General features: G+C 65.5%; 51 protein-coding genes, 1 tRNA gene and 1 pseudogene. 35 read left to right on the forward strand and 18 right to left on the reverse strand.

Going from position 1 to position 56,186, the window contains the following annotated elements; translation table 11 throughout:
- Window positions 1-353: 353 nt before the first annotated feature.
- The 5 genes from AC5P9L_RS19870 (at window position 354) to AC5P9L_RS19890 (ending at window position 6,338) form a co-directional block, all read left to right on the forward strand.
- Window positions 354-1,529: a phosphoglycerate kinase gene (locus AC5P9L_RS19870; RefSeq protein WP_227415902.1), complete on the forward strand. Its 1,176-nt coding sequence runs from the start codon at window positions 354-356 to the stop codon at window positions 1,527-1,529.
- Window positions 1,526-2,179 carry an HAD hydrolase-like protein gene (locus AC5P9L_RS19875; protein ID WP_005410834.1) on the forward strand — a complete coding sequence of 218 codons (654 nt, stop codon included), beginning with the start codon at window positions 1,526-1,528 and terminating at the stop codon, window positions 2,177-2,179. Before AC5P9L_RS19870 ends, AC5P9L_RS19875 begins: the two co-directional genes overlap by 4 nt.
- 216 nt (window positions 2,180-2,395) lie before the next feature.
- Window positions 2,396-3,862: a pyruvate kinase gene (pyk, locus tag AC5P9L_RS19880; RefSeq protein ID WP_005410833.1), complete on the forward strand. Its 1,467-nt coding sequence runs from the start codon at window positions 2,396-2,398 to the stop codon at window positions 3,860-3,862.
- Window positions 3,863-4,058: 196 nt separating this feature from the next.
- Window positions 4,059-5,063 (forward strand): class I fructose-bisphosphate aldolase, encoded by a 1,005-nt coding sequence (locus AC5P9L_RS19885; RefSeq protein WP_005410832.1) that lies wholly within the window; start codon window positions 4,059-4,061, stop codon window positions 5,061-5,063.
- Window positions 5,064-5,192: 129 nt separating this feature from the next.
- Entirely contained in the window at window positions 5,193-6,338 is a 1,146-nt protein-coding gene (locus AC5P9L_RS19890) for an ABC transporter substrate-binding protein (protein ID WP_227415901.1), read from the forward strand.
- Between the two features lie 92 nt (window positions 6,339-6,430).
- Here AC5P9L_RS19890 and AC5P9L_RS19895 read toward each other — a convergent pair whose 3' ends face one another.
- Both AC5P9L_RS19895 and cysK read right to left on the reverse strand, forming a co-directional pair.
- Window positions 6,431-7,030 (reverse strand): O-acetyl-ADP-ribose deacetylase, encoded by a 600-nt coding sequence (locus AC5P9L_RS19895; protein WP_005410830.1) that lies wholly within the window; start codon window positions 7,028-7,030, stop codon window positions 6,431-6,433.
- 268 nt (window positions 7,031-7,298) lie between these two features.
- Complete coding sequence (cysK, locus tag AC5P9L_RS19900; RefSeq protein ID WP_005410829.1) at window positions 7,299-8,258, reverse strand: cysteine synthase A; 960 nt, start codon at window positions 8,256-8,258, stop codon at window positions 7,299-7,301.
- Between the two features lie 207 nt (window positions 8,259-8,465).
- Here cysK and AC5P9L_RS19905 point away from each other — a divergent pair, with 207 nt between their 5' ends.
- The 8 genes from AC5P9L_RS19905 to AC5P9L_RS19940 all read left to right on the forward strand — a co-directional run bounded on the left by AC5P9L_RS19905 (window position 8,466) and on the right by AC5P9L_RS19940 (window position 20,232).
- A complete protein-coding gene (locus AC5P9L_RS19905) occupies window positions 8,466-9,449 on the forward strand; it encodes a LysR family transcriptional regulator (RefSeq protein WP_005410828.1) in 984 nt (327 codons plus the stop codon).
- A 611-nt stretch (window positions 9,450-10,060) separates the two neighbouring features.
- On the forward strand, window positions 10,061-10,492 hold the full coding sequence (locus AC5P9L_RS19910) for a DUF2946 domain-containing protein (RefSeq protein ID WP_076739192.1): 432 nt from the start codon (window positions 10,061-10,063) through the stop codon (window positions 10,490-10,492).
- Between the two features lie 69 nt (window positions 10,493-10,561).
- Window positions 10,562-12,625: a TonB-dependent copper receptor gene (locus tag AC5P9L_RS19915; protein WP_227415900.1), complete on the forward strand. Its 2,064-nt coding sequence runs from the start codon at window positions 10,562-10,564 to the stop codon at window positions 12,623-12,625.
- Window positions 12,626-12,899: 274 nt separating this feature from the next.
- Window positions 12,900-14,006: an efflux RND transporter periplasmic adaptor subunit gene (locus AC5P9L_RS19920; RefSeq protein WP_060380122.1), complete on the forward strand. Its 1,107-nt coding sequence runs from the start codon at window positions 12,900-12,902 to the stop codon at window positions 14,004-14,006.
- A complete protein-coding gene (locus AC5P9L_RS19925) occupies window positions 14,003-17,128 on the forward strand; it encodes an efflux RND transporter permease subunit (protein ID WP_049448776.1) in 3,126 nt (1,041 codons plus the stop codon). Before AC5P9L_RS19920 ends, AC5P9L_RS19925 begins: the two co-directional genes overlap by 4 nt.
- Window positions 17,121-17,717 carry a GNAT family N-acetyltransferase gene (locus AC5P9L_RS19930; protein WP_227843525.1) on the forward strand — a complete coding sequence of 199 codons (597 nt, stop codon included), beginning with the start codon at window positions 17,121-17,123 and terminating at the stop codon, window positions 17,715-17,717. The genes AC5P9L_RS19925 and AC5P9L_RS19930 overlap by 8 nt, the downstream gene beginning before the upstream one ends.
- A gap of 168 nt (window positions 17,718-17,885) precedes the next feature.
- Window positions 17,886-19,406, forward strand: a complete 1,521-nt coding sequence (locus tag AC5P9L_RS19935) for an alanine/glycine:cation symporter family protein (RefSeq protein WP_227843524.1) — start codon at window positions 17,886-17,888, stop codon at window positions 19,404-19,406.
- Window positions 19,399-20,232, forward strand: coding sequence for a TrmH family RNA methyltransferase (locus AC5P9L_RS19940; RefSeq protein WP_099524700.1), 834 nt, complete (start codon window positions 19,399-19,401; stop codon window positions 20,230-20,232). The genes AC5P9L_RS19935 and AC5P9L_RS19940 overlap by 8 nt, the downstream gene beginning before the upstream one ends.
- Window positions 20,233-20,393: 161 nt before the next feature.
- Here the strand turns inward: AC5P9L_RS19940 and AC5P9L_RS19945 are convergent, their stop codons facing one another.
- The 4 genes from AC5P9L_RS19945 to AC5P9L_RS19960 form a co-directional block, all read right to left on the reverse strand.
- Window positions 20,394-21,815, reverse strand: a complete 1,422-nt coding sequence (locus AC5P9L_RS19945; protein WP_012481115.1) for a M28 family peptidase — start codon at window positions 21,813-21,815, stop codon at window positions 20,394-20,396.
- Between the two features lie 224 nt (window positions 21,816-22,039).
- Window positions 22,040-22,444, reverse strand: coding sequence for a large-conductance mechanosensitive channel protein MscL (gene mscL, locus AC5P9L_RS19950; protein WP_005410819.1), 405 nt, complete (start codon window positions 22,442-22,444; stop codon window positions 22,040-22,042).
- A 54-nt stretch (window positions 22,445-22,498) separates the two neighbouring features.
- Window positions 22,499-23,215 (reverse strand): fumarylacetoacetate hydrolase family protein, encoded by a 717-nt coding sequence (locus tag AC5P9L_RS19955; RefSeq protein WP_012481114.1) that lies wholly within the window; start codon window positions 23,213-23,215, stop codon window positions 22,499-22,501.
- A 75-nt stretch (window positions 23,216-23,290) separates the two neighbouring features.
- Entirely contained in the window at window positions 23,291-23,572 is a 282-nt protein-coding gene (locus AC5P9L_RS19960; RefSeq protein WP_005410817.1) for a hypothetical protein, read from the reverse strand.
- 178 nt (window positions 23,573-23,750) lie between these two features.
- Here AC5P9L_RS19960 and AC5P9L_RS19965 point away from each other — a divergent pair, with 178 nt between their 5' ends.
- On the forward strand, window positions 23,751-24,086 hold the full coding sequence (locus AC5P9L_RS19965) for a Rieske (2Fe-2S) protein (RefSeq protein WP_111189389.1): 336 nt from the start codon (window positions 23,751-23,753) through the stop codon (window positions 24,084-24,086).
- 381 nt (window positions 24,087-24,467) lie between these two features.
- On the opposite strand, the gene AC5P9L_RS19970 is transcribed toward AC5P9L_RS19965, so the two are convergent.
- The 4 genes from AC5P9L_RS19970 to thiS form a co-directional block, all read right to left on the reverse strand.
- Complete coding sequence (locus tag AC5P9L_RS19970; RefSeq protein ID WP_111189388.1) at window positions 24,468-26,315, reverse strand: SLC13 family permease; 1,848 nt, start codon at window positions 26,313-26,315, stop codon at window positions 24,468-24,470.
- A 27-nt stretch (window positions 26,316-26,342) separates the two neighbouring features.
- Entirely contained in the window at window positions 26,343-27,077 is a 735-nt protein-coding gene (trmB, locus tag AC5P9L_RS19975) for a tRNA (guanosine(46)-N7)-methyltransferase TrmB (RefSeq protein ID WP_099485282.1), read from the reverse strand.
- Window positions 27,077-27,871, reverse strand: a complete 795-nt coding sequence (locus tag AC5P9L_RS19980) for a thiazole synthase (RefSeq protein WP_005410813.1) — start codon at window positions 27,869-27,871, stop codon at window positions 27,077-27,079. Before AC5P9L_RS19980 ends, trmB begins: the two co-directional genes overlap by 1 nt.
- A 151-nt stretch (window positions 27,872-28,022) precedes the next feature.
- Window positions 28,023-28,223 carry a sulfur carrier protein ThiS gene (gene thiS, locus AC5P9L_RS19985; RefSeq protein WP_005410812.1) on the reverse strand — a complete coding sequence of 67 codons (201 nt, stop codon included), beginning with the start codon at window positions 28,221-28,223 and terminating at the stop codon, window positions 28,023-28,025.
- A gap of 206 nt (window positions 28,224-28,429) precedes the next feature.
- On the opposite strand from thiS, the gene AC5P9L_RS19990 reads away from it, so the two are divergent.
- From AC5P9L_RS19990 to AC5P9L_RS20000, 3 genes are all read left to right on the forward strand, one after another.
- Window positions 28,430-30,265 carry an autotransporter domain-containing esterase gene (locus tag AC5P9L_RS19990; protein ID WP_049431796.1) on the forward strand — a complete coding sequence of 612 codons (1,836 nt, stop codon included), beginning with the start codon at window positions 28,430-28,432 and terminating at the stop codon, window positions 30,263-30,265.
- A 115-nt stretch (window positions 30,266-30,380) separates the two neighbouring features.
- Window positions 30,381-30,454: transfer RNA gene (locus tag AC5P9L_RS19995), tRNA-Gly, on the forward strand.
- 187 nt (window positions 30,455-30,641) lie between these two features.
- Entirely contained in the window at window positions 30,642-31,667 is a 1,026-nt protein-coding gene (locus AC5P9L_RS20000; protein ID WP_111118414.1) for a hypothetical protein, read from the forward strand.
- 62 nt (window positions 31,668-31,729) lie between these two features.
- Here the strand turns inward: AC5P9L_RS20000 and AC5P9L_RS20005 are convergent.
- Window positions 31,730-32,320: pseudogene (locus AC5P9L_RS20005) on the reverse strand (tyrosine-type recombinase/integrase); the annotation flags it as partial.
- On the opposite strand from AC5P9L_RS20005, the gene AC5P9L_RS20010 reads away from it, so the two are divergent.
- The 5 genes from AC5P9L_RS20010 (at window position 32,225) to AC5P9L_RS20030 (ending at window position 35,497) form a co-directional block, all read left to right on the forward strand.
- A complete protein-coding gene (locus tag AC5P9L_RS20010) occupies window positions 32,225-32,749 on the forward strand; it encodes an SPRY domain-containing protein (protein WP_227415898.1) in 525 nt (174 codons plus the stop codon). The pseudogene AC5P9L_RS20005 and the gene AC5P9L_RS20010 overlap by 96 nt on opposite strands.
- A gap of 25 nt (window positions 32,750-32,774) precedes the next feature.
- Window positions 32,775-32,921: a hypothetical protein gene (locus tag AC5P9L_RS20015; protein ID WP_181453535.1), complete on the forward strand. Its 147-nt coding sequence runs from the start codon at window positions 32,775-32,777 to the stop codon at window positions 32,919-32,921.
- A 549-nt stretch (window positions 32,922-33,470) separates the two neighbouring features.
- A complete protein-coding gene (locus tag AC5P9L_RS20020) occupies window positions 33,471-33,917 on the forward strand; it encodes a DUF6932 family protein (protein ID WP_495230700.1) in 447 nt (148 codons plus the stop codon).
- Window positions 33,914-34,876 carry a hypothetical protein gene (locus AC5P9L_RS20025; protein WP_146257170.1) on the forward strand — a complete coding sequence of 321 codons (963 nt, stop codon included), beginning with the start codon at window positions 33,914-33,916 and terminating at the stop codon, window positions 34,874-34,876. Before AC5P9L_RS20020 ends, AC5P9L_RS20025 begins: the two co-directional genes overlap by 4 nt.
- 108 nt (window positions 34,877-34,984) lie before the next feature.
- Window positions 34,985-35,497, forward strand: a complete 513-nt coding sequence (locus tag AC5P9L_RS20030; protein ID WP_181453534.1) for a hypothetical protein — start codon at window positions 34,985-34,987, stop codon at window positions 35,495-35,497.
- Between the two features lie 205 nt (window positions 35,498-35,702).
- Here the strand turns inward: AC5P9L_RS20030 and AC5P9L_RS20035 are convergent, their stop codons facing one another.
- Window positions 35,703-36,314, reverse strand: a complete 612-nt coding sequence (locus AC5P9L_RS20035) for a hypothetical protein (RefSeq protein ID WP_111118413.1) — start codon at window positions 36,312-36,314, stop codon at window positions 35,703-35,705.
- A 573-nt stretch (window positions 36,315-36,887) separates the two neighbouring features.
- Here AC5P9L_RS20035 and AC5P9L_RS20040 point away from each other — a divergent pair.
- Both AC5P9L_RS20040 and AC5P9L_RS20045 read left to right on the forward strand, forming a co-directional pair.
- Window positions 36,888-37,292, forward strand: coding sequence for a DUF805 domain-containing protein (locus tag AC5P9L_RS20040; RefSeq protein ID WP_005410810.1), 405 nt, complete (start codon window positions 36,888-36,890; stop codon window positions 37,290-37,292).
- Window positions 37,293-37,366: 74 nt separating this feature from the next.
- Window positions 37,367-38,521 carry a hypothetical protein gene (locus AC5P9L_RS20045; RefSeq protein ID WP_323162984.1) on the forward strand — a complete coding sequence of 385 codons (1,155 nt, stop codon included), beginning with the start codon at window positions 37,367-37,369 and terminating at the stop codon, window positions 38,519-38,521.
- Here the strand turns inward: AC5P9L_RS20045 and AC5P9L_RS20050 are convergent, their stop codons facing one another.
- Window positions 38,522-38,959, reverse strand: coding sequence for an acyl-CoA thioesterase (locus AC5P9L_RS20050; protein ID WP_138969818.1), 438 nt, complete (start codon window positions 38,957-38,959; stop codon window positions 38,522-38,524).
- Window positions 38,960-39,088: 129 nt separating this feature from the next.
- Between AC5P9L_RS20050 and rimK the strand changes: the two genes are divergently transcribed.
- The 6 genes from rimK to AC5P9L_RS20080 all read left to right on the forward strand — a co-directional run bounded on the left by rimK (window position 39,089) and on the right by AC5P9L_RS20080 (window position 44,138).
- A complete protein-coding gene (gene rimK, locus AC5P9L_RS20055) occupies window positions 39,089-39,967 on the forward strand; it encodes a 30S ribosomal protein S6--L-glutamate ligase (RefSeq protein WP_227415895.1) in 879 nt (292 codons plus the stop codon).
- Window positions 39,968-40,213: 246 nt separating this feature from the next.
- Window positions 40,214-40,690, forward strand: coding sequence for a hypothetical protein (locus tag AC5P9L_RS20060; protein ID WP_005410806.1), 477 nt, complete (start codon window positions 40,214-40,216; stop codon window positions 40,688-40,690).
- A gap of 89 nt (window positions 40,691-40,779) precedes the next feature.
- On the forward strand, window positions 40,780-41,250 hold the full coding sequence (locus tag AC5P9L_RS20065; protein WP_005410805.1) for a hypothetical protein: 471 nt from the start codon (window positions 40,780-40,782) through the stop codon (window positions 41,248-41,250).
- Window positions 41,251-41,258: 8 nt separating this feature from the next.
- Window positions 41,259-41,936: a response regulator transcription factor gene (locus AC5P9L_RS20070; protein ID WP_005410804.1), complete on the forward strand. Its 678-nt coding sequence runs from the start codon at window positions 41,259-41,261 to the stop codon at window positions 41,934-41,936.
- A gap of 4 nt (window positions 41,937-41,940) precedes the next feature.
- Entirely contained in the window at window positions 41,941-43,269 is a 1,329-nt protein-coding gene (locus AC5P9L_RS20075) for a sensor histidine kinase (RefSeq protein WP_227415894.1), read from the forward strand.
- Window positions 43,270-43,751: 482 nt separating this feature from the next.
- Window positions 43,752-44,138 carry a hypothetical protein gene (locus tag AC5P9L_RS20080; RefSeq protein WP_227415893.1) on the forward strand — a complete coding sequence of 129 codons (387 nt, stop codon included), beginning with the start codon at window positions 43,752-43,754 and terminating at the stop codon, window positions 44,136-44,138.
- A gap of 125 nt (window positions 44,139-44,263) precedes the next feature.
- Here AC5P9L_RS20080 and coaE read toward each other — a convergent pair whose 3' ends face one another.
- The 3 genes from coaE to AC5P9L_RS20095 are packed head-to-tail and all read right to left on the reverse strand — an operon-like array spanning window position 44,264 to window position 47,017.
- Window positions 44,264-44,875, reverse strand: coding sequence for a dephospho-CoA kinase (gene coaE, locus AC5P9L_RS20085; protein ID WP_005410801.1), 612 nt, complete (start codon window positions 44,873-44,875; stop codon window positions 44,264-44,266).
- 11 nt (window positions 44,876-44,886) lie between these two features.
- Window positions 44,887-45,750 carry a prepilin peptidase gene (locus tag AC5P9L_RS20090; protein ID WP_005410800.1) on the reverse strand — a complete coding sequence of 288 codons (864 nt, stop codon included), beginning with the start codon at window positions 45,748-45,750 and terminating at the stop codon, window positions 44,887-44,889.
- Window positions 45,751-45,757: 7 nt separating this feature from the next.
- On the reverse strand, window positions 45,758-47,017 hold the full coding sequence (locus tag AC5P9L_RS20095) for a type II secretion system F family protein (RefSeq protein ID WP_005410799.1): 1,260 nt from the start codon (window positions 47,015-47,017) through the stop codon (window positions 45,758-45,760).
- A gap of 353 nt (window positions 47,018-47,370) precedes the next feature.
- On the opposite strand from AC5P9L_RS20095, the gene AC5P9L_RS20100 reads away from it, so the two are divergent.
- From AC5P9L_RS20100 to pilB, 3 genes are all read left to right on the forward strand, one after another.
- Window positions 47,371-47,811, forward strand: coding sequence for a pilin (locus AC5P9L_RS20100; protein ID WP_005410798.1), 441 nt, complete (start codon window positions 47,371-47,373; stop codon window positions 47,809-47,811).
- Between the two features lie 154 nt (window positions 47,812-47,965).
- Window positions 47,966-48,373 (forward strand): pilin, encoded by a 408-nt coding sequence (locus AC5P9L_RS20105; RefSeq protein ID WP_005410797.1) that lies wholly within the window; start codon window positions 47,966-47,968, stop codon window positions 48,371-48,373.
- 222 nt (window positions 48,374-48,595) lie between these two features.
- The gene (gene pilB, locus AC5P9L_RS20110; RefSeq protein ID WP_005414305.1) at window positions 48,596-50,329 is read left to right on the forward strand and encodes a type IV-A pilus assembly ATPase PilB; all 1,734 of its coding nucleotides are present in this window, start codon (window positions 48,596-48,598) and stop codon (window positions 50,327-50,329) included.
- Between the two features lie 125 nt (window positions 50,330-50,454).
- Here pilB and AC5P9L_RS20115 read toward each other — a convergent pair whose 3' ends face one another.
- Together AC5P9L_RS20115 and AC5P9L_RS20120 are read right to left on the reverse strand one after the other, a co-directional pair.
- On the reverse strand, window positions 50,455-51,828 hold the full coding sequence (locus AC5P9L_RS20115; protein WP_005410795.1) for a sigma-54-dependent transcriptional regulator: 1,374 nt from the start codon (window positions 51,826-51,828) through the stop codon (window positions 50,455-50,457).
- A 60-nt stretch (window positions 51,829-51,888) separates the two neighbouring features.
- Window positions 51,889-53,502 (reverse strand): sensor histidine kinase, encoded by a 1,614-nt coding sequence (locus AC5P9L_RS20120; RefSeq protein ID WP_005410794.1) that lies wholly within the window; start codon window positions 53,500-53,502, stop codon window positions 51,889-51,891.
- A 357-nt stretch (window positions 53,503-53,859) separates the two neighbouring features.
- Between AC5P9L_RS20120 and sucC the strand changes: the two genes are divergently transcribed.
- The gene (gene sucC / locus AC5P9L_RS20125; protein ID WP_004154430.1) at window positions 53,860-55,029 is read left to right on the forward strand and encodes an ADP-forming succinate--CoA ligase subunit beta; all 1,170 of its coding nucleotides are present in this window, start codon (window positions 53,860-53,862) and stop codon (window positions 55,027-55,029) included.
- A gap of 21 nt (window positions 55,030-55,050) precedes the next feature.
- Window positions 55,051-55,926 carry a succinate--CoA ligase subunit alpha gene (gene sucD, locus AC5P9L_RS20130; protein WP_005410793.1) on the forward strand — a complete coding sequence of 292 codons (876 nt, stop codon included), beginning with the start codon at window positions 55,051-55,053 and terminating at the stop codon, window positions 55,924-55,926.
- Window positions 55,927-56,186 lie beyond the last annotated feature (260 nt).

Below are 56,186 nucleotides of genomic sequence, written 5' to 3' on the forward strand. Positions count from 1 at the left end.
CGTTTTCCGCAGGAAAACGGATCTGACCCCTCTTTCCACTTGGAAACCCAATGCTCTTGCCGTCCGACACCGGGATATCGAATGGGCCGGGCAAGGGTGGGTTGGCGGGGGTGTCCGCGGCATGGATGCCGCGGCCAAGCCTCCACGGATGGATTCACGGCGTCCCCTGCCAGCCCACACCGCCCCGGCCCACTCACGGCACCACGAAGCGCCAGCGCTTTGGCTCTGGCTGTGCTGTTGCTGTTGCTGTGCGCCTCTGCCTGCCGCAGGCATCGACCCTCCCACCACCCGCACCCGATACAATGGCCGTCTGCCGTACCCCGGCATCCCGTCCCTGAGCCAAAGAGTTGCCCATGTCCATCGTCCGCATGACCGACCTCGACCTCTCCGGCAAGCGCGTGCTGATCCGCCAGGATCTGAACGTGCCGATCGAGAATGGCCGCATCACCTCCGAACAGCGCATCACCGCTTCGCTGCCGACGCTCAAGCGCGCGCTGGAGCAGGGCGCGGCGGTGATGGTCACCTCGCACCTGGGGCGCCCGAAGGAAGGCGTGTGGAGCGAAGCCGAGTCGCTGGCGCCGGTCGCCCAGCGCCTGTCCGAGCTGCTCGGCCGCGAGGTTCCGCTGGTGCGCGACTGGGTCGACGGCGTCGACGTGCAGCCGGGCCAGCTGGTGCTGCTGGAAAACTGCCGCATGAACGTCGGCGAGGGCAAGGACGATGAAGCCCTGTCGAAGAAGTACGCGGCGCTGTGCGATGTGTTCGTGATGGATGCCTTCGGCACCGCGCACCGTGCGCAGGCCTCCACCCACGGTGTCATCCGCTTCGCCCCGGTGGCTGCCGGTGGCCCGCTGCTGATGGCCGAACTGGACGCGCTGGCGCAGGCGCTGGATGCACCGGCCAAGCCGCTGCTGGCCATCGTCGCCGGCAGCAAGGTCAGCACCAAGCTGGAACTGCTGGCCAACCTGGTCGGCAAGGTCGACCAGCTGATCGTCGGTGGTGGCATCGCCAACACCTTCATCGCTGCCGCCGGTTACAACGTCGGCAAGTCGCTGTACGAGCCGGACCTGCTGGACACCGCGAAGAAGATCGTGGCCGATGCCAAGGCGCGCGGCGCCGACATCCCGCTGCCGGTGGACGTGGTGACCGCCAAGCAGTTCATGCCCGACGCGGTCGCCGAGGTGAAGGCGGTCGACGCCGTTGCCGAAGATGATCTGATCCTGGACATCGGCCCGCAGACCGCGGCGCAGTACGCGCAACTGATCGAGAAGGCTGGCACCGTGGTCTGGAACGGCCCGGTCGGTGTGTTCGAGTTCGAAGCCTTCAGCAAGGGCACCGAAGCGCTGGCCCGCGCCATCGCCAGCTCCAGGGCGTTCTCCATCGCCGGTGGCGGCGACACCCTGGCGGCGGTCGACAAGTTCGATATCGCCCAGCAGGTCAGCTACATCTCCACCGGCGGCGGCGCGTTCCTGGAGTTCCTGGAAGGCAAGACCCTGCCGGCGGTGGCCGCACTCGACGCGCGCGGCGCATGAGTGCCGGGCACGGCAAGGATGTCCTGTTCTTCGACCTGGACGGCACGCTGATCGACTCGCAGGTGGGCATCACCGCCTGCATCGCCTATGCGCTGCAGAAGATGGACCATCCGGTGCCGCCGCAGGAGACGCTGCTGGGCTGGATCGGTCCTTCGCTGCGTACCACCTTCACGCCACTGTTCGTTGAACCAGCGCGGGTGGAGCAGGCGGTGGGCTATTACCGCGAGCGCTTCGACGCCGAAGGCTGGCGCGAACACACGGTGTACCCGCAGGTGGAAGACACCCTGCGCACGCTGCATGGCCGAGGCCACCGCCTGGCGGTGGTCACCGCCAAGAACGAGCCGCATGCGCGCCGCATCCTTGCGCACCTGCCGTTTGGCGGGCTGTTCGAGGAGATCGTCGGTTCGACCCTGGACGGCTCGCGCAGCCACAAGCCCGAGCTGGTCGGGGAGGCACTGCGCCGCCTGCAGCTGCAGCCCGCACAGTGCTGGATGATCGGCGACCGCCGCATGGACATCGAGGGCGCACGCCACCACGGCCTGCGCAGCGTGGGCGTGCTGTGGGGCTTTGGCGGTGAGGCCGAACTGACCGAAGCCGGTGCGGGCCAGCTGGCTCGCGAGCCGGCACAGCTGACGACGCTGTTGGCCTAGCCGCCCCGTCTGGAGAGCTGGCCCCATGCTCGGCTGATTGCGGCCCACGGTGCAGCCGGGCATGGCCCGGCTCTACAGAACGCCCTGCGCCAGCGTATGTCCGGGTGATGTCCGTTCCATGACCCGCGAAGTCAGGCAGCACAAGGCTGTAACCGTATACATGCGGCGTGAAGGATGTGCTAATTTCCGTTCTTTATCGGGAGAGGCCCATTCACCATGTTCGAGCGTCAGCGTCGCACCAAGATCCTTGCCACCCTCGGTCCGGCCACTGATCCGCCGGGCGTGCTGGAGGATCTGTTCCGCGCCGGCGTCAACGTGGTGCGCCTCAACTTCAGCCATGGTGACCCGTCCGGCCAGGCCAAGCGTGCCGCCGAAGTGCGTGCCGCCGCCGCCCGCGTCGGCGTGGAAGTGGGCATCCTGGCCGACCTGCCGGGCCCGAAGATCCGCATCGAGCGCTTCGCAGAAGGCAAGGTGCAGCTGAAGGCGGGCAACCGCTTCGACCTCATCGCCAGCACCAGCGCCGGCCCGGGTGATGCCACCCAGGTGGGCGTGAGCTACCTCGGCCTGCCGCAGGACGTGGGGCCGGGCGATGTACTGCTGCTCGACGACGGCCTGATGCAGCTGCAGGTGGTGGAGGTGCAGGGCGAACGCATCATCAATACCGTACTGAACGACGGTGTGCTGTCCGACCGCAAGGGCCTGAACAAGCAGGGCGGCGGCCTCTCGCTGGGCGCGCTGACCGAGCGCGACAAGGAGCTGATCGGCATCGTCGCCAAGATCGGTGTCGACTTCATCGCCGTGTCTTTCTGCCGCAACGCGCAGGACATGAACGATGCGCGTGACATCGCCCGCTCGCATGGCTGTGATGCTGCACTGGTGTCGAAGATCGAGCGCACCGAGGCCATCGAGAACCTGGAAGAAATCGTCGAGGCCAGCGACGTGGTGATGGTCGCCCGTGGCGACCTTGGCGTGGAGATCGGCGATGCCGAACTGCCGGGCCTGCAGAAGAAGATCATCAAGGCCTCGCTGGCACAGAACAAGGTGGTGATCACCGCCACGCAGATGCTGCAGTCGATGGTGGAAAGCCCGATTCCGACCCGTGCCGAAGTGCTGGACGTGGCCAACTCGGTCATCGACGGCACCGATGCGGTGATGCTGTCGGCCGAGACCGCTGCAGGTGCCTGGCCGGTCAAGGCGGTCGAAGCAATGGCGCGCATCTGCCTGGGGGCCGAGCGCCAGTTCCAGACCGAGACCGACTTCAACGCTTCGCCGCGCAACCTCGAGCGTGCCGACCAGGCCATTGCCATGGCTACCATGTTCCTGTCCCAGCACGTGGGCGTGCGCGCGATCGTGGCAATGACCGAGTCCGGTGGCACCGCGCGTTACCTGTCGCGTTTCCGCGCCAAGGCGCCGGTGTTCGCGGTGACCCGCCATGACGGCGCGCGCCGGCAGATGGCGCTGATGCGCGATGTGTTCCCGATCAACTTCGACAGCCGCGGCCTGACCCCGCGCGAAGCCGCGCGCGGCAGCATCCGACTGCTGGTGGAAGCCGAACTGCTGCAGGCCGGCGACCGCGTCGTGTTCACCAGCGGCGAGCACATGGAAACCCACGGTGCCACCAATACCCTGCGCCTGCTGGAAGTGGGTGAAGACGGCCGCGCCATTGGGCTGGGCGATCTGTAAACCCAGTCGGCCTCGGGTCGGAGCCGCTGCGCGGATCCGACCCGGGGTCAGATCCCCAAAGGGGCTCTGACCCCATGCCGCAGGACATCCCTTGTCCTGCGCGGACATTGGAATCGTTTCCATCCTGGCCTCGACACCGGGGCAACGGGCAGCGGGGCTATACTTACGTTTTTCCCGCACCCGCCACAGGAAATACATGAGCATCGAACAGCTGGCCGAAACCGCCCAGGCCATGGTCGCCCCGGGCAAGGGCATCATCGCGATCGACGAATCCACCGCTACCATCGCCAAGCGTTTCGCCGGCGTCGGTATCGAGAACACCGAGGAGAACCGTCGTGCCTACCGCGAGCTGCTGCTGACCACGCCGAAGCTCAACGAGCACATTTCCGGCGCCATCCTGTACGACGAAACCATCCGCCAGTCGACCAGGGACGGCGTGCCGTTCGCCAAGTACATGGCCGACCACGGCATGATTCCGGGCATCAAGGTGGACAAGGGTGCGCACCCGCTGGCCGGCTGCCCGGGCGAGCTGGTCACCGAAGGCCTGGACGGCCTGCGCGAGCGCCTGCAGGAGTACTACAAGCTGGGTGCGCGCTTCGCCAAGTGGCGTGCGGTCATCAACATCGGCGAGAGCATTCCGTCGGGCACCTGCATCGAGTCCAACGCCCATGCGCTGGCCCGTTATGCCGCCCTGTGCCAGGAATGCGGCCTGGTGCCGATGGTCGAGCCGGAAGTGATCATGGACGGCGACCACGACATCGAGACCTGCTACGAAGTCACCGAAGCCACCCTGCGTTCGCTGTTCGACGCGCTGTACCAGCAGAACGTGCTGCTGGAAGGCACCATCCTGAAGGCGTCCATGGTCATCTCCGGCAAGAACTGCGATGAGCAGGCCGACGTCGAGGAAGTGGCCGAGTCGACCGTGATGTGCCTGAAGAGCACCGTGCCGGCCATCCTGCCGGGCGTGGTGTTCCTGTCCGGTGGCCAGAGCGACGAGCAGTCCACCGAGCACCTGAACGCGATGAACCAGCTGGGCAACCTGCCGTGGCCGCTGAGCTTCTCCTACGGCCGCGCCATGCAGCAGGCCGCGCTGAAGCTGTGGGCCAAGGACATGAAGGGCAACTACGCAGCCGCCCAGAAGACCGTGTACGAGCGTGCCAAGGACAACGGCCTGGCTGCGCTGGGCAAGTGGAACGGCTGATCCGTCCCATCGCTGGATGAACAAGGCAGCGCCGGCATCACGCCGGCGTTTGCTTTTGCGGGTATCTTTTCCGCCCCCGCGTGCCCGGCCGGTACGCGGGAACCACATGGAAGGCCAAGGAGAAACAACATGCGTTTGGCAGCAATCACACTGGCCGTCGCCACGGTCCTGGTCGCCGGCGGGTGCAACCGTATCGGCGGCGGCGCAGAGGCAGGCAAGGCCGCGTCGCTCGATTTCGACAAGCCGGTGTCCGGCGAGATCACCTCGCGCAGCGGCATCAACTTCAATGATGGCAGCCATCACCAGCTCTACCAGATCAAGCTGGAAGACAAGGATCTGGTCGGCCTGAAACTTACTGGTGCCCTCAGCGGCTCGATCGCCGTGTTCAACAACGGCAGTCTTGTTTCCACCAGCAACACCGGTTACGAACGCGAAGGCGACGTCTCGCTGGCGTTCCGTGCCAATGGCGGCGGCACCTACCAGGTGGCGGTCAATGCCGATGGCCCGACCGCCTTTGGTCCGTATCGCCTGCGAGCCGAGAAGCTGAAACCTTACGACGGCAAGCTGTTGGCGGGCAGTGGCGAAATCGTGGACATGCTGGCCAGTGATTCGCAGGACTACACCCTGCAGGTGGACAAGGCCGGCCTGTACGAAATCCGCCTGGTGTCGGATGTCTTCGATCCGGTGCTGAAGCTGTCGGGCCAGGGCGTTGAAGCCGAAAACGACGATGGCAACGACAGCACCAACTCGCGGCTGACCCTGTCGCTGAAGCCGGGCAAGTACACCCTGACCGCGCGCGGCCTCGGCAGCGGTGTCAATGGCATGTTCACCCTGTCTGCCACCCGCATCGAACTGCCGGGGAATCTGGTCGAGCGCGATGGCACCGCCCTGCCGAAGTCGGGCAGCGTGTACACCATGCTGGACAACGAAGGCCGTCGCCGCTTCCTGCTGACCCTGGACCGGCCGGCCGACGTGCGCCTGGATGCGATTTCCAGCCAGGTCGATACCGTGCTGCGCGTGGTCGGTGGCGATGTCGAGCTGACCGACGACGACGGTGGCAACGGTACCAACTCGCGCCTGGAAGAGACTCTGCCGGCCGGTCATTACACCGTCGACGTGTCCAGCCTGAACAATGGCGCAGGCATGGTCGAGGTGCGCGTGCAGGTGGAAGGGGCCAGCGCCGATGGCGCTGCCGCCTCGGCTGCACGTGCCGCTGCCGACGCTGCAGCCGCCGTGGCCGATGACGCCGCTGCGGTGGAAGCTGCCAGTCGTTGAGCGTGATCCACGCCATGCGTGGATGACATCAATGGTGCAACTGAGAAGGCCGGGCAATGCCCGGCCTTTTCCTTTTCGCGCTGCATCGCGATTCAATGCGCGGCGGCAAAACCCGCGTCACCCAGGGGCGGCAGCATCGACCCGCGCGGTTCGCTGTCGGCGCTTTGCCCGGCGGCACTCAACGCCTGCTGGTAGGCCTTGGCCGTAGCGGTATTGAACGCCACCAGCACGATGCGCATCGGTTGCGCATGGCTGCGCTGCCAGGCCAGTGTTTCGGTCACTGCGATCTGCGCGGCCTGGTACAGCGGATAGCCGTATACGCCGCAGCTGATGGCTGGGAATGCGATCGACTGCACGCCCAGCGATTCGGCCAGCTGCAGCGACTTCCAGTAGCAGTTGGCGAGCAACGCCGGTTCATCGCGCTGGCCGTCGTGCCAGACCGGGCCCACCGTGTGCAGTACGTAGCGTGCAGGCAAAGCGTAAGCACTGGTGGCGCGCACTTCGCCGGTCGGGCAACGTACGCCCGGGCGCAGCTCCGGCAGCTGCTCGCATTCGGCCAGCAACGCGGGCCCGGCCGCACGATGGATCGCGCCGTCGACACCGCCACCACCGAGCAGCGTTTCATTGGCCGCGTTGACGATCGCATCCACCGCCAGGGTCGTGATGTCGCCCTGCCAAACTTCGATCTTCATGCGTCCGTCTCCTGCCTGTGAGGTGATCCGCGCAGCATCTGCGCCGGCTGTTCCCACGGTAGGGGACAGGGCATCGATACTGCGTCATGACCGTCTCACGCGCTGCGATCCGACGGCCTTCACGCACGATGGCGGGCGACGCCTTCATGCAGGCTGAAGCAGAAGGGGGTCGGAGCCCTTTCCCTGCGGAAAAGGGATCCGCCCCCGGGCATGTAACAGGATGGGGTCGGATCCTTTTCCGGATGGAAGAGGCTCTGACCCCCGGGTGTCACGGCAGGCCGGCCAGCCAGTCGTCGTCAGAACCCTCGTTCACATCGGCAAACAGCGGCGTGGAGAAGTAGCGTTCACCGGTGTCCGGCAGCATCGCCAGGATCACTGAACCCGGTTCGGCACGTGCGGCCACGTCCAGTGCGCTGGCCACGGTAGCGCCGGCGGAGATGCCGACGAAGATGCCTTCCTCGGCGGCCAGTCGGCGCGCGGTGGCGATCGCGCGGTCATCTTCCACCGTCAGCAGTTCATCCACCACATCACGGTTGAGCACGTCGGGCACGAAGTCCGGGGTCCAGCCCTGGATCTTGTGCGGCTTCCAGTCATCGCCCTTCAGCAGTGCGGCGCCGGCTGGCTCGGTGGCGATGATGCGGGTCTGCGGACGCGCGACCTTCAGCACTTCGCCCACGCCGGTGAGCGTGCCGCCCGTGCCCCAGCCGCTGACGAAGTAGTCCAGCCGCTTGCCGGCGAAGTCGCGCAGGATCTCGGCGGCGGTGGTGTTGCGGTGATACGCCGGATTGGCCGGGTTGGCGAACTGGCTGGCCAGGAACCAGCCGTGCTGCTCGGCTAGTTCGCGCGCCTTGCGCACCATGCCGCTGCCGCGTTCGGCGGCCGGGGTCAGGATCACCTTGGCGCCATAGGCGCGCATCAGCTTGCGGCGCTCCACCGAGAAGGTCTCGACCATGGTCGCCACGAACTTGTAGCCGCGCGCGGCGGCGACCATCGCCAGCGCCACGCCGGTGTTGCCAGAAGTGGCTTCGACGATGGTGTCGCCCGGCTTGAGCAGGCCACGCGCTTCGGCGTCGAGGATGATCGCCAGCGCCAGGCGGTCCTTGACCGAGCCGCCCGGGTTGAACGACTCGACCTTGGCGTAGACGCTGACCTGCGGCGGCGCCAGGCGCTGCAGCTTGACGATGGGGGTATTGCCGACGGTGTCGAGGATGGAGTCGTACAGGGCCATGGAAGCGCTCCGGAAACAGGGCCGCGCCGGACGCCGGCGGGCAGAAGGGGAGGGCTGGCTGTTCAGGCCAGCGGCTGCCGGCTGACCGTAGCGCCGGCATATGACGCCCGGAAATGACCAGATACCTTTCTTAAACAACCTTTGGTTATAAGCTGGTGACGGCAATTGACCCTAGAGTGGACCTCCGCCCCACGCCGCCCGCCTCCCATGACGCTGACCCAGCTGCGCTACCTGGTCGCCATCGCCGACGCCGAGCTGAACATCACGCTGGCCGCCTCGCGCGTGCACGCCACCCAGCCCGGCCTGTCCAAGCAGCTCAAGCAGCTGGAAGACGAGCTCGGCTTCCTGTTGTTCGTGCGCAAGGGCCGCAGCCTGGAGTCGGTCACCCCGGCCGGCACCGAGGTCATCGCCCGCGCCCGCGCGGTGCTGGCCGAGGCCAACAACATCCGCACCTACGCGGCCAACCAGCGCCGCGAGAGCCAGGGCCAGCTGATCCTGACCACCACCCACACCCAGGCGCGCTTCGTCCTGCCGCCGGCGGTGGCAGCGATCAAGCAGGCCTATCCCCAGGTGAGCGTGCACCTGCAGCAGGCCGGTGAAACCGACGCGCTGGACCGCTTGAATCAGGGTGACGCGGATATCGCGATCATCAGCACCGCCGGCAGTGAGCCCACCGATGGCATCGCGGTGCCGCTGTTCCGCTGGCGACGCCTGGTGGTGGTACCCAAGGGGCACCCGCTGGACCGCGCCGGCCGCGCACCGGACCTGGCCGCGTTGGCCCGGCAGCCGCTGATCAGCTACGAATCCTCAACCCGCCCGAATTCCTCGTTGCAGCGCGCCTTCGCTGCCAACGGCCTGGCGCCGGACCTGGCGCTGACCGCGCTCGATGCGGACCTGATCAAGACCTATGTGCGTACCGGGCTGGGCGTAGGCCTGCTGGCGGAGATGGCGGTCAGTTCCAGCGACGAAGACCTGCGCTCGTGGCCGGCGCCAGACCCGATCAGCGAGTGCATTGCCTGGGCGGTGTTGCCGCGCGACCGGGTGCTGCGCGATTACGCGCTGGAGCTGGTGCACGTGCTGGCACCGCAGATTGATCCGCGCGATCTGCGCAGGGTGCTGGATGGCAACCAGGCCGCCGCGTGGCCGGTGCCACCGACCTGGGAGTCACTGACCCAGACCATCACGGTGTGAGGGGTTGGTCGAGCAGGGCTTGCAGCCCTGCACCTGCTGCGGACAAAGGCAACAGCAACAGCAACAGCAACAGCAGAAGCGGCATTCCGTGGGTTGGTGGGGCGGTGTCGGAGTGCGGGGACGCTGCAAGTACGTCCCTGTAAGCTTGGCAGCCGCATCCATGCGGCTGACACCCCGCACTCCGACACCGCCCCACCTCTGACAGATTCCGGCGGCTGTTGGTAGGTGTCGACCTTGGTCGACACGGTAGATCCACGCCATGCGTGGATGCTTTTCGATTCCAGTTCGAAATATTCGATTCCGATGGAGATTCATCCACGCATGGCGTGGATCTACAGCAGATCGCGAGAATCTGTCGATGGCGGGGTGGGTCCGGTTGCGGGGGCGTGAGCCGCATGGATGCGGCGACCGAGCTTACATGGACGTACTTGCAGCGCCCCCCGCAACCGGACCCACCCCGCCTAACTCACAGGAAGCCAGCTTTTGATGTTGCTTCGGCTCTTGCTGTTGCTCCAGCTCGCAGCGGGTGCAGGGCGCAGCCCTGCCGATAAACCCCCTCCTGCGACGGTTCGTCGCACGGGTAACCCTGGACCCGCCTCTACACTAGCGGGGTGACCCGCCTGTCCCGCCCGCAGCGTCTTCTGCTCCAGCTCGCCATCCTGGCGACGCTGCTGATGGTGCTTGCGCCGCTGGTCAGCCGCGCGCTGCAGGCACAGCCGATGGAGCACGCCGCGATGGCGGGCATGGACCATGCCGCGATGGGCCATGACATGCACGCCATGGCCATGGCCGGGCACGATCAGCACGGCGCCGCGCCGGCAGCGCCCAGCCCCGCGGCCGATCCCCACGCCATGCATGGCGAAGCCTGCGAATACTGTGTACTGGCCATGCGCCTGCTGCCATGGCTGGCGGTGCTGGTGCTGCTGTTGCCGTTGCTGTGGCGGCCGCGCCTGGTGTTCCCGTGGTCGCAACAGGTGCTGCCCGTACCGCACTGGCCCGCACATGCCGCACGTGGGCCACCGCGCGTCTCCATCGTCCGCTGATATCCCCGTGAATCTGCCGCACGACGCCTGACCGGGCGCCGTGCGCGTGCGTACCTTGGAGCTGTTCCGATGAAAATGACTTCCCGCCTCGCGGGCGCTTGCGCGCGCCTGCCGGTTGCCCTTGGCCTGGCCGTGACCACGTCACTGGCCTACGCTGCGCCTGCCGAAGAGGCGCGTACCCTCGATACGATGGTGGTCACCGCCGCCGCACCGTCCTCGCCGCTGCACTGGGTGACCGACCCACGCCTGCCGCGGCAGCCGGTGCCGGCCAGTGATGGTGCCGATTACCTGAAAACCGTTCCCGGCTTCTCTGCCATCCGCAATGGCGGCACCAACGGCGACCCGGTGCTGCGCGGCATGTTCGGTTCGCGCCTGAACATCCTCAGCAACGACGGCAACCTGATCGGTGCCTGCCCGTCGCGCATGGACAATCCGCTGTCCTACATCGCGCCGGAAAGCTTCGACCGGTTGACCATCATCAAGGGCCCGCAGAGCGTGCGCTGGGGCGCAGGTGCCTCGGCCGGTACCGTGCGCTTCGAGCGCGACACGCCGCGCTTCGATGAACCCGGCCTGCGTGCCGATGCCAGTGCGCTGGTCGGTTCGCGCAACCGCAATGACCAGGTGCTGGACCTGACCCTGGGCAATCCGACCGGCTACGTGCGTGCCAGCGGCAACCGGTCCGAAGCCGATGACTACAAGGACGGCCACGGTGACGTGGTGCCGTCGAAGTGGCGCAAGTGGAACGGTGACGTGGCCATCGGCTGGACGCCGGATGCCGACACGCTGCTGGAGATTTCCGCCGGTGCCGGCGATGCGATCGCGCGTTATGCCGGGCGCGGCATGGACGGCGCCGCGTTCGAGCGCACCAGTTACGCGGCACGCTTCGAGAAGCGCAACCTGCCGGGCGCGTGGGACACGGTGCAGGCCAACGTGTACTACAACGAAGCCGACCACGTGATGGACAACTACACGCTGCGCACGCCGAATCCCAACAGCATGATGCCGATGCCGATGGCCTCGAACGTGGACCGCCGTACCCAGGGCGGCCGGGTCAGTTCCGAGTGGCGTTGGCAGGATGTGCAGCTGGTGGCGGGTGTGGATGGCGAAGACAGCCGCCACCGCGGCCGCATGGGCATGGGCCGCGATACCTACCGGCAGGCGGCGTGGGAGACTGATGCCAACTTCCGTCGCTATGGCGTGTTCAGCGAACTGACCCTGGGCGCCGGCACCGACCAGCGCTGGATCAGTGGCCTGCGCATCGACCGCGCCAGCGTCCGCGATGAGCGGCAATCGATCCGCGGAATGATGGGGAACAGGCCCAATCCGACTGCGGGCCAGCGTCGCAAGGAATGGCTCGGCAGTGGATTCCTGCGTTACGAGCAGGACCTGGCCGACGGCCTGACCTGGTACGCCGGGCTCGGCCACGGTGAACGCATGCCCGACTACTGGGAGCTGTTCTCGCCCAACCATGGCCCGGCCGGCGCAGTGAACGCGTTCACCGGCGTGCAGCCCGAACGCACCACCCAGCTCGACGTCGGCCTGCAGTACAAGGGACCGCGCGTGCAGACGTGGGTTTCGGCGTACGCCGGGCAGATCCAGGACTACATCCTGTTCACGTACCACGGCAGCGGCATGATGGGCATGAGCCAGGCCCGCAATGTCGACGCGCGCATCGCCGGTGCCGAGGCGGGCCTGGAAGTGAGCCTGGCCGGGCAGTGGAAGCTGGGCGGCACGCTGGCCTATGCCTGGGGCGAGAACCGCGACCAGCAGCGTCCGCTGCCGCAGATGCCACCACTGGAAGCACGCCTGAGCGCGAACTGGGAAGGCCAGCGCTGGAGTGCCGGGGCACTGCTGCGTGCGGTGACCCACCAGCACCGCGTGGCCGAGGGCCAGGGCAACGTGGTCGCACAGGACCTCGGGCCGAGTGCAGGTTTCGCCACGTTCGCGCTCAACGCCGCGTACCGTTTCAGTTCGCAGCTGCAGCTCAGCGCGGGCGTCGACAACCTGTTCGACCGCGCCTACAGCGAGCACCTGAACCTGGCCGGCAGTGCCGACTTCGGCTTCCCGGCCGACCCGGTGCGCATCAACGAGCCCGGGCGCAGCCTGTGGATGAAGGTGAACTACCGGTACTGATCCGCCGGGTGAAAAAAAACCGGGGCCGGATCCCCGCCAGGATCCGTCCCCGCCCGACGCCCTCTGTCGGGCAGCTTCGACTCTACGATGGCAACGCCCGTGGTGCACGGCTGGATACAACCCGACACACGCCGACACCGCCAAGGGCAGCCTTGCACGGAACGGGTTCAAGGCGCTATCACGGCTTCGGTTCCACGATGGTAAACGCTTGGCACATACCGCTTTTGCGGGGCCTTGCCTACACTCGGCGGCCGTGGATCAATCAGGACCATTCATGTTGGCTCGTATCGCTTCGACCCTGGCCCTTGGCCTCAGCCTGGCCGTGTTGGCCGGGTGCGCAGGCAAACAGGAGGCCGCCGCGCGTCGGCAGGGCGAAGCAGTGCCGGTCACGGCGCAGGTGGTGCAGCCCACGCAGTGGAACGACACCCTGCAGGCGCTGGGCACGGCCAAGGCGCGCGAGTCGATCAGCGTCACCGCCAAGGTCAGCGAAATCGTCGAGAAGGTGCATTTCGAAAGCGGCCAGCACATCGCCGCCGGCGCACCGATCGTGACGCTGCGCGGGCAGGCCCAGGAAGCGGCGCTGGTTCAGGCGCAGGCCACCTTCCACGAGGCCGACCAGTTGTACAAGCGCCAGCGCGAGCTGGCCTCCCAGCGGTTGGTGTCCAGCGCCACGCTGGATACGCAGAAGTCGATCCGTGATGCCGCCGAGGCGCGCGTGATGCAGATGCAGGCCGACATCGGTGATCGCCGTGTGCGCGCACCGTTCGCCGGCGTGCTCGGCATCCGCCAGGTCAGCCCAGGCTCGCTGGTGACCCCGACCACGGTCATCGCTACGCTCGACGACATCGAGCACATGCACATCGATTTCCAGGTGCCGGAAGTGGAACTGGCCGCACTGGGCGTCGGTGACAAGGTCAGCGCCACCAGCGTGGCGTGGCCGGGCCGCACCTTCGAGGGCGTGGTCAGCACCATCGACGCACGCATCGACCCGGCGACCCGTGCGGTGACCGTGCGCGGCGATTTCGCCAACAGCGACCACGCGCTGCGCCCGGGCATGCTGCTGGACGTGCGCCTGTTCCGCCCCGAGCGCCCGGCGCTGGTGGTGCCGGAAATTGCCGTGGTGCAGGTGGGCCGCGACACGTTCGTGTACCGCATCAAGAGCGACGACAGCGTCGAGCGCGTGGACGTGGTGACCGGTGCGCGCCGTGCCGGCGTGGTTGAGATCAAGCAGGGCCTGGAAGCCGGCCAGCGCATCGTGGTCGATGGCACCGGCAAGCTGCGCCCGGGCCTGAAGGTCGCGGCCAAGGATGCGGCGCCGGCCAGCGGTGCCAAGCCGGCGGATGCACCGGCGCCGGTCGCGGCCGAGGGCCACGGCGGATGAAGCTGTCCGACATCTCCATCCAGCGGCCGGTGTTCGCCGTGGTGATGAGCCTGTTGCTGCTGGTGCTGGGCGTGATGTCCTTCACCCGCCTGACCCTGCGCGAACTGCCCGCCATCGATCCGCCGATCGTGTCGGTGTCGGTGGACTACACCGGCGCCTCGGCGGCGGTCATCGAAAGCCGCATCACCCAGGTGCTGGAAGATGCGCTGGCCGGCATCGAAGGCATCGATACGATCAATGCGCGCAGCACCAACGGCCGCTCGCAGGTCAGCATCGAGTTCACCTCCAACCGCGATATCGAAGCGGCGGCCAATGACGTGCGCGATGCGGTCAGCCGCGTCGCCGACCGCATGCCCGAAGAAGCGCGTCCGCCGGAAATCGCCAAGGTCGAGAGCGATGCCGACCCGATCATCTGGTTCAACATGGTCTCCTCGACCATGGACACGCTGGAGCTGAGCGACTACGCCGACCGCTACGTGGTCGATCGTTTCTCCAGCCTCGATGGCGTGGCCCAGGTCCGCATCGGTGGTCGCCAGCGCTATGCGATGCGCATCTGGCTGGACCGTGACCAGCTGGCCGCGCGCGGGCTGACCACTGGCGATGTGGAAACCGCACTGCGCAACGAGAACGTGGAATTGCCGGCCGGCCGCATCGAGTCGACCGACCGTGACTTCACCCTGCGCGTGGAGCGCAACTACATCAAGCCGGAAGACTTTGCGACCATCCCGCTGGGCAAGGGCCGCGACGGTTACGTGGTGCGCATGGGCGACGTGGCGAAGATCGAACTGGCTTCGGCCGAGCGTCGCGCGTACTACCGCAGCAACGGCGAGCCGGGCATCGGCCTGGGCATCGTCAAGACCTCCACTGCCAACTCGCTGGACGTGGCGCGTACCGCGCGCGCTGAAGCCGAGCGGGTGGCGCTGACCCTGCCCAAGGGCACGCAGATCTTCGTCGCCTTCGACAACACCACCTTCATCGAAGCGGCGGTGGATCGCGTCTACGCCACGCTGGTGGAAGCGATGATCCTGGTGCTGGCGGTGATCTGGCTGTTCCTTGGCAGTTTCCGCGCTGCGCTGATTCCGGCCGTGACCGTGCCGGTCTGCCTGGTCGCGGCGTTCATCGCGCTGTATGCGTTCGATTTCTCGATCAACCTGCTGACCCTGCTGGCCCTGGTGCTGTGCATCGGCCTGGTGGTGGACGATGCGATCGTGGTGGTGGAAAACGTGCAGCGCCGCATCGACCTGGGCGAGCCCCCGCTGGTGGCCTCCAAGCGCGGTACCACACAGGTCGCCTTCGCGGTGATCGCCACCACCGCCGTGCTGGTGGCGGTGTTCCTGCCGGTCGGTTTCCTGGAAGGCAATACCGGCCGCCTGTTCCGCGAACTGGCGGTGGCGCTGGCGGCAGCGGTTGCGTTGTCCGCGTTCGTGGCGCTGACGCTGACGCCGATGATGGCCTCCAAACTGCTCAAGCCGCACACCGGGCAGGCACCGCGCGGCCTGCATGGCTTCGTCAACCGCAACCTGGAGCGCCTGGCCTCCGGCTATGGTCGCGTGCTCGACCATCACGTGGACCGCACCTGGATCTACCTGCTGGTGATGGTGGCCGCGCTGGCCGCCAGCTGGGGCCTGCTGAAACTGCTGCCGTCGGAGCTGGCGCCGGCCGAAGACCGCGGTTCGTTCCAGATCATGATCGACGGCCCGGAAGGCGCCGGCTACGACTACACCGTGCAGCAGGTACAGCAGGTGGAAGCGCTGCTGGCCCCTCACGTCGGCCCGGACAAGCCGATCGTGCGTGCCAACCCCCGCGTGCCCGGCGGCTTCGGTGCCAGCGAGGAAATGCACACCGGCCGCGTCAGCATCTTCCTGCAGCCGTGGCGCCAGCGCAGCGAGGCCACGCCGGACGTGGCCAACGCACTGCAGAAGGAACTGGACACCATCCGCGGCGTGCGCGTGCGTACGCAGGTGGGCGGCGGGCTGGTGCGCAGTGGCGGCCAGCCATTCCAGATCGTGCTGGGCGGCCCGGAATACGCCGAGATCGCGCAGTGGCGTGACCGCATCCTGCTGCGCATGGCCGACAATCCCGGCCTGGTCGGCCCGGATTCGGACTACAAGGAAACCCGGCCGCAGATGCGGGTGAACATCGACCGCCAGCGTGCGGCGGATCTCGGCGTGCCGGTCACCGCGATCGGTTCGGCGCTGGAAACCATGATGGGTTCGCGTCGCGTTACCACCTTCGTCGACAACGGCGAGGAGTACGACGTGCTGGTGCAGGCCGGTCGCGATGGCCGTGCCAGCCCGGCCGACCTGGCCGCGATCCGCGTGCGCGCCACCTCCGGCGAACTGGTGCCGCTGTCCAACCTGGTCACGCTCAGTGAAGTGGCCGAGGCGGGCACGCTGAACCGCTTCAACCGCCTGCGCTCGATCACCATCACCGCCGGCCTGGCACCGGGCTATCCGCTGGGCGAGGCCATCGCCTGGGCGCAGAACGTGGCCCGCGAGGAACTGCCGCAGTACGCGCAGGTGAACTGGAAGGGCGAATCGCGCGAGTACCAGAGTGCGGGTGGCGCGGTGCTGCTGACCTTCGCCATGGCCCTGCTGGTGGTTTACCTGGTGCTGGCCGCGCAGTTCGAGAGCTTCATCCACCCGCTCACCATCATGCTGACCGTGCCGCTGGGCGTGCTCGGTGCCTTGGTCGGGTTGTGGGTGAGCGGCGGCACGGTGAACCTGTTCAGCCAGATCGGCATCGTCATGCTGGTCGGCCTGGCAGCGAAGAACGGCATCCTCATCGTCGAATTCGCCAACCAGCTGCGCGACGACGGAAGAACCGTGCGCGAGGCGATCATCGAATCGGCGATGGTGCGCCTGCGCCCGATCCTGATGACCTCGATCGCCACCGTGGTCGGCGCGATTCCGCTGGTGGTGGCCGGTGGCCCCGGCTCGGCCAGCCGTGGCACGATCGGCATCGTGATCATCTTCGGCGTGACTCTTTCGACGTTCCTGTCGCTGTTCGTGGTGCCGGCGTTCTACGCGCGGCTGGCCCCGTACACCCGCTCGCCGGAAGCGGTGAAGCGCGAGCTGGAGAAGCAGGAAGCCGAATCGCCCTCGGTGGGCGGGCATGCCTGACCGGCACGCCGACGGGGTCGAACCAGGGGTCGGATCCCTTTCCGGAACGGAAAGGGCTCTGACCCCGCCCCTACAGGGAGAAGGTTTCCGCCTGCGCCCTTGGCGCCCGGATGACCTGGAATCCCTGCTGCGCCATGCCAACGACGCCGAGGTGTCGCGCGGCCTGCGTGATCGCTTTCCGTACCCGTACACGCGCGAGGATGGCGAGGCCTTCCTGGCGGGCCGCGTGCTGGCCCCTGGCACGCTGAACCTGGCCATCGAGATCGACGGCCAGGCCTGCGGCAGCGTCGGTGCCCAGCAGGGCGTGGCCGAGCGTGGGCATACCGCCGAACTGGGTTACTGGCTCGGCCAGGCCTACTGGGGCCAACGCGTGATGACCCGCGTGGTCGGCCTGTTCGCACCGTGGGTGATGGACGAACTACGCCTGTTCAGGCTGCAGGCCACCGTGGTCGACTTCAACCTCGGCTCGGCCCGTGTACTGGAGAAGAACGGCTTCCAGGAAGAGGGCGTGGAGCGCTGTGCGGTCTACAAGCGCGGCGTCCTGCACGACCTGCGCCGCTTCGCCCGGGTACGCACCCAGCTGCCCTGACCCCAACCTGCCACACGGGCGAACTGGGGTCGGATCCCTTGCGCGGCGCGCAAGGGATCCGACCCCATCCTCTTGGCGCTACCGCAGCGGCCTTCGATCAGGGAGAATCGACCGGTCCCTTCCAGCCGACGGGACGTCCTTACAACCCGCCGACTGGAGAGAGCGCGCGTGGAAGCAACCGTACATTTCATCAACAGCATCATCTGGAGCAAGGCACTGATCTCCGTGTGCCTGGGCGCCGGCCTGTTCTTCAGCCTGCGCACGCGCTTCATGCAGATCCGCGGCTTCCTCGAGATGTGCCGCCTCACCGTCAAGGGTGAGAAATCCGACGCCGGCGTGTCCTCGTTCCAGGCCCTGGCCATGTCGATGGCCGGCCGCATGGGCATCGGCAACATCGCCGGCGTGGCCACCGCCATCGCCTTCGGCGGCCCCGGTGCGATCTTCTGGATGTGGGTGATGGGCTTCCTCGGCGCGTCCACCTCGTACGTGGAATGCACCCTGGCGCAGATCTACAAGACCAAGGACGCTGAAGGCCGCTACCGCGGTGGCCCGGCCTACTACATCGAAAAGGCCATGGGCCTGAAGTGGTACGCGCTGGCCTTCGCCATCGCCACGATCATCGCCGCCGGCTTCCTGATGCCGGGCGTGCAGGCCAACGCGATCGCCGACAGCATCATCAACGCCTGCCGCGGTACTGCCCTGTGCGGTCCGCTCGATGGCCAGGCCTTCGGCATGGAGTCGGTGCAGGCGCTGAAGCTGGGCATCGGCATCGTGGTCGCGCTGCTGCTGGGCGTGGTGATCTTCGGTGGCGTCAAGCGCATCGCCAACTTCGCCGAAGTGGTGGTGCCGTTCATGGCCGCCGGCTTCATCCTGATGGCCATCGTCATCATGATCATCAACTACGACCGCGTGCCGGAGATGTTCAACATCATCTTCAGCAGCGCCTTCGGCACCCACGCCGCGTTCGGCGCGATGATGGGCCTGGCAGTGGAGTGGGGCATCAAGCGCGGCATCTACGCCAACGAAGCCGGCCAGGGTTCGGGCCCGCATGCAGCGGCCGCCTCGGAAGTCTCGCACCCGGCCAAGCAGGGCTACGTGCAGGCTTTCGCCATCTACTTCGACACCATGATGGTGTGCACCGCCACCGCCTTCCTGATCCTGGCCAGCGGCACCTACAACGTCTACTCGCCCGCAGGGGCCGGCGCCGCGCCGATCTTCCAGGGCCTGGCCGGCATTCCGGAAGGCGCGGGCTATGCCCAGGCCGGTGTGGAAGCCGTGCTGCCGGGCTGGGGTTCGGCGTTCGTGTCCATCGCCATCTTCTTCTTCGCCTTCACCACCATCATGGCGTACTACTACATGGCCGAGACCAACCTCAGCTATGTGAACCACAACAGGAAGCGCCCGCTGACCGTGCTGGTGCTGCGCCTGGGCATCATCGGCATGGTGGTGTTCGGCGCGTTCCATAATGCGACCCTGGCCTGGGCGCTGGGTGACATCGGCGTCGGCCTGATGGCCTGGCTGAACATCATTGCCATCCTCATCATCCAGAAGCCGGCCATGCTCGCCCTGCGTGATTACGAACGACAGAAGAAGCTCGGCCTCGATCCAATCTTCGACCCCGATGCCCTGGGCATCAAGAACGCCGATTTCTGGCGTCAACGCAAGCTGGAGTTGTCCCGTAGTGAATGATCCCTGGAAGAATGCCCGCCGCCCGTCGTCGCGACCGCCGCGGGCCACCCCGCTGCCACCGCGTGAGGGCGGCACCCCGCCGCCGCCGGGGCGCGGCAACGACGAACTGCGCCTGTATGGCTGGAACGCCGTGCAGGCGCTGTTCGCCAATCGCCCGCAGGCGCTGCGCAAGCTGTACCTGGTGGACGCGCTGATTCCCCGCATGCAGCCGGTGCTGAAGTGGTGCGTGGCCAACCGCGTGGGCTATCGCGTCGTCGAGGAAGGCGATCTCAACAAGCTGGCTGCCACGACCCATCACGAAGGCCTGGTGGCCGACGTGCTGCGTGCGCCGGTCGTGCCGCTGGCGCAGTGGCTGGCCGATCTGGAGCAGGGCCCGGTGCTGGCGTTGTGGCTGGATGGTGTCGGCAACCCGCACAACTTCGGCGCGATCCTGCGCTCGGCCGCGCATTTCGGCGTCAAGGCGCTGCTGCTGCCGGCCGGCAGCACGCTGGCGCTGTCCGGTGCTGCCGCACGCGTGGCCGAAGGCGGGGCGGAGTCGGTGCCGCTGGTGCAGCTGCCGGAGACTGCAGAGGCGATGGCGCAGCTGCGCAGTGCCGGTTTCGGCCTGGCCGCAACCCTGGTCGAGGGCGGTGACGACGTGTTCCGCGCGTCGCTGCCGTCGCGCCTTGTGTACGTGATGGGCGCTGAAGGCGAGGGCATGGACCGCGGCCTGGCCAGCGAATGCGACATGCGGGTCTCGATTCCCGGCAGCGGCGCGGTGGAGAGCCTGAACGTGGCCTCGGCCACGGCCGTGCTGCTGGCGCAGTGGGCAAGTCGCCGCGGGTGATCCCGTATCCGGGGTCGCATGATCGGGGTCGGATCCCTCGCCGAAGGCGAGGGCTCTGACCCTGCCGGGTTCCTGATTCAGGACCCGCCTTGGTGGGTGCGAACCTTGATTCGCACCGCTCCTGCCGCTGCGCTCGCCGGGCATGGCCCGGCACTACCGCATCATTCGTTCGGAGGCGTGGTCGCCTTGGCTTCGCTGCCGAAACTGCCATCGGCTTCCGCCGCCAGGTACGCGAACACCGTATACGCGGCCACGTTCTGCGCCAGCGCCTTCGGGTCGATCTTGTCCAGCGTGTCGTCGGCGGTGTGGTGCAGGTGGAAGTAGTCCGAGCCGTCCTGCGCCAGCCACGCCCACGCACCGCCCTTGGCGGCCAGCGGGCCGACGTCCGGGCCCGGGCCACCCTTGTCGGCCTGGTACTCGATGCCCAGCGGCTTCATCACTTCGGCAATCTGCTTCGTCGCTTCACGCGAGCCTTCCGGATTCGGTGAACCGGTATTGAAGGCGTAGATGCGGCCTGCGCCGAAGTCGCTCTCGGCGGCCAGCTGGTGCAGGGCCACGTCCTTGGCGTGTGCCTCGGCATAGGCCTTGCCGCCGTAGAGGCCCTGTTCCTCGTTGGCGAAGGCGATCACGCGGATGGTGCGCTTCGGTGCCTGCTTGAGCTGGCCGATCAGGTGGCCGGCGGCCATGGTGATGCCCACGCCCGCGCCGTCATCGACCGCGCCGGTGCCCAGGTCCCACGAATCCAGATGGCCGCCGATCACCACCACTTCCTTCGGCAGGCTGCGGCCGGTGATCTCGCCGATCACGTTGTACGAGGTCGCCGTACCATCCCAGCCACAGTCCAGCGCCACCTTCACCGTGGTGCTGCCACGGGCCAGCAGGCGCGCCAGCTGGTCGGCATCGGGCACCGACAGTGCCGCCGACGGCACCGGGGTCAGGCCATCATCGAAACGGGTGATGCCGGTGTGCGGCACGCGGTGGGAGTCGGTACCGGCCGAGCGCATCAGGAAGCCCACCGCGCCCTTGCGGATCGCTTCTGACGGTCCCTTGCTGCGGATTGCACCGCCGCGGCCGTAGTCGCGGCCATCGCGGAACGGCAGCATCTGGTAATCGACGAAGGCGATCTTGCCCTTCAGCGAACCGGCCGGTGCCGCCTGCAGGGCGGCCAGATCGGCGAAGCGCACCACCTCCGCTTCCACCGTGCCGCCCGGGCTGCCGCCCAGCGCAGTGATCTGCAGCGGCTGCGGGTTCCTGCCGGTCACGGCAGCGTGTTCACTGCGCCGCTCCCATTTCGGGAAGGTCACCGGTTCCTTCCACACCTTGTCGAAGCCCAGTGCCTTGAACTTGGCTTCGGCCCAGGCCACGGCGCGGGCGTCGGCCTCGCTGCCGGCGATGCGCGGGCCGATTTCGGTGGTGAGCGATTCGACCACCTTCCAGCCGGTGTCATCGGCCAGCGCCTGGTCACGCAGCTGTGCGGCGGTCGCCAGCGACGCCGGGGGCAGGGTGGTGGTATGCGGCGCCGCGAAGGCCGGGGCGGCCAGCAGGGCGAGGGAGGATGCGATGGCAAGGACGCGGCGACGCATGGACAACTCCGGGAAGGGACCAAGCCTTGGAGCTTAACAGTCGTTCAGCCCGGCGCATGGGCGGGAGGTCATGGCTGGCGCGAACGCTGTTTTCCGCCATGTCCGGCAAAGCGAAAGCCCTGCCGGAGCGGGGCTTTCGCGCAGTCGCGGTAGTGCCGGCCGCTGGCCGGCTTCCGTATGTGCTGGCCTTGCCGGCCAGCGGCCGGCACTACCGTTCTGCCGCCTTATTTCTTCAGGCTGTCGCGGATCTCGCGCAGCAGCACCACTTCCTCGGCCGGTGCGGCCGGTGCAGCCTCCTGCTTGCGCGACAGGCGGTTGATCGCCTTGACCACGATGAAGATGGCGAAGGCCACGATCACGAACTGGATCAGCGTATTGATGAAGTCACCATAGCCGATCACCACGGCCGGAATCTCCTTGCCGTCCGGCCCGATGCGGGCCGGTGACAGCGTCCACGCCAGCTGCGAGAAATCCACCTTGCCGATCAGCAGGCCCAGCGGCGGCATGATGATCTTCTCGACCAGCGCCGTCACGATCTTGCCGAAGGCCGCGCCGATCACCACGCCGACGGCGAGGTCGATGACGTTGCCGCGCATCGCGAATTCCTTGAACTCGGTGAGCATTCCCATTGTTGTTTTTCTCCGGTGGGGAAGTGGACAGCGCGCAGGGTAGCGCAGCTGATGTCAGCCGGCGATCACGCCGTGGCGCTCGGCCACATTTTCCAGGCGCGCGCTGAAGCGGTCGCCGGGCTTCAGTGCAGCCACGCCTGACGGGGTGCCCATGAACACCAGGTCGCCGGCACGCAGCTGCCACAGCTTGGACAGCTCGTGCAGGATCTCCGGCACGTTCCAGATCATCTGGTCCAGCAGCGCCTGCTGGCGCACCTCGCCGTTGACCTCCAGCGACAGGTTGAGCGCGGCCAGATCGCCGACCTCTTCGGCGTGGACGATTTCGCTGATCGGCGCGGAGGCATCGAAGCCCTTGGCCGCATCCCACGGGTGGCCCTTGTCCTTGGCCGCAGCCTGCAGGTCGCGGCGGGTCAGGTCCAGGCCGACGGCGTAGCCGTAGACCAGTGCTTCGGCATCGGCCACGGCCAGTTCGCCTGCGGGCGCATCACGGCCGATCGCCACCACCAGCTCCACTTCGTGGTGCAGGTTGGCGGTCGCCGGCGGGTAGGGGATGGCGTCGTCATGGCCGACCACGATCGCATCGGCCGGCTTGCTGAAGAACATCGGGCGGCCACGGTCATCGGCCGCCGGCACCGCCGCGCCCATTTCGCGGGCGTGGTCGGCGAAGTTGCGGCCGACGCAGTAGATGCGGTGCACGGGGAAACTGCCACCGCCCACCACCGGTACACGCGGCAGGGCTACGGCAGGGATCACATCGGAGACATCGGACATGCGGGCATCCAGGAAGGGCGTGCCCGCAGTCTAGAACGCATGGCGCCCGCCGTCAGCGGGCGCGCAGGAGGTGGATCAGCGCGAGGCCGGCAACACCGGCTTGCGTACCACGCGGTACTCGCCTTCGACCACGGTCGGGTCGACCGGACGGGCAACACCCGGCTTGCGCGAGGCCAGCAGCTTCCACGCCAGGCCCACCAGGATCATCGCCGCACCGACGAACACGCCGATGAACACCATCGCGGCCAGGATCGCCAGGCCAAGCAGGCCCACGGCAACGCGCACCAGCGGGTGGCGCGGCTTGCGCGGCGCGAACAGGGTGCGGAACTGGTTGAAGGCGGATGCGCGATTGAACATGGCGGCTCGATAGGCTGGGATCAGCGAAACCAGAGTATCGGGACGCGCCACTGTCATTGAGTGAAAAACTCGTTAAATATAGCCTGTGCTTATTACGGATCAATGACTTGTGTTCATGTCGCAGCCAGTCACCTGAGTGGGCGTGCGACAATGCGGGTTTACTGTCCGAGCCTTCGCCATGACTGCCCCTGCCGCCCTGATCGCCCTTGATGCCATTGCCGATGGCGCGTTTGCCGAGGTCGAAGCGGTGGTTGATGGCGATGCCGAATCGCTGGTGCTGTACCGCGACGGCGCGCAGGTGCGTGCGTTCCTGAACATCTGCCCGCACGCCGGCCGCCGCCTGGACTGGGCCCCGGGCCAGTTCCTGAAGAGCCGCGAGGGCCACCTGGTGTGCGCCGCGCATGGCGCCTCGTTCACGTTGGACAGCGGCGACTGCATTGCCGGCCCGTGCAAGGGCGACAGACTGCGCGCCGTACCGGTGGACGTGCGCGACGGGCAGGTTTACCTGGCCTGATGTAACCGGTGTGCGGACCAAGGTTCGCACCCACAGGATCAATGGGTATCCACATCAATGGGTATCCAGAGATTCATCCACGCATGGCGTGGATCTACGGTGTCGACCAAGGTCGACAGCTACCAGAGCGAGATCCGTGCCGACCAACGGTCGGCACCCACCACCAGCCTCGTGAAACCGTCGAAGGCGGGGCACTGTGGGTTTGCGGGGTGTGAGCGGCATGGATGCCGCGACCAAGCCCCCATGGATGGGTTTACGGCGTCCCCGCAAACCCACAGTGCACCGCCATCCCACGGAATGCACGCTTTTGCCGTTGATGTTGCCGGCCAGCGGCCGGCACTACCGGGGTGCAGGGCGCAGCCCTGCCAACAAACCCAACCCTCAGAACATCAGGTTGATCATCAGCACCACCACGCAGGTGTAGATCAGGGACAGCGGGCCGCCGACCCGCCACATCTCGCGCGGGGTGTAGTTGGCCGGGCCGGTGATCATCGAGATCACCGGGTTGGAGGCCGTCATCAGGTTGTTGGACGCCGACAGCGCCACGATCAGCGCGAACGCGGTCGGGTTGCCACCCGCCGCCAGCGCCAGGTTCACCGCAATGGGCACCATCACGATGGTCGCGCCCACATGGCTGATCACCAGCGAAAACGCCGTGGTCAACAGCGCCAGCGCCACCTCCAGCACCCACACCGGGATGCCGGTAGGCAGCTTGTCGATCGTATGCCCGGCTACCCACGCCGCCGCGCCGCTGGAATCCATCGCCCAACCGAGCGGAATCAGCCCGGCCATCATGAACACCGTTTTCCAGTTGATCGAGGCATACGCCTCGTCCATGCGCAGCACGCCGGTCAGCAGCATGCCGGCCACGCCGGTCATCAGCGTCAGCGCCACCGGCAGCTTGCTGGTCAGCGCGATCAGGATGGTCAGCGCGAAGATCGTCATGGCGATCTTGAACTTGTGCGGGCGCTGCTCACCGGTGGGATAGTCGGTGACCACCACGAAGTCGCGGCTGCGCGCGGCCTGCGCCAGGTCGGTCCAGATGCTGTGGAAGACCAGCATGTCGCCGGCGCGCAGCTGCACATCGCGCACGTCCTCGCGGATCACCTGCTTGTCGCGGTTGATCGCCAGCAGGCTGATACCACGCTCCTTGCGCAGACGCAGGTCCGCGGCGCTCTTGCCGATCACGTTCGAGGTCGGCGGCACCACCGCCTCGGAAATACCGGCACGGCTCGGGTTGAACAGGTCGCCCAGGTGCTTCAGGCGCGAAGACATGCGCAGGAACTGGTTCTGCGCGAAGTCGTTGATCTGCTCGCGCGGGCCCATCGCACCGAGCACGCTGCCGACCCAGATGCGCATTTCCGCCGGCGGCGCCAGGCGGGTGTCGTTGCCGGTTTTCAGGGCCAGCAGCAGCGGGGCATCGTGCAGGTTCTCGGCCTCGCCCAGGGTCATGCCGACCAGCGGGCTTTCGGCACTGACCACCAGCTCGAACACATCGCCTTCGATGCCGTAGGTCTTGGCGAAGTAGCTCTCGGTGCGTGCCGGCGTGACACCGTCGTTGACCAGGCTTTCTTCTTCAACCAGCTTGCGGTCGCCGTAGTAGCGGAAGTACAGCAGCGAGGCGATCAGCAGGGCCACGCCGATGGGCAGCGGCGCGAACATGCGCAGCGGCTCGATGGTGGCCAGGCCCGAGGGCAGGTTGTTGTTGGCCGAGGCCAGCAGGTCGTTCAGCAGGATCAGCGGCGAGTTGCCGACCATGGTCAGCGCGCCGCCCATCACGATCGCCGCCGAGATCGGCAGCAGCAGGCGCTGCAGGGTCAGGCCCGTGCGCGCTGCCAGTCGCGAGGCGACCGGCAGGTACAGCGCCATCACCGACGGGTTCTGCATGAAAGAGGAGTTCAGGCCGGCAATGGCCGTGGTCATCATCAGCAGCCGCTGCTCGACGCCATGGCCGCGCCGCAGCAGCCACGCGGCCAGCCGGTTCAGTGCCCCGGTGCGGTCCAGGCCCGCACCGAGGATGGTGGTGGCGATGATGCTCATCACCGCGTTACCGGAGAAGCCGCCGAAGATCTCCTCCGGCGCGATCAGGCCGGTGACACCGAGCACCACCAGTACCACCAGCGCGACCACATCGGCGCGGATGCGCTCGAACAGGAACATCGCCATCGTGAAGCCGACCAGCCCGAGCACGAGCTTCATGTCGTTGGTCAGCGTCAGCGCGGTATCCATGTGGGGCGCGGCGTCCTCAGGCGTTGATCAGGTGCGGTCGTACAACAGGTCCCAGACGCCGTGGCCGAGCTTCTGGCCGCGGGTCTCGAAGTGGGTCTGCGGGCGCCAGTCCGGGCGCGGCACGCTGCCACGCGGGCCGGCACGGTTGACCAGGCCGGCAGTGGCATCGAGCACGTCCCACATCTGCTCAGCGTAGTCTTCCCAGTCGGTCGCGCAGTGCAGGCGGCCACCCGGGCGCAGCTTGCGCACCAGCAGGTCGGCGAACGCCGGCTGCAGCAGGCGGCGCTTGTTGTGGCGCTTCTTGTGCCACGGGTCCGGGAAGTAGATGCGCACTTCATCCAGCGCGCCGTCGGCGATCTCGTTCTGCAGCACCTCCACGGCATCGTGGTGGTACAGGCGCACGTGGTCGGCGTTGTCCTCGGCCAGCGCGTTCAGCAGGCGGCCCACGCCCGGGGCGTGCACCTCGATGCCGATGTAATCGCGCGACGGGTCGTGCTGGGCGGCGAAGCGCAGCGCGGCACCGTTGCCGAAGCCGATTTCCAGCACCTTGCGCGCCGGGCGGCCGAAGGTGGCGTCCAGGTCACGCGGCTGGCCGTTGTAGTCGATGCCGAAGCGCGGCCAGCGTTCGTCGAACGCGCGCTGCTGGGCGGGAGTGAAACGGCCCTGACGCAACACGAAGCTGCGCACCTCGCGGCGGCCCTCGCTGACGGTGAAGGGCTTGGGCGGGGCCTTGGAACCGGCGCTGTCGAAAGGATTGGTCATCAGCCGATCAACCCATCCACCGGCGAGGACGCGCTGGCATAGCGCTTGCGCGGAATGCGCCCGGCCAGGAAGGCTTCGCGGCCGGCCTCGACTGCCTTGCGCATGGCGCTGGCCATCAGCACCGGGTGGCGTGCACCGGCAATGGCGGTGTTCATCAGCACGCCGTCGCAGCCCAGCTCCATCGCAATCGCCGCGTCGGAGGCGGTGCCCACGCCGGCGTCGACGATGATCGGCACCTTGGCGTCTTCGATGATCTGCAGCAGGTTGTACTTGTTCTGGATGCCCAGGCCCGAACCGATCGGCGCGGCCAGCGGCATCACCGCGGCGCAGCCGATCTCTTCCAGGCGCTTGGCCAGGATCGGGTCATCGGAGGTGTAGACCATCACCTCGAAACCGTCCTTGACCAGCTGTTCGGCGGCCTTGAGGGTCTGCACCACGTCCGGGTACAGCGACTTCTGGTCGCCCAGCACTTCCAGCTTGGTCAGGTTGTGGCCGTCCAGCAGCTCACGGGCCAGGCGACAGGTGCGCACGGCATCTTCGGCGGTGTAGCAGCCGGCGGTGTTGGGCAGGATGGTGTAGCGCTCCGGCGGCAGCACGTCGAGCAGGTTCGGCTCGCCCGGGTTCTGCCCGATGTTGGTGCGGCGGATCGCCACGGTGACGATCTGGGCGCCCGCGGCCTCGGTGGCCAGGCGGGTTTCTTCCAGATCCTTGAACTTGCCGGTGCCGGTCAGCAGCCGCGAGCCATAGGTCTTGCCGGCGATCACCAGCGAATCGGGGGAGACATGAACGTTCATGGCGCGATTATCGCCTATCCGCCTGAAGATGGGATCACGCAAGGCGGTGCTGTCCGCAGGAGGGCGAGGGTAGTGCCGGCCGCTGGCCGGCACATGCAGGGTGCCTGACAGCGTCGGATTGCCGGCCAGCGGCCGGCACCACCCGGAGGTCTCAGCCCCCGCCCAACGCGTGCACGATCTCCACCACGTCGCCTTCGGCCAGGACGTGCTCGCCGTGGCGGCTGCGGCTGACGATCTCGCCGTTGACCTCGACCGCCACCCGGCGCTGCAGCAACTGTTCGGCCTCGAGCAGGTCGTGGAGGGTTGCCGAAGCGGGCAGGGCGCGGGGTTCGCCATTGAGCTGGATGTTCATCCGTGCATTGTCGCCGATAGCCCGCCGGGATCGGAACACTTGCAAATTGAACGGGGCGCCAGCTCCGGCACAGCAGGTTTCCCGGCGATCGGGCGACAATCCATGCGGCGGCGCAGCGTGAGCAAAACGCGGCGCAGTGAAACCATTCACCGTGCGCCGGCGTACGTCCGCCGGGTCCTCAACGATATCCCCACAGGAGTTTTTTCATGCTGCTCAGCAAACGCCCGATCCGCACCCTGATGGCGGCCGCGATCGCGCTGGCCGCGCTTCCGGCCATGGCAGGCGAATCCCCGTATTCCAAGGCCGTGTTCTTCGGCGACAGCCTGACCGATGCCGGCTATTTCCGCCCGCTGCTGCCGGCCGATGTGCGTCCGGTGACCGGCCAGTTCACCACCAACCCGGGCTGGGTGTGGTCGCAGCAGGTCGCCAACTACTATGGCCTCAATGGCGCCGCCAATGGCAACGGCCAGAGCGGTGACAATTACGCGGTCGGTGGTGCCCGCGTTGGCGTGGACGTGCCGAGCGCAATGGGGACTATCCCCTCGCTGAAGTCGCAGGCGGCCCGTTATCTGGCCGCCAACGGCGGCAAGGCTGACGGCAATGTCCTGTACACGGTGTGGGGCGGCGCCAATGACCTGTTCGCCGCCGCAGCTGCACCGGCGCAGGCACAGGCCATCATCGGCGCCGCCGTCACCGACCAGATCGCTCTGGTGGGTGCGCTGAAGCAGGCCGGTGCGCAGTACGTGCTGGTGCCGAACCTGCCGAACGTCGGCCTGACTCCGGCCTTCCGCGGCCCGAACGCGGCCACCGCCACCGCGCTGTCAGCCGGCTACAACAAGGCTCTTTATGGTGGCCTGAAGCAGGCCGGCATCGAGTTCATCCCGCTCGATACCTTCACCGTGCTGGGCGAAGTCGCCGCCAATCCGGCCATGTACGGCTTCACCAACGTCACCAGCACCGCCTGCAAGATCGATCCGGCCAATTCGACTCAGAGCATCCTGACCTGCAATCCGACCAGCTACGTCAGCCCGGATGCGGCCAACACCTATCTGTTCGCCGATGGCGTGCATCCGACCACGGCGGGCCACCAGCTGCTGGGCCAGTACGCGGTCTCGGTGCTGGAAGCCCCGCGCCTGCAGCAGGTGCTGAGCCACTCGGCACAGACCATCGGTCGTTCGCGTGCCGATCAGGTCAGCATGCACCTGGGCGGTCGTCCGGCCGACGGCCTGTCCTGGTGGGGCGGCGTCCGCGGTGACCTGCAGCGCTACGACCACGCGGATCTGTACGACGGCCTGGCGCCGGCCGGCCTGTTCGGCATCGACTGGGCGCGCGACGGCATGGTGGTCGGCGGCTTCGCTGGCTTCGGCCGCCTCAACGCCGACTTCGGCAACAGCCGTGGCGATTTCACCCAGAAGGACACCACCGCCGGCCTGTTCGCCGGCTGGTACGGCGATCGCATCTGGGTGAACGGCCAGGTCAGCTACACCTGGCTGTCGTATGACGTGAACCGCAAGGTCCAGCTCGGCCCGGCCACTCGCGAGCACGGTGGTTCGCCGGACGGCAGCAACCTGACCGCCGCCTTGAACGCCGGTTACGAGTTCGGCACCGAAGGCGGCTTCCGTCACGGCCCGATCGCTTCGGTGATCTGGCAGAAGGTGAAGATCGATGGTTACACCGAAAGCGCTGCGGCCGGCACCCTGGCCACCGCGCTGGGCTACGACCGCCAGAACGTTGATTCGACCGTTGGTCGCATCGGTTGGCAGGCCCGCTTCGATGGCGGCACCCTCAAGCCGTACGCGCAGCTGACCTACGACCATGAGTTCGAAGACACCAAGCAGGGCAGCGCGTGGCTGCAGACCCTGCCGGAACTGGGCAGCTACCGTGTGCCGGGCCTGAAGTTCGACAAGGACTACGCGACCGTCGTGCTGGGCGCCCGCACCGAACTGTTCGGGCTGCAGAGCAACTTCGGCCTGAGCGCTTCGGCCGGGCAGAAGCGTGCCCAGGACGCAACGCTGTTCGCCAACTTCAGCGGCACCTTCTAAGCAGAAACCAGGCGGGGCCGGCCCTCTCGGCAACGAGAGGGCTTTGACCCCCGGCCTGATGCGATGGGCACCATTGCGCAACACGGGGCCCAGCGCATAGACTTTCCACCGCAACGCGGGCGTAGCTCAATGGTAGAGCTGTAGCTTCCCAAGCTACTGACGTGGGTTCGATTCCCATCGCCCGCTCCATGTCGCGCAACGGGTTTCGGAAAGCGATACGCTCCGCAATCCATAGGATGCTCCGCAAATGTATGTGTGGAGCGGTCGGAAGCTAGGTTGACTCAGTTCGCTTGGTGGGCGGCAGAGTTCTCGCCGCGCTGCTCGGCGCCACAAGTTGTGCGAATTCACTCTGGACCAGGATGTTCCTGAGAGACTTATGAGCGACGAGAGCAACGGTGTTGGCGATTTCTTGAAGGATCTGCGCGGCGCTTGGAGCAATCGGATAGCGAATCCACTGATCGGTTCGTTTGCTCTAAGTTGGGCGGCAGTCAACTATAGGGCAATAGTAGTTTTGCTCGCCGGATCTTCGTTTGAAGAGAAATTTGCGTATATCGATTCCGACTTGTATCCGAATTTTTCATATGCATTATTGAAGTGCTTTGTACTTCCGCTGACCTTTGCGCTGCTCTATATTTACGCTTTGCCCAGGCCGACGGAGCGAGTTTATCAGCGTGCTTTGGAGCATCAGCGAGAGTTAAACAATATTGCGAAGAGTGTCGCTGATGAGAAGCTCCTCAGTGCAGCCGAGTCTGCAGCGCTTATGGAGCGCGCAGAGAAAATGATCGCTGAGGCAAGGGCTGATGCTGCGGAGAAGGTCGAGAAAGCTAACAATGAACTTACGGCCGCGCTCACGCTTGCGGATGAGCAAACTGCACGGGCTGCTAAGGAACTGGGCTCCGTCGCCCGTTTGGTGCAGACGCACGAAGCTGAACTTGCCGCGCGTGATTCCGAGTTAAATCGTAGGCTTAGTGAAATTGCGGAAAAAAACAGGTTCGAGGTCCAGCAATTTAAAACGATGGCAGAGGCTTCGGATCGGCGGGCTGCCAGCTTGAGTTGGGCGCTAACTTTTGAGCGAGCAATTAGTGCCTCGCATGAGGAAGCTTCGTCAAATTTGATGGCGCGCCTCTTCGATCTCCTTACAGCTAAGCAGGTAACCCTTTTCGTCGGCTCCATGGAATTCGGTTCCATTAAATTCACAAAGGAATACGGGTTCATCGATTCGCAAGGATTAGAGACGAGAGATTGGCTTTCGTGGACCCTTTCTGATCGAGGACGAATTGCGGTGTATGATTCTAGTGATCGTGAGGTGGCATCGTTCTTGTGGCGGCCCCGTGAAAGGCGCTGGCATGGTACGACCTCCGGTCGGGATGCCCAGCTCGTTGCGCAGGCTCCCACGGAATAGGTGCTCGCTTTGAGTTGTTTTGTTCTTGCTTAGTACTAGTCGGTGCGATCGCAGTGTTTTTCCTATCGAGTAGGTGTCGCCTTCGCCCCTCTTCTTTTGCGCACGTAGATTTCGGTCGTGGTGACGGACGAATGGCCAAGCTGGGCCTGCGCCTCGCGAATGTCCTTTGCCGAATCGGCCTTGTCCGTACCCGCCTTGGCGCGGAGATCTCGGAATTGGAACTCTCCCTTCGTAATGCCCGCCGCCTCCCTGGCCTTGTCGAACCGGTAGCGCAACGCTGCGCGGCCGAGAGCCAGGCCGTCGTCGTCCACGATCAGCCGCGTGCTGTAGACCTTCTCTCGCCCGTTCGGGCACTGCTCCTCCTTACGTTTTACAATGCGCTCGAGCAGCGCAGCCAGCTCGCCTGTGATCTCCAAAGTGACCCGGTTGCTGGTCTTCGACTGCTGGATCACCAGGCCGCGAGCTGAGACCTGCCGCACGTCCATCGCCCACACATCGCCAACGCGCTGCCCGGTCAGGTAGGCCAGGTCCATGGCGTCGCGCAGGGCTGCATCGGCGTGGGCGTAGACAGCCTTGAACGCGTCATCGTCCACGTAGACATCGCGACCGGCTTCCTTATTCCGCCGGATGCCCTCACACGGGTTCGGCAGGTCGCCGCCACGCCCATTGGCCCGTTACTCGCTGCGCGAGATGGCGGGCTTACCCTGGCCACCACCGGCGCCACCACGCTGGCCAGCCACTCGCGCTCCGACTTCGGCCTTGATGCCGGCACGGTGGGCGTGGAGTTTGCCGTGTGGGGCGATGACGCCGTTGCAGCCCTCGTAGGCTTCGCCACCGGCCCCGCAGCGCTGAACAAGGCGCTGGGTGCGGACCTCGCCAGCATCGGCTGGGATCTCGCGGCCGGGCGCCTGCTGCAGGCGGGCGGTGCGATCGCCACTGGCCTGCCGACAGCGACCCACGGCGACATTGTCGGGCTGCAGGTGGTGTTCTCGACCCCTCGCCAGCTGCGGCTATACCTCAACGGCGCGCAGATCCTGGTGCGCGAGCTGCAGCTGTCCGGGCCGCTGTTCTTCTCCAAGTGATCCACTCAAGGGCATCGCGCCCAGCATGCTGCAGTCCGATCTGATGACGGCTGGGCGGCTCCAGGCGAACTACCTCAATGAGCAGATGGGCCGGCAAGTGGCCGGCGGTTGTCTGCTGATCGGGTTCTTGCAGCAGGGCCAGGCTGCGGTGAAGGACCTGGGACCGATCTGAGGATTTGGGCTGGGGAGCTGGACGAATCGGCCGCACATGGCAGCAGCCTACCGCCGCCAGGAGTGGGCGCCGCGTATACGGATACACTTCCGACAGTTCTCAGCGAGCGACGCCATGGCCAGAGTCGATAAGGGCACGACTAAGATCGGCTTCATCAACCCGAATGGTCAGAAGAACGTCCGAGCCACAGGTCTGCCCGGAACGGATCATGGCCAGAGCATCTATGTGCTGCACTGCCAGTTCTGCGGGGAGAGCTACGGGGCCAACGGAAGCGACATCCACCTGCGCAAGTGCCCAGCATGCCAAGGTGGTCGGCCCGGGTTGCCCTTTGGTCATGCGTAGATCTTCGCCGACCTGTGGTCGAGCCGTTGCCCGATGGTGCCATCCAGGCAGAGCAGGCACCCTGACGTTGCCGGATCCGGATCCGCAGGCCGCTCGGCTTGGGGCGCGCGTGGGCATCGCTATGCACAACCTGTGCGGATGACACAACAGATGGTGCGCAATAACGTAAATTAGGGTAAAACTTGCCCATCAAGGACGGGGGGTTGCATGTCGAAGATGGATTTCACTCCGCTTTTCCGAGCGGGGTTTCACAATTTGGACTGGCAGAAACTTGTAGAGCTGTGCGTGGACCCGTTTCCAACTTCGACAAGGCGCCCGAAGCTCTGCGCTCAGTTGAATGATTTCATCTCAGAGCTGCGCGCTATGGGGCTGCTTGGAAAGCTATGGATTGACGGTTCCTTCGTGACTGAAAAAATGGAGCCCGGGGACGTTGATGTTGTATTCGTTCCTGACCCTCTTTGTAAAAATGAGTTCACGGCCAACTTGTCTAGGATTGACGCTCTCTTTCATAGACAGGAAGCTAAGGCTAAGTACAACTGTCACGCCTTTATCGTTAATCCCAATTCAGCGGATTCGCTTGCTTATTGGCGTGGTCTCTTTGGCTTCTGCCATGACACTGTTACTCCTAAGGGCTTGGTGGTGCTCAGCCTATGAATAGGATCGCTTCCATCGAAAAGATGCTCGAGGCAGCGCGGCAGTCGCTGGCCGATCAGCGACAGGCTGAGGCTGAATCTGAAGATGTTTTCGCTGCGGCTTCTCTAAATTCCATGCAAGTTCATGTGGCAGAGTTGCAGCATGATCTTGCTTTGGCAAAGGCTGAGCATGGCAAGCAAGTTCTGTCGTTTAAATTGAATGGGCCGCGACTTAATGATGGCTCTATTCCTCTCCATCTGCTGTCCCGGTTGTCGAGTTTAATCGAGCGATCAATGGGATACGCGTCTTACCGAATTCAGAATGGACGTGAGGCTACCAGGCGAATCCCTGAAGAAATTAGGCGGACCCTCGATCTCAGGTTGGCGGATGTGGCGATGGGGTCCACGGAACTTGTGATTACTGGCAACACGTCGCCTGACCTCACCGGTGAGTCACTGCTAGAAAACAGCCTTTCGACAGTGTTTCGGGTGCTAAACGCTGAGCCAACCAGCGTAGCGCAAGAGGCTGCTGAGGCAGGCTCCATGGCATCTCGGATGATTGCTCGTATGCTCACGGAACTTGAGGCGGAGAACTGCACTGTAGACATGGTGTGGACAGACTCGGCTGATCGAGTTCATCGCTGGACGGCCGCTCCGGAGCGCGTTGCTTTGGTTCGGCAGAATCTGCAGCTAGTGACTGTTCGTCCTCCAGAGACGTTCGCTGTTGTTGGTGCCGTTACGCTACTCAGTGCCAGTGGCCGGATTGAGGTGATGGATGATGACGGCAGGAAAATTTCTGCCAAGTTCCCGAGAGATCTGTTTGATCGAGTTAGGCATTTGAAGCTTGGTCAGCGGCTGAGCTTTAGCTTTGAAAGAACCACGACTACCAATGTCAGTGTGGGGCAGACTTTGGAAGACTACACGCTCCTTGGTTTTTCTTTTGGAGACGAATTGGGTTCGATCGAGTATTTAACTGAATGATGGTTGGAGGTGCTGCTTTGCTTGAGGAATTCTGTAGCACTGAATGATTCAACATTGCAGCCCTGCTTTGTCGCAATCTTTGAGACGCTCGGCCGTATCCTTCCGGCCATGCGCTCTCCCCACGGCTTCCGCACCGCCCCGATTTCCTCTGGCTGGGTCCAGACCGGCGAGCGCTGGGCGCTCTGGTACAACGGCCGGGAAACGGCGAACGTCACGCTCGATGGCGGTCCTGGCGTCCGGCTGTGGATGGAGGGCCAGAAGATGTGGCACACCAAGGAAGCGCGCGCCGCCAACGTCCGACAGGCGAAGCGCTACGCCGAGCGCTGGTGCGCAGCCCGGCTGTATCCCGAGCTGCCTCTGCGTGAGGCCGTTGCCCGGCTGACCGACAGCACGCCGATCCAGTTGCCCCCGCCACTGCCCAGCCTGCCGCCGACCCGTGAGCAGCGGCAACAGGCCCGGCGCCTGGCTGAGGCCGGAGCGAAGGAGGTCGAGCGGATCAAGGCGGCGCTGGAGCCGCGCAAGCCGCCAGCAGAGACCAAGCCCCGAGCGAGGGACGTCCGCAGCAAGGCGTGGGTGAGGGGCAGGGCTGGAGCATCTGCGCCGCGGTGTTTGACCACCTAGCCTCCAGAAAACGTCTGCATAGCTCCTTGCGACACAAGGGCTACGTCATGTTTGCTCCAGAAATCAGTTCAATGCAAGTCTTGATTCGCCTCCATAGTCAGGCAGACTTCTAAGCCGCTCTCGGATCCTCGCTGGGTCAGCGCAAAGGACGAGCTGGAGCTGAGCTTCTCCAGTCAAGTGCAACTGATACTGGCGGCGTTCCCAGTCAGAATTTGCCTTTTTTCTTATCTTCTTTGAACTGCTCGGCAATTTCGCTGACCTTTGCCTCTAGCTGACGCCCGATGTTCGTCATGTACTCGACGTGCCCTTTGAGTTTTTCAAGTTCTTGCTCCAAGTCCGATACTGGCATTAGTCCATACTGCATGTTCGCTTCTTCATGCTCTTCAAATCTTGGCGCGCCATCTGGAATCTTTTGGCCAGCTAGATTTGCTGTGAAGAAAATATAGTGGTCGTGACCCGGTACTCGGCGGCCGGACCAATGAGCAAACATGTGCCTAATCGTTCGGTGCATGCCTAAGATCTCAGCTACTTTGCTCAACCCTTCCGACACATCTTTGTTCCAAACGCAGTCAGCAGCGTGGCGCTTGAGGTGTTCGATGGTGTCTTTATCGTTGAGTTTCGAAGCGTACGAGGTGGGTTCTCCCGACTGAATTTGTTCCAGCAGGTTGATGATCCGCCGTGCCTCAAAATCTGCGAAGCAGTAGGTCTGAATGAACAGTCCTATCCTAAAATAATCATCTCTTTCAAGAGGGGTGGTGTCGTTGAGTACATGTCGCAACGACTTTCTTGCCTGTTCCAGTTTTTTCATTTCATCCATTGTCGCCTCCTGGCCTGGGTTCGGATGTGGGCGCGCTGGGCTGCGGCTGGGCGCCCGGAGGGCGAGCATACCTCAGCACCTGCAGCGGGGTGCCTGAGAGCACCTAGCCCGCTCCGCAATCGCTCCGGATGTTGCGTTTTTTCCGGCATAACTGAGCCCGCAGCATGGTGTATTGCGGAGTGGGAATTATAATTAAGCCGTTGAGTTTTAAGGATTACTTAAGAGCTTCCCAAGCTACTGACGTGGGTTCGATTCCCATCGCCCGCTCCATGTCTCCAGCGGTCTGTATCAGGCAGACGCTCCGCGATATCCGAACCCCGCTTTTCCGCGCATGGATCCCGGTCGAGATGCCCGGTGAATGCCAGGGCTGGACGTCGCTTCGCAAACATCCCTCGGCCGGATCGGTCGTGTCCGAATGCATCCTTGCGCATAGCCTGCAGGACAGGAATTCCCCTGCCCCAGCGCTGTGGCCTCCCGGGCCCGGTCGAGCTGCGGGGTTCAGTTGATGCTTGGCTTCGCAATGCTAGAAGATCGTCAGCTGTTGACGCCCAACATCCGTTGCCCGGAGCGTGAATGATCGCTGCACTTGTGCCCATCAGGCGATGCTTTGATTTTTCCGGACGATCCGACCGGCGGGAGTTCTGGTCGTATTCGCTGCTGGCCGGGTTCGTGATGGCGGTGAGCTACAGCGTGATGGATCGCGGTTACTGGCTGGTCGGGTACCTGTCGTTGGATTGGGAAACGTCCGAGATCCTGTGGAAGGTGGGATGGGTCATGACCGTCTGCGCTGTCTTCGTCTTCCTGCCTCCGATGCTGGCCCTGACCGTGAGGAGATTGCACGATATCGACGAGTCAGGCTGGTACACCGTGATCGCGTTCATTCCCTTGGGGGTGTTCGTCCTCTTTCCGGTCATGCTGCTTCCCGGGAGCGAGGAAGAGAATCGATTTGGCGCCGTTCCAGGAGCGCAGGATGCTTGAACCGGCATCGGCCGCAATCGATCGGATCGGCATTGAAGACGTCGACGGTTCGCTGGGGCGCCTCTCTCATCCGCATGTCCCTTGATCGAACCGCCCTGCGGCGCTACACCCAGTGGTTGCCGTTCCTGGCCCTGGTCGCCGTCTGTGTGGCCTGGTGGTCGCCTCTGGGAGTGATTGTCGGCCTTGCCGTGTGCCTTGCGTTGGGGGGCGCGCTGCAGCGAATCGATCTGGTCGGCAATGCCGTGGGCGGCTCACGACTGCGCTCGCGATCGATGAAGCCCTTTGCCGAACGGCCGCCCGCACATGATGTGCTGTTGGATTGGGGCGAGCTGGGCATGGGCGGACCGGCGTACAGCACGCAGATGCTGCGCGATGGCGCCATCGTCGAAGGCGTATCCACTGGAGGCAGTCGTGATGCCAGTGGTGAATGGCAGGACCTGCCGGGAGGCGCGCTGCGCCTGGCCAGCGGGTATGTTGATCGATGCGAAGCAGTGATCGTCTACGACGAGCGCCAAAAGACGGTGCAGGTGCTTGCGGCTGATCCCGGCCAGTTCCGGCAGCAGCTGGGCGAGCGCCTGCAGACCGATGGGGAGGCGGGGGCGGCGTCGTGGCTGCGCAGCCAGTCCGGCGGCGTGACCCAGCTGCATCCCTGCCGAGGCCTATGGCTGGAGCACGGACATCCGGCGCTGGCCGCCGGAGTGCCGCAGGAGCTGAGGCACGTCCTGCCTGATGCCCGGGTGCTGCGCGCGGTCCCGCTGCTTCCCGAGGATCTGCGCGTGACCGCGCATCCGGCGCTGTTCGCGTGCATCTGCCCGTATTCCCTCTACCTTGACGAGGCCTTCAGTGGTCGCCACGCCTGTGATCTGGAGACGGTGATCGCGAGCCCGTCGGGACGCTGCGTGGTGGTGGCCGGCAGTGTGCTTGATGAAAACCTGCGACCCATCGAGGGCGTATGGCTCGCCTGCTGGCAGGGGCGTTGGCAGGCCTTTGCCCGTCATGCGATGGGGGGCTTCGGCAAGGACCGGAGCGTGGCCTGGATCAATGTGATCGACGTTGACGACGACGGCACACTCCAGTGCGAAGCCTATGAGGAACGCTGGGAGTCCGATGCCGTCCATCGATACCCCACGCGCCACACAGCCTTGGAGCTGCCTGTGGAATGGCGCGAAACCGGGTTGGCGCTGCGCGCCCGGGATGGGCGCTTCAGGCTGCGCCTTCCCTCGCGCTGATCAGGCCTCGGCGGCGCGCGCGCTCGTTTCCCGCAGCGACTGTGCATATTCCTCGGTGAGCAGCCCCGACAACGCCTGGCGCTGCTCCGCATCGATCTCGCGCGAGGCGTTGGCCGTGTAGTCGAAATGAACCATCACGCAGCGCCCGCTGGCTACCAGGGCCTCGAACTGGAACGCCTGCTGCACGATCGACAGCGAGGAGCGGCCAATGCTCTCGATCCGGGTCTCGATGCGCACTTCGTGTCCCGCCTGTATCTGCTGCAGGAAGTCGATCTCGTAGCGGCGCAGGATCAGTGCCAGGTCGCGCATGCTGGCCTCGCGGCTGAAATGCCGGAAGATCTCCTGGCGGCCTTCCTCGAACCAGACGGGCAGGGCGGTGTTGGTGACGTGGCCGAGTACATCCACTTCGGAGAAGCGCGGAAATACGGTGATCGACATCGGGTTTCCTTGCGGTCTGGCCTGCCCCCGCAGTGTGCCGCCTGCGCCGGAGCAAGCCACGCCGCAGGGCATCATCCACCCGCCACACGCCCGCGCTATGCTGCGCGCCTGCCGCCCGATCCTGCCGCGATGAAGCTCGCCATCCTGTCCCGCAACAGTTCCCTGTATTCCACCCGCCGGCTGGTCGAGGCGGCGCGCGCGCGCGGCCACACCGTGCGCATCCTCGATCCGCTGCGCTGCTACATGCGCATTGCCGCCGATGGCTTTTCGATGCATTACAAGGGCCGGCCGATGACCGGCGTGGACATGGTCATCCCGCGCATCGGTGCCTCGATCACCCGCTATGGCACGGCCGTGCTGCGCCAGTTCGAACTGATGGGTGCACGCACCCCGAATCCGTCCGACGCGATCCTGCGTTCGCGCGACAAGCTGCGCGCACACCAGCTGCTGGCGGCCAAGGGCATCGACATGCCGGTCACTGTGTTCGGCGACAACCCCGACGACACCGTCGACCTGTTGTCCATGCTGGGCCCACCGCCGCATGTGGTGAAGCTCAACGAGGGTACCCAGGGGCGCGGCGTGATCCTTACCGAGAAGGCCAGCGCCTCGCGCGGCATTGTCGAAGCCCTGCGCGGGTTGTACGCCAATTTCCTGATGCAGGAATTCATCGGCGAGGCCAAGGGCGCAGACCTGCGCTGCTTCGTGGTCGGTGACCAGGTGGTTGCCTCGATGCAGCGGCAGGCGCCGGAAGGTGACTTCCGCTCCAACCTGCATGCCGGGGGTACGGCGGTGGCGGCCAAGGCCAGCCGTGCCGAGCAGCAGGTGGCGGTGCGGTCGGCCAAGGCGCTGGGACTGTCGGTGTGCGGGGTGGACCTGATCCGCTCCGCGCGCGGCCCGCTGGTGCTGGAGGTCAATTCAACGCCGGGGCTGGAAGGGATCGAGGCCGTCTGCGGGGTGGACGTGGCCACGCGCATCATCGAGCACGTCGAGAAGCTTAAAAAACCCTGAGTATTCAGCGGCTTGAGATTCTCAAGGGCGGATGAGGCCGGCTTTAACAAGCCTTTAATCGGCCCACGCGTAGGCTTCAGCGAACCGCAGCTCTGCCTCTCAGCAGGATCGGTATCGGGATACAACTTCAGACCCAGGCGGGGGCACCGCCTGGGTCTTTTTTATGCCTGCCCGCTGTCCCTTGTGGAGGTGGCGTGACGGCCGTAGAGTGGCCACCATCGTTCCTGGATGGATCGGAGGCTGGCGATGTACCGCATCACGATGATCGCGTTGTTGCTGGGCCTGGCCGGATCTGCTGCGGCCAAGCCGGAGAAATCCGTTGTGCAGATGGACCGGCAGTCGCCGGTGGCCGAGCAGGTGCGCCAGGTCGAAAAGGCCCTGGATGATGGCGATTACAGCGAGATTTCCGCTGATGACCGCAGCACCGTGCGCGAAGCGCTGGCCCGGATCACCGCGAGGATGGGCGGCCACCAGAGCGTGCAGGAACTGCCGCCGCAGGTGCAGGGGGAGGTCTTCAACGACCAGGAGCGGATCAATACCCTGCTCACCCGCGCCCACGAGGACAGCCGGCAGATCTGCCAGCATACGCGCAGTACCGGCAGCAACATGCCCAAAAGCCGCTGCCTGACAGTGGCCGAACGCCGCCGGATCGAGGAAAAGGGCAAGGCGCTGTTGAACGACCAGCGCACCTTCAACAACTTCAACCCTGCCAGCTCGCGGTAGGGCTTCCGCTGCCCCGACCATTGGCACTTGCTGGCGTGAAGGGGGTGCGAATAGAGTCGGGATTCGCCACAGACAAGGATTTGTTTGCCATGAAACAGGCTTTGATGTCGGCCGTCCTGTTGTCAGGACTCGCCCTGGTCAGTACCGCATCGGCATCCAGGGGCAAGGACGTGTTCGTGCCCGGCCAGCCGCTGCAGCAGCAGATCGCGCGTATCGAGGTGGAGCTCAAGGACGGCGAAACCTATTCGGAACTCAAGCAGGACGAGCGCACCCGCGTCAACGACGCCCTGGCACGCATGCGCGCAGCGGTGGAGCAGTACCCGGCACGCGATTCCATGCCTGAACCGGTGCAAACCCAGGTCTTCAACGATCAGCAGGTCGTGAACACGGTTTTGACACAGGCGCGTGAAGATAGTCGTCTAATATGCCAACGTGAAAAGCCCATCGGTTCCAACCGGACCACGACGCAGTGCATGACCGTTGCCGAGCGCGCTCGGCAGAAGGAACGGGCACAGCAGGACATGAGGCAGGTCATGCGCGCCGGCAGTACAGTCAATTAGAGGTGACAGTGAGAATCCTGGTAATCGAAGACAACAGCGACATTGCGGCCAACCTGGGCGACTATCTGGAGGACCGGGGGCATACGGTGGACTTCGCGGCTGACGGGGTCACCGGCCTGCATCTGGCCGTGGTGCACGAGTTCGACGCGATCGTGCTGGATCTCAACCTGCCAGGCATGGACGGCATCGAAGTCTGCCGCAAGCTGCGCAATGAAGCGCGCAAGCAGACCCCGGTGCTGATGCTGACGGCCCGCGATTCGCTGGACAACAAGCTGGCCGGCTTCGATTCCGGTGCCGATGACTACCTGATCAAGCCGTTCGCGCTGCAGGAAGTGGAAGTGCGTCTGAACGCCCTGTCGCGCCGCGGCAAGGGCGTGCAGACCCGCGTGCTGGAAACCGGCGACCTGGAATACAACCTGGATACGCTGGAAGTGCGCCGCCAGGGCAAGCTGCTGCAGCTCAACCCGACCGCGCTGAAGATCCTGCAGGCGCTGATGGAAGCGGCACCGGCGGTGGTGACCCGCCAGGAGCTGGAAACCCGCGTGTGGGGCGAGGAACTGCCCGATTCGGATTCGCTGCGCGTGCATATCCATGGCCTGCGTGCGGTGGTCGACAAGCCGTTTGAAGTGCCGCTGATCCAGACCCGCCATGGCATCGGATACCGCATCGCCACCCCGGAAGCCTGATTCCGTGGCAGCCAAGGGGGAGCGTCGGCGCACGCCATACCGGCGGCGCCTGCGCAGCCGCATCATCGTCTCGTTCGTGTTGTTGGGCTTCTGCCTGACGACACTGTTCGCGTTCGCCACCAACTGGGCCCGCATGCGGGTGGAAAACCAGTTGGTGGAAGACGTGATCAACCACAACATCGAAGAGTATGCGCGGCGCTTCTACGAGCATCCGGGGCGCAATCCGGCAGTGCCCGTGCAGCAGATCCGGGCGTACGCCTACTCGGCTGACAAGTTCGACAAGGCCCGCGAGTCGTGGCCGCAGTGGGCCGACTTGCAGAACGGCAATTACAACCTCAGTGGCACCGACGAGCAGGGGCAGCCGTATGCCTACAAGCTTGCGGTACGCAAAGCCGACGACGCCTGGTTCTTCCTCGCCTATGACATGACCGACAGCGTGCGCGGCGGCAAGCAGCTCAACCGCGCGCTGGTGTTGTCGGTGCTGGTGTTCAGCGTGCTGTCGCTGGTGCTGGGCTGGTGGTCGGCGTCGAAGGTGATGAAGCCGGTGTCGGACCTGGCCGCGCGGCTGCGTGCGTACCGTGGCGGTACCAGTGAGCCCGAGCCCTTGGCGCCGCGCTTTCCCGATGACGAGGTGGGGCAGCTGGCACAGGCGCTGGACGACTATTCCTCGCGGCTGACCGAAGTGGTGCAGCGCGATCGCGAGTTCAATGCAGACGTCAGCCATGAACTGCGCACGCCGCTGGCAGTGATCCGCGGTGCCACCGAGCTGCTGCTGACCCGGCCCGGCCTGGACGAGAAGGTGCTGCAGCGCCTGCAGCGTATCCAGCGTGCCGAGCAGCAGTGCAGCGACCTGATCGGCGCACTGCTGCTGCTGTCGCGCAACGAGCGCGGGCAGGGCACCAGCAACGTGGCCCGCGTGGCCGAGCAGCTGCTGGATGCGCACCGCGCGCAGCTGGGTGGCAAGCCGCTGGAGCTGCTGCTGGAAGGCGAGCGCAACCTGGTGATCGATGCACCCGAGGCGGCGCTGTCGGTGGCGCTGGGCAACCTGATCGGCAACGCGGTGAAGTACTCGCAGGATGGCGAAGTACGCGTCTTCGTGGGCGCCAATTCGGTGTCGGTGACCGACAGCGGCCCGGGCCTGAGCGAGGAAGATGCGGCCAAGCTGTTCCAGCGTGGCTACCGCGGCACGCACGCTGGTCATTCGCAGGGCGGCGGCATCGGCCTGTCGATCGTCAGCCGTCTGTGCGACCTGTACGGCTGGCAGGTGAGCGTGCGTCCCGGTGGCGCGCGTGGCGTGATCGCCACCCTGACGTTCTCGCCGAAGCCGTTGTAAGCAGCCCTGCTTTGGTGGGTGCCGACCTTGGTCGGCACGGACCCTGCCGACCTTGCATCACGCCCTGTGTCGCTTGTGACACTGAAGCCCCCGCACGCGGACATCGCATCACAGGCTCAACACGACACCACCGTGATCGCTGCCGCGCCCGGCGCGTGTTCCAACGCACGCATTGGCAAGCCCGCGCCGCACTTGGGAATTTCCTTACAGATCGCCGTGCGCGGTGATGGCCTGATGACCTGGCCGGGGTAGGTGCCTTGGCCGGGATTGGCGTCCTGAAATCAACTGTCAGATGGAAAACTTCCGATGCCTCGCGCGGCATCGCGGACAATGCACTGTGCTCGCTTCATGGCGGGCGGTGCGTGGGGATTCCCGGGAATCCGCCGGAGTTTCCATCCATCTGGGAGTTGTCCGGTACGCCAACCCGCACCGTCCGCCACCTTGCATCTGCAGGTGGCCTGCCGTCTGCGAGGAGCTTCATCATGTCCACCCGCGCGCTGTTCCCCCAGTTGCACGCCCTGATCGGCGATGCCGCCCACCTCCTGCCTGCCGACGTCGCCGAGCGGGTCGAAGTTCTGCTGGATGACCCCAGGGACCTGCTGCCCGCCCTGCTGGCGCGCATGGATGGCCGCGACGCCGCCGACGGCCAGTGGCTGGATGTGCAGGGGGCCAGCCCGGCGCAGGCCGCCATGATGGCTGGTCTCAGCCGCACGCTTGCCGGCCTGAATACCCTGATCCAGCTGCTGCACGCTGCCGAAATCGCGCGGGAGCAGGGCGGCGCCCGCCAGCAGCTCAATCCCGATGTGGTCGACGGCCTGCTGTTGGGCGCCCGCGAACTGGCCCGCTACGCCCGCCAGCAGCTGGAGTAGATCCACGTCACGCATGGGCGCGCTTTGGTAGTGCCGGCCGCTGGCCGGCAATCGAATCGGCCAGTAGATCCACGCCGCGCATGGATGCGCTTTGGTAGTGCCGGCCGCTGGCCGGCAACCAGGCCTCAAGCCCCGGCCAAGCCCAGATACCGCGCATGCAGCTGTTCCACCTGCACCTGCAGGTCCTCCGGCTGCCCATCATTGACCACCACGTCATCGGCCAGCGCCAAGCGCTGCGCACGGCTGGCCTGCGCAGCAATCATCCGGTCGGCCAGCGCAGCATCAATGCCATCGCGCTGCATCAGCCGGGCGTGCTGCACGGCTTCCGGTGCATCCACCAGCAATACCCGGTCCAACCAAGGATAGGCCTTCCGCCCGCCCACCTCGGTCAGCAGCGGAATGGCCGCAATCGCATAGGGGCTCTCAGCCTGCTCGCACTGCTGTTGCATCAGCAGGCGGATGGCCGGGTGGGTGATGGCTTCCAGCGCCGTCCGCTCGGCCGGATCGGCAAAGACGTGGGCGCGCAGGCGGGCCCGGTCCAGGCTGCCGTTGGCCAGCAGCATGTCGGCGCCGAAACGCTCGGCAATGCGGGCCAGCGCCGGGCTGTCGGCAGCCACCACGGCCCGGGCGGCCAGGTCGGCGTCGGCCACCACGATGCCCAGCGCTTCGAAGCGCCGGGTCACTTCACTCTTGCCCGAGGCGATGCCACCGGTCAGGCCAACCACATAGCGGCTCATGGGGACTCCCCTCAGCGCAGCCCGCTCATCACCATGTACTGCTCCACCAGCGGCGCACCCCACATGAAGTACAACCAGCCGGCAATGGCCAGGTAAGGGCCGAACGGAATCGGCGTGGCGCGGTCACGGCCCCGGCTGTACAGCCAGATCGAGCCGATGATGGCGCCCAGCACTGAGGACAGCAGGATGATCGGCAGGATGCCCTTCAGGCCGCACCAGGCGCCCAGGGCTGCCAGCAGCTTGAAATCGCCGTGGCCCATGCCCTCCTTGCCGGTCAGCTGCTTGAACAGCCACCAGACCGTCCACAGCGACAGGTAACCCACCGCCGCGCCCACCAGGGCGGGCTTGGCCGGCATGTACAGGTTGTCGATGCTGCCTATCAGCCCCAGCCACATCAGCGGCAGGGTGAGCTGGTCGGGCAGCAGCTGGGTGCGCAGGTCGATGCCGGACAGCGCGATCAGGAAGCAGGTCAGCACGATGGCGCCGAAACCCTGCCAGCCGAAGCCGAACTGCCAGACGCAGGCCACCACCAGCAGTGAGGTCAGCGCCTCCACCAGCGGGTACTGCAGCGAGATCGGCGCCTTGCAGTGGCGGCACTTGCCGCCCTGGATGATCCAGCTGAACAGCGGGATGTTCTCGTACCAGCTCAGCTTGTGCTTGCAGTGCGGGCAGTGCGACGGCTCGACCACGATCCCCGGTGGGGGTGGTTCATAGAAGTCCGGTTCCTCCAGGACCTCGCGCGCATCGCGCTTCCACTGCCACTCCAGCCGCTTGGGCAGGCGCAGGATGACGACGTTCAGGAAACTGCCCAGCAGCAGTCCGAAGGCGGCCGCGGCGGGGTAGCCGAGGCCAGGATGCTGGTCGAGAAAAGCCATGTATGTGTTATCCGACGACGGCGCCGAGTTTGAAGATGGGAAGGTACATGGCAATCACCATGCCGCCCACAATGGTACCAATGAACACCATGATCATCGGTTCCAGCAGGCTGCTCAGGGCATCCACCGAATTGTTGACCTCCTGCTCATAGTACTCGGCCACCTTGAACAGCATGGCGTCCAGCGCACCAGCCTCTTCGCCGATGCCGGTCATCTGGATGACCATGTGCGGGAACAGGTTGGTCTGCTTCATCGACATGTTCACCGGGTAACCGACCGAAACGTCGTCGCGCATGCGCAGCACCGCCTCTTCGTACACGGTGTTGCCGGTAGCACCGGCCACGATGCCCAGCGCCTCCACCAGCGGCACGCCGGCCTTGAAGGTCACCGCGGTGGTGCGCGAGAAGCGGGCGATGGCACTGTTGTGCATGATCTGCCCGATCACCGGCACCTTCAGCACGAACCGGTCCATCGCATGCTGCATCTTCGGCGAGCGCTTGTAGGCCATGATCGCACCGACAGCGGAGCCCACCACGATCAGGAATATCAGCCACCACCACGACACCATGAACCGCGAGAGATTCACCACCATCTGGGTGAAGGCGGGCAGCTCGGCACCAAAGCTCTTGAACACGTCCTCGAACTGCGGGACCACGAACACCAGCATGATGCCGCTGACCAGCATGGCCACCACCACCACCATGATCGGGTAGAACAGCGCTTTCTTGATCTTGCCCTTCAGCGCTTCGATGTTCTCCTTGTAGGTGGCCACCGTGTCCAGCACGGTTTCCAGCACGCCGGCGCCTTCGCCGGCCCGCACCAGGTTGCGGTACAGCTCGTCGAACTGCACCGGGTGCTTGCTGACCGCTTCGTACATCGAGGAACCGCCCTCGATGTCGGTGCGGATGGTGTCGACCAGCTTCTTCATCCGCGGGTTCTTGTGCCCGCTGGCGATGATGTCCAGCGCCGACACGATCGGCACGCCGGATTTCATCATCGTGGCCATCTGCCGGCTGAAGAAGGCGATGTCCTTGGGCTTGACCGGGCTGCCGGAGGCGCCGAACAGCGGCTTCGGCTTGGGCTTGACCTGGCCCGGGTTGATGCCCTGGCGGCGCAGCTCGGCGCGCAGCAGGTTGGCGTTCTTGGCCAGCTGCTCGCCCTTCATCTTCACGCCCCGCTTGTCGGTCCCCACCCAGACAAACGGCTGCAGTTCCATGGTGGCGCGCGCCACCGGCTCTTTCTTGATCGCACTGCGACTGACAGACATGTTGGCTCCCCAAGACCCGCCATCCCCAGGCGGGTAACTAGCCATCGATGGTAGCGGGTTCAAGGCCGGATGGGCAGTTGGCAGGGGGCCCAGCGTGCGATTTCGTGCCGGGTGCCGACCAAAGGTGACGTACTGCGTCACATTGCCGCGTCCATCGCAGATTCGGAAGCGGGGGGTTCCCATCCGCGAAATTGCTGCCATCATGGGCGCGGGGAAATCCAGGGGGAGGCGTGCCGGGGTTGGCACGCAACCTGCGTTGATCCACCCGCAGGGCATGGGGCCCGCTCAACCGGCGCTGTCCGGTCCGATCCCGTGCACTGAACTCAACCACCACTATCTTGGGGATGTACCAAATGAAGAACCAGAAGGGCTTCACCCTTATCGAACTGATGATCGTCGTCGCGATCATCGCCATCCTGGCCGCCATCGCGCTGCCGGCATACCAGGACTACACCGCCAAGTCGAAGGTCACCGCTGCGCTGGCCGACCTGGCTTCGCACAAGACCCAGTTCGAGATGGAAAAGAGCGCCGGTCGTGTGCCGACGCCGGCGACCGCGGGCTTCCAGGCTGAAGAAACCGGTTCCTGCTCGGTCATCGCTGTCGCCGATACCGGCATGACCTGCACCATCCGTGAGCCGGGCAGCCGTATCGGTGCCGGTGCCCAGCTGGCGCTGCAGTACACCGATACCGTGACCGACGGCACCGGTGCTATCACCACCCCGGGTGGCTTTGCTTGCGTTGTTAAGGGTATGGACGACAAGTTCATCCCGAAGGGTTGCACCAAGGGCAAGTAATTGAGTAAGCCTTCTGCGCGTTGAGAGCTTTAGCTCGAACCGCGCGCTGGTAAGAAGACACAAGGCCCGCTTCGGCGGGCCTTGTGCTGACCGGGCTGGCAAAGTCCGATCAGCACACAGCAATGGGGATTGCTGCAAAAACACAGGGGGAGTCATGCAGATTCAAAAGGGCTTTACGCTCATCGAACTGATGATCGTGGTGGCCATCATCGCCATCCTGGCGGCGATCGCGACGGTGGCGTTCCAGCCATACATCGTCCGCACTCAGTTGACCGCCGCGCTGGCCGATCTCACACCAGGCAAGACCAAGGTGGAAATCCTCGTCAATGAGGGCCGTTCGGCCAGCCTGGTCACGCCGAACTACATCGGTGTCGCCCAGAACGCCCACTGCTCGAACGTCGAAGCCGAACTCAGCGACTCCGGTGTCGGCCACATCAGCTGCACCCTCAAGGGACACAGCGTGCTGGACGGCAAGGACCTGATCCTGCGCCGCTCCGCCGAGGGCATCTGGAGCTGCGATGGCAGCGCGTTCGAAGCGCGCTATCGCCCGACCGGCTGCTGATCACACTTCAGCGCTCCGATGGGATGCTGGCTGCCCCTTGACGGGGCTATCATCCCCGGGGGAGTCAGGATCGTGCCTGCCGGGCCGGGAGTGCCGGGCAAGGCAGTGTTGCTCATGGATTGGCGATGCCGATGGCCATTGGGTCGCGGCGGGTTCTGCTGCCCCGTGCGGTGTCCGTGCAAGACGCACGGCATGGCATGACCCCATGAGCCAAGGATTCATATGAACGCTGTCACCACCGCCAATCTTGTCGGCATCACCGGCCTGGCCCGTCGCCTGGTGCAGGACGGGGCCCTGGACGAGGCCACCGCCCGCGACGCCATGGCCAAGGCCGCCGCCGCGCGCCAGCCGCTGCCGACGTGGTTCGCGCAGAACAAGCTGGTCAATGCCTCGCAGCTGGCCGCCGCCAATGCGGTCGAGTTCGGCATGCCGCTGTTCGACGTGTCCACCTTCGACGCCAGCCAGAACGCGATGAGCCTGGTCAGCGAGGAGCTGCTGCGCAAGCACAACGTGCTGCCGCTGTTCAAGCGCGGTGGCAAGCTGTTCGTCGGCACCAGCAACCCGACCCACTCGCTGGACGAGATCAAGTTCCATACCAACCTGGTGGTCGAGCCGATCCTGGTCGACGAGGACCAGATCCGGCGCACGCTGGAACAGTGGCACGCCAGCCATGACACCCTCGGCGACGCCCTGGGTGGCGATGACGATGGCATGGGCAACCTGGACGTGGCGGCCGGCGACGAGGATCTCGGCGCCACCGGCGGCGATTCCGGCATCGACGCCAAGGGTGACGACACCCCGGTGGTGAAGTTCGTCAACAAGGTGCTGGTCGATGCGATCCGCAAGGGCGCCTCGGACATCCACTTCGAGCCCTACGAAGACGATTACCGCGTGCGCCTGCGCATCGACGGCCTGCTGAAGATGGTGGCGCGCGCGCCGGTGAAGCTGAACCAGCGAATCGCCGCGCGCCTGAAGGTGATGGCACAGCTGGACATCGCCGAGAAGCGCGTCCCGCAGGACGGCCGCATCAAGCTCAACCTGTCCAAGACCAAGCAGATCGACTTCCGCGTCAGCACGCTGCCGACCCTGTTCGGCGAGAAGGTAGTGCTGCGTATCCTCGATGGCAGCGCGGCCAAGCTGGGCATCGACAAGCTGGGTTACGAGCCGGACCAGCAGAAGCTGTTCCTGGATGCCATCCACAAGCCCTACGGCATGGTGCTGGTGACCGGCCCGACCGGTTCGGGCAAGACGGTGTCGCTGTATACCGCGCTGGGTATCCTCAACGACGAGACGCGCAACATCTCCACTGCCGAAGACCCGGTGGAAATCCGCCTGCCCGGCGTCAACCAGGTACAGCAGAACAACAAGCGCGGCATGACCTTCGCCGCGGCGCTGCGCTCGTTCCTGCGACAGGACCCGGACATCATCATGGTCGGCGAAATCCGCGACCTGGAAACGGCGGAGATCGCGATCAAGGCCGCGCAGACCGGCCACATGGTGCTGTCCACGCTGCATACCAACGATGCGCCGCAGACCATCGCGCGCCTGATGAACATGGGTATCGCGCCGTACAACATCACCAGCTCGGTAACGCTGGTGATCGCCCAGCGCCTGGCGCGCCGCCTGTGCGGCAACTGCAAGCGTCCGTCCAGCCTGCCCGAACATGCGCTGCTGGCCGAAGGCTTCACCCAGGCGCAGCTGGATGCGGGCATCGAGCTGTACGAGGCCGTGGGCTGCGACGAATGCACCGAGGGCTACAAGGGCCGGACCGGCGTCTACCAGGTCATGCCGATGACCGATGAGATCGCCACCATCGTGCTGGCCGGTGGCAATGCGCTGCAGATTGCCGAGGCGGCGCAGCAGATCGGGGTGAATGACCTGCGCCAGTCGGCATTGAAGAAGGCGGCGGCGGGCATCACCAGCCTGGCCGAGATCAACCGCGTCACCAAGGATTGAGGTAGATCCACGCCATGCGTGGATGACGCGATGCATGGGGTTGCCGGCCAGCGGCCGGCACTGCCAGGTTGGTGGTACGCGCCGGGTCAGAGCCCTTTCCTTTGGAAAGGGATCCGACCCCGGGTTTACTCCATCCCCAGCTTCTTCAGCTTGTAGCGCAGCGCACGGAAGGTGATGCCCAGCTGCGCGGCGGTACGGGTCTTGTTCCAGCGGTTCTCTTCCAGCGCACGCTGGATGGCGCTGCGCTCGAGCTGCTCGATATAGGAGGGCAGGGCGGCGCTGCCCGGCTGCAGGTCGGCCACGGCTTCGGCGGGCGCCGCACTGCCAGGTGCACGCGGCGCGTGCTGCGGCAGGCGCAGGTCGTCGGCACCGATGCAGTCTTCCTCGGCCAGGGCCAGCGCACGTTCCAGGATGTTCTCCAGTTCGCGCACATTGCCCGGGAACGCGTACTGCGCCAGTGCTTCCAGCGCCGAGGGCGCCAGCAGCGGGGTGGCGCGGCCGTGGCTGCGGGCCAGGCGGGCCAGCACGGCGGCGGCCAGTTCGGGCAGGTCCTGGCGGCGTTCGCGCAGTGGCGGCACCTTCAGTTCGATCACGTTGATGCGGTAGTACAGGTCGTGGCGGAAGCGCCCGTCCTCGACCAGCTCGGCCAGGTCCTTGTGGGTGGCCGAGAGGATGCGGACATCCACCGGCTCCTCGTTGGCCGCGCCCACCGCGCGCACCGACTTTTCCTGGATCGCGCGCAGCAGCTTCACCTGCATCTGCAGCGGCAGTTCAGCCACTTCGTCCAGGAACAGAGTGCCGCCGTGCGCAGCCTGGAACAGGCCAGGCTTGTCAGCGTGTGCGCCGCTGAAACTGCCCTTGCGGTGGCCGAAGAATTCGCTCTCCATCAGCTCGCCGGGAATGGCACCGCAGTTGACCGGCACGAACGGGCCGGCCGCGCGCGCGCCCTGGGCATGGATGGTGCGTGCGACCAGCTCCTTGCCGACGCCCGACTCGCCGAGGATGTAGACCGGCGCCTGGCTGCGCGCGACCTTGCCGATGGTGGTGCGCAGCACATCCATGGCCTGCGAGTGGCCCAGCAGGCGTCCGCCCTGTTCGGCGTTGGGGCCCGGTGCGGGGCGCTCGGCGTTGTTGAGTTCCAGCGCGTGCTTGACCAGTCCGCGCAGCACCGAGATGTCCACCGGCTTGCTGACGAAATCGAACGCACCGGCCTTCAGCGCCTCCACGGCGAGATCCATGCTGCCGAATGCGGTGATCATCGCCACCGGCGTGCGCGGGTAGTGCTGGGCAATCTCGCTGACCAGCTCGATGCCGTTGCCATCGGGCAGGCGCATGTCGGTGATGCACAGGTCGTACGGATTGCTGGCCAGCAGCTCACGTGCCTCGGCCAGGTTGGCGGCGGTACTGATGCGCAGCCCCATGCGGCCGAGGGTCAGCACCAGCAGTTCGCGGATGTCGCGTTCGTCGTCGACGACGAGGGCGCTGCGGGTTTCATTCATGGGCGTGAAAGATAAACGAGGGGGCTGGAAGCGACAAATGTTTGACGCACAGAATGGGGATCAGCTCGGCAGCAGCGTATGTGGACCGGGCAGCACCAGGCGGAAGCAGGAGCCACCGGCCGGCACCGCGATGTAGTCCAGGCGGGCCTGGTTGGCCCTGCACAGCTCGCGCGCGATGTACAGGCCCAGTCCCGTGCCATGCTCGGACGTGGTGAAGAAGGGCCGGAACAGCTGCGCGGCCACGCTCTCCGGGATACCCGGGCCACGGTCCATCACGTCGATCACCGCGCTGCGTTCGTGCTGGGCCACGCGCAACCGCACCCGTGCAGGCTGCTGGCCGATGCGGCCGTACTTCAGTGCGTTGTGCACCAGCACGGTCAGCACCTGGTAGAGATGCTTGGCGTCGACCTGGGCCATCACCGATGTGTCGCTGATGATCGGTTCGATGCTGTCGGTCTCCAGGGTCTGGCCCTGCTTGTACTCCAGCACGAAGCGGCGCACGAAGGCGACCAGGTCCACGTTCTCGGGCGTGGCGCGTTCGCGCCGTGCCAGGCCCAGCACGCTCTCGACGATGCCGTTGGTGCGCTGGCACTGCTGGCGGATGATCTGCAGCAGGCGGCGGTCGCTTTCGTTGAAGCCGGTGCCTTCCTCGAGCAGCTGCACGGCATAGTTGATCGCCGCCAGCGGATTGCGGATCTCGTGGGCCAGGCTGGCCGAGAAGCGGCCCATCGCCGACAGAGTGAGCGATTCGGCGCGGCGCGAGACCACGCTGGAATCGTCCAGGAACACCAGCGCAAGGTCGCTGCCGGCCAGCAGGCGGGCAAAGCGCGGCTGCACTTCCGGCTGGTCGGGGTTGAGCTGCAGCGGCAGTTCGTCCTGTGCCCAGCCATTGCGCCAGCGCTGCAGCCGGCGCGCCAGTTCCGGTGCGGCACTGGCCAGGTCCAGGCGCCCGCTTTCGCCGTTGCCGTCGTTGTCGCCCAGCAGCATCGAGGCGGCTTCGTTGGCCAGGGTGATGCGGTTGTCGGCGTCCACCACCAGCACGCCGGTGCGCATGCGGCGGATGATCAGTTCGTTGATCTGGAACAGGTTGGCGACTTCATCGCCGCGCTGGTTGGCCAGCTGCTGGTTGCGGCGGGCGCGGTTGCCCACCTGGTAGCTGATGAAGGCCAGTGCCAGGTAGCTGGTGGCGAACATCGCCAGTTCGGCGAGGGTGCGGGTGGGGTCGCCGCCTTCCAGCAGCTTCCAGGTGTACTCGACGCCGGTGGCCAGGCTGGCGGCCAGCGCCAGGCCCAGCCCCAGGCTGAGCGGCAGCAGAGTGGCGGCGGCGGCGATGTTGAACAGCAGCGACATCGAGATACCGGCGCTGGCGCCGGGCAGGGCGTGCGACAGCAGGGTGGCGGCCACGATATCCACCAGCACGCCACTGACCACGATCGGGCGCAGCCAGCGTTCGTTGCGGCCGACCACCAGGGCCAGCAGCGCCAGGGCCAGGTAGATGACCGCAACGACATCGGCCAGCCGCGGGTGGTGGGCTTCGCCGACCATGGCCGACAACGGGCTGTAGAGCAGGGCGGCAATGACCGTAGCGATCAGCACCCGGTACAGCGCGAAGAAATACAGTTCACGCCGCGGAATCGATTCGATGCGGTCAATCAATGAAGCACTGGGTGACACGCCGGAACTCCCCTTCTGGCTGCCTGGGTCTGGATTCTGCGGCGGGCCTGTCCGGCGTCCCCTGAAGTCGGGCCGGCACGTCGCGTTTGCGAAGGGCAGTATAGGGCCCCCGGCCGGGCGCCGCCGAAGTGGTCCGGATCGCGCATTTGGCCCGTTGCGGACACCGGTGGCCAGCCCCGGCCCGGGCGCAACTGCCTGAATGACGGTGGAAATCTGCCCGCGTCTGGCGTTTTGTACAGACTTCTTTGCGCCCCGGCGCCGGCTCGGCCACAATAGTGGGCCCGCCGCGGTCCATGCCGGCGCCCCGCCGGGGCCCTGAGGAATTGCGTGCGGTCGTTCCTATTCCCACGGTGACGCATGAATTTCCACGAATACCAGTCAAAACAACTGCTTGCCGAGTACGGCATCCCGGTCCCGGCCGGCAAGGTCGCTGCGACCCCGGACGAAGCGGTTGCCGCTGCCAACTCTCTGGGCCAGGGCCCCTGGATGGTCAAGGCGCAGATCCACGCTGGCGGCCGCGGCAAGGCTGGCGGCGTCAAGTTCTGCAAGACCACCGACGACGTGAAGGCCGCTGCGGCCAAGATGCTCGGCACCAAGATGGCCACCTACCAGACCGCTGGCGTTGAACTGCCGGTCAACCTGGTGCTGGTGACCACCGCCGGCGAGATCGTCAAGGAACTGTACCTGTCGGTGCTGGTCGACCGTGGCACCAAGACCATCACCTACATCGCCTCTTCGGAAGGCGGCGTGGAGATCGAGCAGGTCGCTGCTGAAACCCCGGAGCTGATCCACTCGCTGAACGTCGACTTCGTCGAAGGCGTGCAGGGTTACCACGGCCGCGATTTCGGCTTCAAGCTGGGCCTGACCGCCAAGCAGGCCGGCCAGTTCGCCAGCATCATGGTGAACCTGTACCGCCTGTTCAACGAAAAGGACCTGGCCCTGGTTGAAATCAACCCGCTGGCCATCCTGGACGACGGCAACCTGTACGCGCTGGACGGCAAGTTCGACAGCGACGACAACGCCGCGTTCCGCCAGAAGGCCCTGGTCGCCATGCGCGACAAGACCCAGGAAGATCCGACCGAAGTGATCGCTTCGGAACTGGACATCAACTACGTCACCATGGACGGCAACATCGGCTGCATGGTGAACGGCGCCGGCCTGGCCATGGCCACCATGGACGTCATCAAGCTCAACGGCGGCGAGCCGGCGAACTTCCTGGACGTGGGCGGCGGTGCCAACAAGCAGCGCGTCATCGAAGCCTTCAAGCTGATCCTGTCCTCGGACAAGGTCGAAGGCATCTTCGTCAACATCTTCGGCGGCATCGTCCGCTGCGACATGATTGCCGAAGGCATCATCGCCGCCGTGAAGGAAGTGGGCGTCAAGGTTCCGGTCGTGGTGCGCCTGGAAGGCACCAACGTGGAAGAAGGCAAGCAGCTGCTGCGTGACAGCGGCATGGCCATCATCCCGGCTGACAACATCAACGATGGCGCCAAGAAGATCGTTGAAGCTGTCAAGAACGCCGCCTGATACCGACACCAAGGAATTCCAATGTCTGTTTTGATCAACAAGAACACCAAGGTGATCGTGCAGGGCTTCACCGGCCAGCAGGGCACCTTCCACGCCACTCAGATGATCGAGTACGGCACCCAGGTTGTCGGCGGCGTGACCCCGGGCAAGGGTGGCACCACCCATATCGACCTGCCGGTCTTCAACACCGTTGCCGACGCCGTGCAGAGCACCGGCGCCAACGCCTCGGTCATCTACGTGCCGCCGCCGTACGCGGCTGACGCGATCCTGGAAGCCGCTGCTGCCGGCATCAAGGTCATCGTCTGCATCACCGAAGGCATCCCGGTGCTGGACATGCTGCGCGTCAAGAACGTGCTGACCCGTTCGCATCCGGACACCGTGCTGATCGGGCCGAACTGCCCGGGCGTCATCACCCCGGGTGAGTGCAAGATCGGCATCATGCCGGGCCACATCCACCAGCCGGGCAAGATCGGCATCGTGTCGCGTTCGGGCACCCTGACCTATGAAGCGGTCAAGCAGACCACCGAAGTCGGCCTGGGCCAGTCCACCTGCATCGGCATCGGCGGTGACCCGATCAACGGCCTGAACTTCGTCGACTGCCTGAAGCTGTTCAACGAAGACCCGCAGACCGAAGGCATCATCATGGTTGGCGAAATCGGCGGCGACGCCGAAGAAGCCGGCGCCGAGTACATCAAGAACCACGTGAAGAAGCCGGTCGTCGGTTTCATCGCCGGTGCGTCGGCTCCGGCCGGCAAGCGCATGGGCCACGCCGGTGCGATCGCCTCGGGCGGCAAGGGCACTGCCGAAGGCAAGTTCGCCGCCATGGAAGCGGCCGGTGTTGTCACCGTCCGCTCGCCGGGCGACCTGGGCGCTGCCATCGCCAAGCTGGTGAAATAAGATCGACTGCCTCCGGCAGACGATGCTGTAGAGCCGGCCGCTGGCCGGCTGCTTGAAAACAGAAAGGCCGCCTCCGGGCGGCCTTTCTGCGTCTGGCGCCCTGGCCATCCCGGCAAGCTCATCCACGCATGGCGTGGATCTTATCTCTTGCCAATCTGGCACCTTGGGTGCCGAGAGCCCGGCGTGGGCGACCGTGTGGATCCAGGTCTTGCGACCGAGAAGTAGCTTGGGTCCCCACGCCGGATTCTCCCTGAACCGCC

The sequence above is a fragment of the Stenotrophomonas sp. YJH_SMC_64 genome (assembly GCF_059371375.1).

What these genes read in the sequence shown, in the direction of transcription:
- AC5P9L_RS19870 (WP_227415902.1), top strand. Translation starts at nt 354, where the DNA reads ATGTCCATCGTCCGCATGACCGACCTCGACCTCTCCGGCAAGCGCGTG.
- AC5P9L_RS19875 (WP_005410834.1), top strand. Translation starts at nt 1,526, where the DNA reads ATGAGTGCCGGGCACGGCAAGGATGTCCTGTTCTTCGACCTGGACGGC.
- pyk (WP_005410833.1), top strand. Translation starts at nt 2,396, where the DNA reads ATGTTCGAGCGTCAGCGTCGCACCAAGATCCTTGCCACCCTCGGTCCG.
- AC5P9L_RS19885 (WP_005410832.1), top strand. Translation starts at nt 4,059, where the DNA reads ATGAGCATCGAACAGCTGGCCGAAACCGCCCAGGCCATGGTCGCCCCG.
- AC5P9L_RS19890 (WP_227415901.1), top strand. Translation starts at nt 5,193, where the DNA reads ATGCGTTTGGCAGCAATCACACTGGCCGTCGCCACGGTCCTGGTCGCC.
- AC5P9L_RS19895 (WP_005410830.1), bottom strand. Translation starts at nt 7,030, where the DNA reads ATGAAGATCGAAGTTTGGCAGGGCGACATCACGACCCTGGCGGTGGAT.
- cysK (WP_005410829.1), bottom strand. Translation starts at nt 8,258, where the DNA reads ATGGCCCTGTACGACTCCATCCTCGACACCGTCGGCAATACCCCCATC.
- AC5P9L_RS19905 (WP_005410828.1), top strand. Translation starts at nt 8,466, where the DNA reads ATGACGCTGACCCAGCTGCGCTACCTGGTCGCCATCGCCGACGCCGAG.
- AC5P9L_RS19915 (WP_227415900.1), top strand. Translation starts at nt 10,562, where the DNA reads ATGAAAATGACTTCCCGCCTCGCGGGCGCTTGCGCGCGCCTGCCGGTT.
- AC5P9L_RS19920 (WP_060380122.1), top strand. Translation starts at nt 12,900, where the DNA reads ATGTTGGCTCGTATCGCTTCGACCCTGGCCCTTGGCCTCAGCCTGGCC.
- AC5P9L_RS19925 (WP_049448776.1), top strand. Translation starts at nt 14,003, where the DNA reads ATGAAGCTGTCCGACATCTCCATCCAGCGGCCGGTGTTCGCCGTGGTG.
- AC5P9L_RS19930 (WP_227843525.1), top strand. Translation starts at nt 17,121, where the DNA reads ATGCCTGACCGGCACGCCGACGGGGTCGAACCAGGGGTCGGATCCCTT.
- AC5P9L_RS19945 (WP_012481115.1), bottom strand. Translation starts at nt 21,815, where the DNA reads ATGCGTCGCCGCGTCCTTGCCATCGCATCCTCCCTCGCCCTGCTGGCC.
- mscL (WP_005410819.1), bottom strand. Translation starts at nt 22,444, where the DNA reads ATGGGAATGCTCACCGAGTTCAAGGAATTCGCGATGCGCGGCAACGTC.
- AC5P9L_RS19955 (WP_012481114.1), bottom strand. Translation starts at nt 23,215, where the DNA reads ATGTCCGATGTCTCCGATGTGATCCCTGCCGTAGCCCTGCCGCGTGTA.
- AC5P9L_RS19960 (WP_005410817.1), bottom strand. Translation starts at nt 23,572, where the DNA reads ATGTTCAATCGCGCATCCGCCTTCAACCAGTTCCGCACCCTGTTCGCG.
- AC5P9L_RS19965 (WP_111189389.1), top strand. Translation starts at nt 23,751, where the DNA reads ATGACTGCCCCTGCCGCCCTGATCGCCCTTGATGCCATTGCCGATGGC.
- AC5P9L_RS19970 (WP_111189388.1), bottom strand. Translation starts at nt 26,315, where the DNA reads ATGGATACCGCGCTGACGCTGACCAACGACATGAAGCTCGTGCTCGGG.
- trmB (WP_099485282.1), bottom strand. Translation starts at nt 27,077, where the DNA reads ATGACCAATCCTTTCGACAGCGCCGGTTCCAAGGCCCCGCCCAAGCCC.
- AC5P9L_RS19980 (WP_005410813.1), bottom strand. Translation starts at nt 27,871, where the DNA reads ATGAACGTTCATGTCTCCCCCGATTCGCTGGTGATCGCCGGCAAGACC.
- thiS (WP_005410812.1), bottom strand. Translation starts at nt 28,223, where the DNA reads ATGAACATCCAGCTCAATGGCGAACCCCGCGCCCTGCCCGCTTCGGCA.
- AC5P9L_RS19990 (WP_049431796.1), top strand. Translation starts at nt 28,430, where the DNA reads ATGCTGCTCAGCAAACGCCCGATCCGCACCCTGATGGCGGCCGCGATC.
- AC5P9L_RS20000 (WP_111118414.1), top strand. Translation starts at nt 30,642, where the DNA reads ATGAGCGACGAGAGCAACGGTGTTGGCGATTTCTTGAAGGATCTGCGC.
- AC5P9L_RS20015 (WP_181453535.1), top strand. Translation starts at nt 32,775, where the DNA reads ATGCTGCAGTCCGATCTGATGACGGCTGGGCGGCTCCAGGCGAACTAC.
- AC5P9L_RS20020 (WP_495230700.1), top strand. Translation starts at nt 33,471, where the DNA reads ATGTCGAAGATGGATTTCACTCCGCTTTTCCGAGCGGGGTTTCACAAT.
- AC5P9L_RS20025 (WP_146257170.1), top strand. Translation starts at nt 33,914, where the DNA reads ATGAATAGGATCGCTTCCATCGAAAAGATGCTCGAGGCAGCGCGGCAG.
- AC5P9L_RS20030 (WP_181453534.1), top strand. Translation starts at nt 34,985, where the DNA reads ATGCGCTCTCCCCACGGCTTCCGCACCGCCCCGATTTCCTCTGGCTGG.
- AC5P9L_RS20035 (WP_111118413.1), bottom strand. Translation starts at nt 36,314, where the DNA reads ATGGATGAAATGAAAAAACTGGAACAGGCAAGAAAGTCGTTGCGACAT.
- AC5P9L_RS20040 (WP_005410810.1), top strand. Translation starts at nt 36,888, where the DNA reads ATGATCGCTGCACTTGTGCCCATCAGGCGATGCTTTGATTTTTCCGGA.
- AC5P9L_RS20045 (WP_323162984.1), top strand. Translation starts at nt 37,367, where the DNA reads ATGTCCCTTGATCGAACCGCCCTGCGGCGCTACACCCAGTGGTTGCCG.
- AC5P9L_RS20050 (WP_138969818.1), bottom strand. Translation starts at nt 38,959, where the DNA reads ATGTCGATCACCGTATTTCCGCGCTTCTCCGAAGTGGATGTACTCGGC.
- rimK (WP_227415895.1), top strand. Translation starts at nt 39,089, where the DNA reads ATGAAGCTCGCCATCCTGTCCCGCAACAGTTCCCTGTATTCCACCCGC.
- AC5P9L_RS20060 (WP_005410806.1), top strand. Translation starts at nt 40,214, where the DNA reads ATGTACCGCATCACGATGATCGCGTTGTTGCTGGGCCTGGCCGGATCT.
- AC5P9L_RS20065 (WP_005410805.1), top strand. Translation starts at nt 40,780, where the DNA reads ATGAAACAGGCTTTGATGTCGGCCGTCCTGTTGTCAGGACTCGCCCTG.
- AC5P9L_RS20080 (WP_227415893.1), top strand. Translation starts at nt 43,752, where the DNA reads ATGTCCACCCGCGCGCTGTTCCCCCAGTTGCACGCCCTGATCGGCGAT.
- coaE (WP_005410801.1), bottom strand. Translation starts at nt 44,875, where the DNA reads ATGAGCCGCTATGTGGTTGGCCTGACCGGTGGCATCGCCTCGGGCAAG.
- AC5P9L_RS20090 (WP_005410800.1), bottom strand. Translation starts at nt 45,750, where the DNA reads ATGGCTTTTCTCGACCAGCATCCTGGCCTCGGCTACCCCGCCGCGGCC.
- AC5P9L_RS20095 (WP_005410799.1), bottom strand. Translation starts at nt 47,017, where the DNA reads ATGTCTGTCAGTCGCAGTGCGATCAAGAAAGAGCCGGTGGCGCGCGCC.
- AC5P9L_RS20100 (WP_005410798.1), top strand. Translation starts at nt 47,371, where the DNA reads ATGAAGAACCAGAAGGGCTTCACCCTTATCGAACTGATGATCGTCGTC.
- AC5P9L_RS20105 (WP_005410797.1), top strand. Translation starts at nt 47,966, where the DNA reads ATGCAGATTCAAAAGGGCTTTACGCTCATCGAACTGATGATCGTGGTG.
- pilB (WP_005414305.1), top strand. Translation starts at nt 48,596, where the DNA reads ATGAACGCTGTCACCACCGCCAATCTTGTCGGCATCACCGGCCTGGCC.
- AC5P9L_RS20115 (WP_005410795.1), bottom strand. Translation starts at nt 51,828, where the DNA reads ATGAATGAAACCCGCAGCGCCCTCGTCGTCGACGACGAACGCGACATC.
- sucC (WP_004154430.1), top strand. Translation starts at nt 53,860, where the DNA reads ATGAATTTCCACGAATACCAGTCAAAACAACTGCTTGCCGAGTACGGC.
- sucD (WP_005410793.1), top strand. Translation starts at nt 55,051, where the DNA reads ATGTCTGTTTTGATCAACAAGAACACCAAGGTGATCGTGCAGGGCTTC.